Raw genomic sequence first — 57,671 nt, forward strand, 5'->3', positions numbered from 1 at the left:
CGCGGCTTCAAGTTTAAACTCTGGACTAAATGTTCTTCTGGTTCGTTTTGTCATTGTGTCACCTGTTAACTTCCGAGGTGATGATATCACCTCTAATCAGGTGGCCAAATTAACTATGCCACTTCACAACCAATTCATGAAATTACATTCTTGTTCATAGTTAAGCATTTTTCAGCCGTAACTAGGCTCAGTTACGGCATTTTTTTTAGGCATTTAAAGTCAAATAAAATATCCTTGTGCATATGGACTTTTTAATAATCATTCGAAGCTTAATGGTGGCTTAATATATGGTTTTTATATATTAACTACCATTGAGCATACACGATTAGCATGATATTTATTAATACGTACACCATAGCTCTCTTGAGTGGATTAAGAGTGGGAATGGCTTCCAGCTAAGTGTACAGCTCCTTACCTTTGGATCTATCTCTCCCAGTTTAGAGATGAAGGAAAGGAGCACTCCATTTGCTAATGTTTAAGCTGTTTGAAATGAAACTAAGTCTCTTTGCCGCGATATTCTTCGCGGCTTTTTTTCTTTTCAAAGGATGAAATTTTTCTTTTACTTCAAGGTCTCTTCCAAAAACAACGGAGATTTTTAATGAAAATATTTAATGAATTTGTTGATGTTGTGATAATCCAGCATGACAATCTTTATCAATATGCTCGAAATCATGTTGGAAGTGAAAGAGATGCACTTCGCCATACTATCCTTGTATTTGAAGAGCTTAAAATTCACTTAAGTAAAAATACTAAACCAGATAACATTGATAAATGGCTTATTAACAAAATGGATAGTAGCCTTAGAGGCAACTTATAATTTCATTCTATAAAGGCATTCTGAAAGCAAGCTCTGATATATTAATGATCTTGCTGGTAGTGAGTACCTTATGATTTGTGTATGGATAGATAAAAAAACACCGTGGTTGGAGGTACCACGGTGGCTATAAAAAATAATTGAAATTATCAAACACACCCCTTTTATACCACTCAAGCAGTCAATAATATAAAAAAGGGCAACATACCAATTTTGGTATGTAATACACGAGTTACCAGAGAAAGATTAACATAAGTCAATATGTGCGTATTTGGCATTAGCTAAGTAAACTTTCTTTAGCATGCTATAAAAATTAGCGCATAGGCAGTTTCATATGAGAAGGGCTGTATTTGATGAAGCTAGCTTAACAGGTAGGCAAATCAGCACCTAATGAGGAAAGGTGCCCCTTTCTGATATCAGGGGATCAAGTTGAAAGGGGCAAGTGCACAAAGTTTAACAAGGCCTGGTAATCAGTGTGCATGGGATAAGTTACATTGAATATGGCGAATTAAAATTGCAACGTTGCTTTTTTTATTTTTAGAAATGCTAAAAAAAGCCGCGAATAAGTCGCGGCAATAGTGTCTCTGATAGTTATTATTTCTTATTGAATCACAAGATGAATCGATTGCCTCTGTGCTTGTCGTGAAAGCAAAGAGGCTCAATCAGATTAATGAACAGTAGCGGGAACATTAATTCTGATTGTGAAACCATAAATTATATCAATCAGCAGTCTATTCAATGGTAAAGTTGAGAAATTTTGTCGCTAAGATGCTAAACCAATGCTAATAAGACTAGCTACAGTTTCCCCCTATTGCTACAAAATGATATGTGGCAGATAGCGTGACATATCCTGGGTGACCCGGGAGCTGTCTTCTCGAATTGAAATGCCCCCGGCTTGATCGTTAACCAGCCAGCTGCCTACCAAGGTGTAGTAATCATTGAATTTTGGGAGCGGGTGGTAGGCTTGGTAAATCACTCCTTCATCCCCATAGGGGCCATCGACACGGAGGGTCTGCTTTCCGTTTTCGACAATGGAGATGTTAGCGCCTTCGCGGGCAAAGATAGGTTTGATAACATAGTCGCGCAATTCGCCCAAGTCGCGGTCGTCGGGAAAGTACGCCGGCAGTAGGTTTGGGTGCCCCTTGAACTTGTGCCATAACATGGGCAATAGCGCCTTATTGCTTAAGACCGATTTCCACATTGGCTCTAGCCAATTTATTTTGGCGTTGGCTAAGTGCTGGGCATATTCTTCCCGAAACATAAACTCCCACGGATAGAGCTTGAACATCCAGCGAATCGCTCGATCCTGTAAATCCGTGAACTCCCCCTTGCCATTGAGGCCGATATCCTCAACGAAGACAAAAGCGGTAGCAAGTCCGGCTTCCTTGGCGCAGTCTTCCATGTATTGAACGGTACCGCGATCTTCCTCGGTGTCTTTGCAGCAGGCAAAGTGCAGGGTTTGCCCCGGTTGCTTGAGAGAGAGCTCATGGAAGCGAGCCATTAATAATTCTTGCAGCAAGTTGAACTGGTCGGCATCACGGCGCAGGGCACCGCTGTTGACATTGTCTTCTAACCATAGCCACTGCCAAAATCCCGTTTCGTACAGCGACGTTGGGGTATCGGCATTATTTTCATAGAGCTTTGCGTGCCCTTTACCGTCATAGGCGAAGTCGAGGCGGGAATAGAGCGAGGGCTCACGGCTTTGCCAAGAGTCCAGCACACCCTGCCACATGGCCTCCGGGATCTGAAAACGCTGTAGCCAATACTCATCCTTGACTACGGTATCGACTATATCGAGGCACATCTGATGGATTTCCTCGGTTGGATCTTCCAAGTCGCGCTCGATTTGCTCAAGGGTAAATTGGTAGTAGGCCGTTTCATCCCAGTATGGAGCGTCGTACATGGTGTGGAAACCAAACCCGAAATCTTTGGCGAGTTTGTGCCAGTGGGGGCGCTCCTGGCAGTCGATCCTTAACATGCCTTGTCCTTGCTAGTTGACGTGATAAAGACGATTGTAGCGATTGAAGGGGGAGCTGACTGCGAGGGCTTTCATGTTTTTGGGGGGAATTTTGCCGTTATAGCTGTAATACGACCAAAACGTGCGACCAGTTTCGTATTTAATTTAGTGGGATTCTTATTTTGTTACAAATAGCGCGTTTTCTGCTGCTAAAACCCCCATTTCAATTGATATAGGTCACATTTCAACGTTTCATTATCGGTATATTAGTTCCCGTTAAATTTCAGTTGCATGCTGTATTCCCTTGAAGTTTAACCATCACTACAAATAATCGTTCGGCAAGTTACTTTGAACAGTTGATGTTCACCGTTCCTTGAGTGACCGTTTGGTCAACCCACCTTTGCTTCGACTGGGTGACTTGCCTTTTTTTTCTTTCCCCCTGTCGTGTTCAACCTTCAGCTAGCGTCATTCTGCATCCGTTATCCCATTTCCCTATAGCACCTTGCTCGCTTCGGTGCTGTGTCTCTGTTGCTTTGTGCGCTGGGAGTAAAAAAAAGGTCTCTTTAACTGTGTTGGTTAGTGATGGTCAATAAAGAGACCTTTTGTACCAAAGGTGGACGCTAGATACACGGTTTGTGGTACGAACATCCCGAAGGAATGCTATGAAAGTGTATTCATTCACATTAGAGTAAAAAATCTAATTAACGACTTGGTGAATAAATGGTTGGTTAATTTGTGTGCTGGATCGTTCGTTTTCGCGCAAAGCGGAAACTTACTCTGTTGGCGTGATTTGGTAAACGTTGCTTTTGATTGCTGGTTAATATTTCACCATCTTCAGCGCGGCAGGTTGCCAAGCGATGACATAGAAAGTGAGGTATGTTTTGAGCACACAACGTTATTCATTAACCCTACCGGCAAGAAAAGAGAATCTTGATTTGTTTATCAAGGCGGGTTTGCTACTGGTGATAGGGGCACTCTGTTTTCAAATTTTACAGCCATTTCTTCTGCCAATGGTATGGGGCGGGATCATTGCCATTGCCTTGAACCCATTGGTAAACCTAATACGTCGTCGCTTTGGCTTAAGCCGCGGTAAAAGCAGCGCGGTGATCACTGCAACGGTATTGGCGGCATTGATCATTCCAACGGTATGGTTTTCTGGCGCGGCCTTTACCACCACCCAAGCGCTGGCCACTTCCATGGCGGATGGAAGCTTGGTGGTTCCGCAGCCAGCGGCTGGGGTTGCCGAGTGGCCGATAGTGGGTGAACCATTGCATAAAGCGTGGAGCTTGGCGGCAACCAACTTGGCAGGAGCGGTTGATACTTATGCCCCGCAACTGAAGTCACTTGCGACGAGTATGGTGGCGGCCATCGGTAGCCTCGGCGGTGGTATTGTCCAGTTTGTGATTGCGACTTTGATTGCCGGTGTATTGATGGCAAGTGCCAAGCAATGTCGAGCTGTTGCGGTAAAAATTGCCAGCCGCTTATTGGGTGAGCAAGGTGCCAGCTATGTTGACTTATCGAAAGCGACCGTTCGCGGTGTTGTCCAAGGGGTGATTGGTGTTGCGGTTATTCAGGCAATGCTTGCTGGCTTGGGGATGGGCATTGCCGGTGTGCCTGCGGCAGGTTTGCTGGCAGTTGCCGTCATGATTTTAGCCATTATCCAGCTGCCGCCGATTTTGGTACTTGGCCCGGTGATGGCTTACTTGTTCTCTGTTGAGTCGACGACGGTAGCGGTGATGTTTACGGTATGGGGGATTCTGGTGAGTGCCAGCGACGCGGTGTTAAAACCTGTGTTGATGGGACGCGGTGTCGATATTCCAATGGTGGTGATTTTATTGGGTGCCCTAGGCGGCATGATGATGTCGGGTATTGTTGGATTGTTTGTTGGCGCGGTGATGCTATCACTGGGTTACAAGTTGCTTATGACTTGGCTTGATAATAATACTGCGGGTCGCGAGGAATCGAATACGCTTCCGGCTGTCAGTGTCCAGCCTGCTTAACGAGTTCAGTTAATCATTAAATTCGGTAGAAATCAGTACATAGAACAAGGCCAATGCCCCATTTTCTGGGGCATTGGCCTTTTTTGTTTGGTACCTAATCAGGCTTGGGAAGCCGAAGTGTTATGGCGGCGTGTTATCGCAACCCCATTCGCAAGGCAGTTCGATCAAAATGTCAGCCAGCTTTTCTGGGTGAAGCATTTGCTCCGGGGTGATGTTCAGCTGTGTCGCCATCGTTTGGTTGAACAGTTCCCAGTGGTTGATCAGGCACTGCTCATGGCTATCGGTTTTATCTTGCCAGGTCTCTTGCAAGAAAGGCTTCATACTTGCTGCGCCGTGGGCATAGAGCATCATTTGCCATTTCATTTCCCACACCTTAATTGGCGTGGTTGGGAAATCTTCGTTGCAGTTATCGACCAGCTCATTGACGAAACGCTCAAGATCGCCACTGCTATCGAAGAAATAATCCATCAATACGTCACCCTGTCTGACACCATCGGCGATCAACTGGATCGGCTGTGGGTGCGCCAGCTGCTGGGCGAGCAACATGGTGACAAAGCGGTAGAGAATGACATTACTTGGTAAGTCGGAAGGAATTTCTTCCAGCAACTTATACATGTAACTGAGGAAATAGACGTGCAGGCAATCGCTGATACTGTGCCAGATTTTCTCTTTGCTACCAAAGTGATGGCGGATCAGGCTATGGGAGACGCCCGCCCGCTCACTGATGTTGCGTAGCGACACCCGCTCATAGCCGAGCTCACAAAACATCTCGGCGGCAGTCCTCATTATCAGCAGCTTTGTTTCTTCGGCGGCCTGTGCGCTGCGACGGCCCTGTTTTCTTTCAGTCATCACTATATCAGTTTCATACCCCGTGACATTTTTACCAGAAAATCGGCAAATCGTCATCTGTGTGCTCACAAAAACTCTTTACTGTCCACCTGTAAAATATAGTTGATCTTCGCCAAGATCAACCTATACTGCACAAGTGTGTAATAAAAACAAAGAGAGACATGTCAGTGAAAGGACAACAAGCCTCACTTACCCCATTTGCTCGTTTGGCGGCTGTCGTGCTGCTTGGCAGCATTTTGGTGGGCTGTAATCAGGCAAATTCGGAACCGACTGCAGAGGTAGTCAAACCGGTTAAATTGTTTGAGGTGCCTGTCGTATCGGCGCAGGCAAGCAATGCGTTTCCCGGCAAGGCTGAAGCAGCACAACGTGCGCAACTTTCATTCCAGGTAGCAGGCGAGATTGAAAAAATCTCGGTGAACGTTGGACAGAAAGTCGGCAAGGGGCAGGTGTTGGCAGAAATCGATGATCATGACTATCGTCTCGCATTCGAAGCCAAGCTGGCGGAATTCGAGTTGGCAAAAAGCCAATTTGAACGTGCTAAGCAGCTTCATGCCAAAAAGCTGATTAGTACCGATCAGTTCGATCGCAACGAGACCAGCTATAAGGCGGCGATTGCCAACTTGGAGCAGGCCAAAACCGATCTGGAGCACACCTTGATCAAGGCCCCTTTTGACGGTGTGGTATCCCTTCGCTTGGTTAACCAGCATCAGTTTGTTGGTGCTAATCACCCGGTGTTGAACATCCAGAATGTCGACAGCTTGGATATTTCGTTCAACCTGCCGGTGACCTTCGTTAAGCAGATGGGAATTGAAGGCGTTAAAACTGCTTCGTCTTGGGTGATCATGGATAACTTCGGCGAGCGTCCGATTGCCGCTCAGCTTAAAGAGATCTCTACCCGTCCTGACATTGATACCAATACCTATACCGCCAAGGTAACGGTTCAGCGCCCTGAGAATATGAACGTGCTGACAGGCATGGCGGGGCAGGTGCATTTTGCCAAACAACAATCGGCTGCCGTGATTGATTTCCCCGAAGAGGCTTGGGTCGAAAAGCGCGAGGGCAGCGGTACGTTGTGGCAGTTCGATCCGGCGACATCGGTGATTGATCCGCTCGAAGTGGTATTGGACGAACAAGGCCGCGTGATTGACGGTTTATCGCAAGGCACGATGGTCGTGATTGCAGGGGCAAAAGATTTATATCCAGGCCAACAGGTTAGGGCTTGGGAACGAGAAGGTGGTATTTAAATCATGCTAAAGAAAATGTCGGCTATTGCTTTATCACTGGTATTGCTACAAGGGTGCCAGGAGCCGCCAGCCAATATCGAACAGGCGCCTTTGGCAGTATCCACCCTGACGGTATCGGAGCCGGTGGAAAGCCAGTTCCGTATTTTTAACGGCCAAGTTGAAGCGGCAGAAAATACACCGCTGGCCTTTCGTGTTGAGGGTGAGCTCAAGCAAGTGATGGTTCGCATGGGCGACTCGGTCAAGCAAGGCCAGCTACTGGCGGTGTTGGATGCGGATAAGTTCGAACAGCAGCAGCGTGATGCGAAGGTGCAGTTCGAGCTTGCCACCAAGCAACTTCAGCGTGGTCGTGAATTGTTCAGCAAGAAAATGATTTCAAAGGCGGAATTGGATGAGCTGACGGCTAACCAGCGCCTAACGAAAGTGGCTTTTGATTCGGCAACTGCCCGCCTGGGCTATACCCGTTTGGTCGCCCCGTTTGATGGTGTGGTATCGGATGTGCCGAAAGAGTCTTTTGAAGCGGTCACGCCGGGTGAGGCCGTCCTTAGTCTTTACCAAGACGACAAGGTATACATCAATATTCCGGTATCGGACAACGTGATTGCGATGATTAATCCGAACCAGCAACCGGGTGGCTACCAACCAAAGGCGACTTTTGGTTCGGATATTGAATCCTACCCAGTGTCTTATCTCAAGCATACCAGTGAGTTGGAGCCGCAAACCCAAACCTATCATGTGTGGTTTGAAATGGCGCAACAAACCCCGGCGATCTTGCCGGGCACCAGCGTGGCATTGAACGTCAACATGGTCGAAGCCGGTTTGAGTACCTTGCAGGGCTACCAGCTGCCGATGATCGCCTTGGAGGCTGGTCGCGAAGCGGGTCAGTTCCATGTGTGGAAATCGGTACAAGGCGACGTCCAGAAAGTGGCTGTGACGGTTGAGCAGGTAAACAACCACGGTGCCATCGTAAGCAGTGGCGTGGAGCTCGGGGATGTGCTGGTTACATCGAACCTTCGTAAGTTACGGGATGGTATGACGGTTTCTATCATCGAACGTAAGGCTGAAAACAAGGATGTTGCGCAGTGAAACGACTGCATTTCTTCAGACACAAACAGGCACTATTGCGATGGGTGATTTTCGTTGTCACCACGGTTGCCGGAGTGCTGTTTTTTAGTGAGCTGGGGCAGTTCTTAGTGTGGCAATTAATTGGTGTGAAAGTGCCTGGTATTGAATTAAATATTTTCCCTGACAGCGCCGCGGTGCTGGGTCAGGGGCTTGATACGTTGGGATCAGCGTTTGTGCTTGATGTAACAGAATTAACGGTGGAGGCAACACAGTGAGCATTGCCGCTTATTCAATTAAAAACAAAGTGATCAGCTGGCTATTTATAGCCATTTTGGCTGTCGGTGGTGTGACTTCGTTTCTCGATCTGGGACGCTTGGAAGATCCGGCTTTCACCATTAAGGATGCGATGATTATCGCAACCTACCCGGGGGCAACCTCGACCGAGGTTGAGGAAGAGCTGACTTACCCGCTGGAAAAGGCAGTCAGGCAGTTGCCGTATATCGACAAGGTGACGTCAACCTCGTCGGCGGGCATGACCCAGATCATGGTCAGTATGGAGATGATTTACGGACCGGATGAGCTTCCGCAAATCTGGGATGAAATGCGCCGCAAGATAAACGACTTGCGCCCGTCATTGCCTGCCGGGGTGAACTCTGTTCAGGTGATTGATGATTTCGGCGATGTGTTCGGCGTGATGATCATGATGACTGGCAAGGGCTACTCCTATGTCGAGCTTAAGCAATATGCCGACTACCTCACCCGTGAGCTGGATTTGGTTGAAGGTGTGGGCAAGGTCAGTATTGCCGGTGATCAGCAAGAGCAAATTTTCGTCGAGATTTCTATCGACCGCATGGCGGCATTGAACCTCGACATGAACACGGTGGCCGGTTTGCTTAACCAGCAAAATAGCGTGACGGCATCTGGCGAGATGATGATCAACGGCCAGACCCTGACCATTCGCCCGAATGGCAACATGAGCAGTGTCGAAGAGCTTGAAAACCTGGTTATCCACGGCCGCGATACCGGCAACTTGATCCGCCTGAAAGACGTCGCAACAATTTCTCGTGGTATCCAGGAAAAGCCAAGCAATGTGGTGACTTACAATGGCGAGCCTGCCATCAACCTTGCGATTTCATTCTCTTCAGGCGTTAACGTGGTGGAAGTGGGCGAGCGAGTTGAGGCACGTTTGGCCGAGCTTGAAAACATCAAGCCTGCGGGTATTTCGCTTGATTACTTCTACAACCAAGCACAGGAAGTGGATAAGTCGGTACAAGACTTTATCGTCAGCCTAGGCCAGGCGGTGGCTATCGTTATTGTGGTATTGCTGTTTGCAATGGGCTTGCGCAGTGGCCTCATCATTGGCGCGGTATTGCTACTGACGGTATTCGGTACGTTCATCTTGATGAAGTGGAACAATATCGAGCTGCACCGTATCTCGCTCGGGGCGTTGATTATTGCACTGGGTATGCTGGTGGATAATGCCATCGTGGTGGTCGAAGGTATTTTGGTGGGTATCAAAAAAGGCCGTACCAAGATCCAGGCTGCGATTGATATTACCAAGCAAACCCAATGGCCGTTGCTGGGTGCGACAGTGATTGCGATCACCGCGTTTGCGCCTATTGGCCTGTCATCGGATGCGACCGGTGAGTTTATGGGGTCGCTGTTCTGGGTATTGTGTTATTCGCTATTCCTGAGCTGGGTGACGGCACTGACTATCACGCCATTCTTGGCTGATTTGCTACTGAAAAATGAGCCAGAGAAATCGGAAAGTGAGGAAGAGGAAGATCCATACAAAGGCGCCCTGTTCGTTGTTTTTGGCGGTTTGTTAAAATTAGCCCTGCGTTTCCGCTGGCTAACCATGGTAAGCATGTTGGCACTGTTGGTCGCCTCGGTTGTTGGCTTTGGTTATGTGAAGCAGTCGTTCTTCCCGCCATCGAACACCCCGATGTTCTATGTGGACATGTGGATGCCGGAAGGGACGGATATCCGCGAGACCATCAAGCAAACCAACGAGGTTGAAAGTTATATCCGCAGCCAGGACAACGTCGAGTTTGTGACGACGTCGATTGGCCAGGGTATGCAGCGTTTCGCGCTGACCTACCAGCCGGAGAAAAGCTACGAGTCATATGCCCAGTTGCAGGTGCGTACCGATACCCGCGAAAACATGTTCGAGCTGCTCCACAATCTGGATGACAACTTGGCGACAGAGTTTGATCAGCCGACCTTCCAGTTCAAGCTGATGGAATTTGGTCCAGCGCCAGCCTCGAAGATCGAAGCCCGTGTCATTGGCCCTGATCCACAAGTGTTGCGTGATATTGCCGTGCAGGTGCAAGACATCATGCTGCAAGATCCTGAATCGCGTAACGTTCGTCATGACTGGCGTGAGCGTACCAAGGATCTGATCCCGCAATTTAACGAGTCGAAGGCCCGTCGTTTGGGGATCTCGAAAGAAGATCTGTCTAATACCTTGCAGATGGCATACGGCGGTAGCCCGATTGGCGTGATGCGCGATGGTACCCATACCTTACCGATCATTGCCCGCTTGCCAGAAGTTGAGCGTGTTGATTACGACACCCTGAAAAACCTCAAGTTGTGGAGCCCGGTGCAGCAAGCATATGTACCGTTAGAGCAAGTGATCGACGGGGTTGATCTGGGCTGGACTGAGCCATTGATCCAGCGCCGTGACCGTAAGCGTACCCTGACCGTACTGGCTGACCACAACGTATTGGGTGATGATACGGCGGCGACCTTGTTTGCCCGTATCCAACCGAAGATTGACGCCTTGCCGCTACCTGAGGGTTATAGCATTGAATGGGGCGGTGAGTATGAGTCATCGAAAGATGCGCAAGAAGCCATGATGGGCTCGATGCCGATGGGTTACTTGCTGATGTTCATCATTACCATGCTGCTGTTTAACTCGTTGAAGAAGCCGTTGGTGATTTGGGCAACCGTGCCACTGTCGATCATTGGTGTGTCGATTGGCTTGCTGGCGACCCAATCGCCGTTCAGCTTTACCGCGCTACTGGGTTTGCTGAGCTTGAGCGGTATGATCTTGAAAAACGGTATCGTGCTGTTGGATCAAATCAATATCGAACTTGAGTCGGGTAAAGACCCTTACGACGCGGTGGTAGACAGTGCCATTAGCCGTGTGCGCCCGGTAAGTATGGCGGCATTGACCACGGTATTGGGTATGATCCCGCTGGTATTTGATGCCTTCTTCCAGTCGATGGCAGTGACCATCATGGCCGGCCTGGGCTTTGCCACGGTACTGACCTTGATCGTCGTGCCTGTGCTGTTCACCTTGTTCTTTGGCATCAAACCGCCTGCTAAAGCCTAAGGCTTAAATCGACTCAGTTAGTCAATATCGAGAAGCCCCGCTTGTTACGAAGCGGGGCTTTTTTTTGCCTGTAATAACTTGCCTCGGTAATTTGGGCAAAGAAATGATGGTGATAAAAACATGATAGCGAGCACATATTGTTCGCTATAAATGGGTTCGTGTTCACGTTTTGCTTTATGGGATGTTTCCTTCATTCGATAAATTTCTACTATCTTACCAAAAAGATTAAGCGCTTAAGCTTTTCGGTTAAGTGAATAAAATGGGTAATAATCAGCAGGTAGATACATGATGTGATTTCGTTATAGTTTGTTTTTAAATGTTGAATGAAAAATGATTTTCCAGCTTATTTTAGCTGTTGGCTTCCTATTGCCTATTGAAAGTAAAACTAAGTAACAATTAATTTTATAGATTAAGGTAACTCTTAATCTGAGTACGACTGATTGATAAACGAAGTAATGAGTTGGTTAAGGGATTATATGAAATTATTTAAGCTATCTCTCGTTGCACTAGTAGTATCGACACTTGTTGGTTGTAATAGTTCTTCAAGTAATAACGATGATACTACCAGTGAAGAAAAAAAGTACGTTGTTCCTTCTATTGATTTTACTGCAGCCGATGATGGGCAAGTAGTGACTGTCGAAACCAGTGATTATTCTTTTACTATAGATAGGGACCAAATTAAGCTTGCTGCTTTTGATAAAAGTGGGAATAAGCTGGCAGGTAACTTTTCTAGCCGAGGCATTCATTTCCAAGGAAGTAACCTTGGTGAATACAATGTCGTGTATTGCCAAGCTGAAAATCTAGAAAATGAAATCGATTATTTAGTGCCAGAGTGTGATCTGCAAGAAGCCGATCAGAGTGAGCAAAAGCACCTTCACTTTGTGATTGAAAATGACAAGAATTTCTTAGCCGACTTATTTGTTTATCCTCAGAAAAATGCCATCCGCTTATCGATAAACTTGCGTAATGTCGTGGTTGGCTCTCGTGATCTTGCTTTGTTATTTAGTGAACTCCCTGATTCACCGGTTTATGGTTTTGGTGATATGGGAATTAAAGGCAACATGATGGGGTCGGTTGGCGATAGTGCCATCGAAGTAAAAGGCGATGGCCATCATGATCGCTTTGTATCCAGTTTTGGCATTATGCCTGAACACAACTTTGGTTTTGCTCAGTTGGTTTCGGGCGAAGAACGCTATGAGCCAGAGGCCTACGGTTTGGTTGAGGTGAGTCCAGATAAGCTAAAACTCCATGCGTTTGGTGTTGATCAGTCTAAATATAACTACTTGTTTATCGGCGATAATCCTCAAGAAGTATACAAAGCGTTTAGTGAAGCGAAGAAAGAGTCCGGCTTCCCTGATGTCCAGCCTTATGTCGAGGCATTCGGTGTTGGCTGGGAAGCTTGGCCAAGCTTAGGTTATAACACCAATCAAGAAGCCGTGATTGAGGATCTGCAAGCCTTTATTGATGAGGGCTACCCGATGCGCTGGGGGGTGATTGGTTCCGGTTTTTGGGAAAGGCATGGCACAACTACCACCTTTGGTCGCTGGAACGAGGCTGACTATCCTGATCCTGAGGGTATGATTGATTGGTTCCACGATAATGGTTTGAAAATCATGTTTGGCTTAAGGCCTAACTTCTCTGTTTACCACCCTGAAGCTGCAGAAGCGGAAACAAATGGCTATGCAGTAACGAATAGTGACGGTGAGCCTGCCATTTTTGCATCGTGGGAATATCCGAAAGACCAGCCGCTATATATGCTAGATGCCTTTAATCAAGATGCGTTGGCTTGGTGGCGTGACAAAACTGCGCTATGGGGTGTGGATGGCTGGAAGGAAGATACCATGATCAGTGCCACACCTGTTGTACCCGAAGCACAAGTTACGCCTTATCATGATGGCTTTGCTAACTCGTCGATGAAAGTACTTCATGATAGGGGGGATATCGTGATGGCTCGGAATGCCTACATGTCATCACCGGGTTCGATGCAGCGGCTCAATGATACTTTTGGTGAGCAATTACGTATTCCGCAGTTAGTACTTGCTTACGGTGCAAGTGCTGCCCCTAACGTTTATACCGATGGTATCGGGAATGCATCAAGTGAGTGTGCTTATTTAACTCGCCATACTTTGCTTTCAGCGGTAACGGCGACGATGGCCTTTGGTAAAAAGCCATGGACTTGCTCTGAACTTGAGGAGCAAACCATGAAGAAGGCGGCACTGTGGCACCAGACCTACTTGCCGACTATCCACAGCGCAGCGGTTAAAGCTTTCCAGACTGGTTACCCATATACCGCGACACCATTGACGATTGCTTATCCTGATAATCCAAAGGTGAGAACCTTGTATGAGCAAAATATGTGGCAGTGGCTAATTGGGGAGTCACTTCTTGCCCACCCTGTATTTGGATCTGAGCTTTGCATCGGTAATGGAGAAGAGGAGGAGTGTAGCTACGGATATATCCAGGATGTTTATTTGCCTGAAGGGCGCTGGATAGATTTCAATACTGGTGAGATTTATGATGTTGATGCGTTAGGGGACACCATTAAAAACTATGATCACGGGCAGCAACGCATTCCTGTGTTCGTGGGGAATAAAGGGATATTAATCACGCAAGATGAGCATGAGGAGAAATTCTCCGCTGAAGTATGGCCAGTAAAACCAGACGGTGAAAGTGATGACTTCCAATACTTCCATCATAATGGTGACACACTCACGTTAATTACCAATGAATCTTTGCGGGATAACTTATCTGCAGCTATTGTCACTAACTTGACGACAAACCAGCAAATGGAAACAGCAATAAAAAATGTTGGCAATACGGAGGTGCTAATATTTGATATCACGCCTGGGCATGACTACTTAATAAAATAAATTAAGTTAACTCATAAGGCTTCATCATTGATATGGTGGAGCCTTTTTATTATTCTACTTCTATCTTGAATTTATTGTTGTTACTTTTGGTTAACTTAGTCATAAATATATTGGCTTGGTAGGCTATGCTCAATGATTAATAAACTTCCCTTTCTCTAATTAAGTTAAGATGAGTAATACTTGCTTATAATAATCCATATCTTCCAAGTAGTTTGTTTATCTAAAAGGGGATATGTTTAATGTGGTTTTACTGTCATAGGTAAAGCAATTTGAATGGCCATAAATGCATGATTTTTCTAAATATAAAAAAACATAAAAGCATTTGCTTTATGTCACTGTTTGAAATTTTGGTGCTGTCTTGAACTGATTTTTACTCATATATTATCTCACGAATGCTTAAGCGGTTAAGCTAATCAACAACGTGAAATATTGAGGCAATATGAATAAGACAATTACCGCGCTATTAGTAGCGGCAGCATTTTCGAGCAGTGCACATGCGATTACGGTTTATCAAGATGATGCGAATAGCTTGAGCATTGGCGGCCGTTTGGGTGCTATCGCCAAGTTTGAAGGGGACACAACCGAACTGAGGGGCGACAGCGCACGTATTAACTTTGTTTATGGCTATCAATTCCAAAGCGGCTGGGCTGGCGTCGCTGTTGCGGAGTGGGGATTCAACGAACTGGATGTCTACAACGACGATGGTACTAAAACAGACCTATTTTACAACCGCTTGGGTAACGTTGGCCTAGCTCATGAGCAGTGGGGTAGCTTCACTCTAGGTAAGCAGTGGTCTGCCTACTTTGATGTTGCCGGCTGGACGGATAAATTCACCATCGGTGGTGCTCATGCTTTGGGTGTTTATGACGATGGTAACATCTCTGGCACTTCTCGCCCTGATGATGCTTTCATTTATCGTAATACGATCAACAACTTCAATATTGCTGTGCAATACCAATTTGAGGCAAACAATGGTGAGGTGACTGTCGAAAATGATCAGTCGCGCAGTACGTGGCACCGGGAGAGCGGCCATCAATTATCACTCAGTTACGACTTCGAGGCTGGCCTTTCGTTGGGTATGAGTTACGGCAAAACTATCTACAAGAACGCCCATGATGTCGAAATGCTACTGGGGGCGGTGAAATATAGCAGCGACAAGCTTTACCTGGCAGCGGGCTACGGTCAATTCGAAAACCTGACCAATAAAGCCAAAGCGGTGGGCAGTGAGTTCGACCGTGAATCACGCGGTACGGAATTGTTTGCCCAGTATTATGCCGATGATTTGCTGGAAGGCTTGTCATTCTTGGCAGGTTATAACCACCTTGATGTGGTTAGGGATGCCAACAATCAAAGTACCGATGCTGAATTGATTAATTACATGCTTGGCGCGACTTACACTGCGGGCCCAATGCTATTTGGTGTGGAGTACACATTCAACGACAGCAAAGATGCCACTGGCGATGCCAACTACGATAACGTATTGGAATTTAACGCCCGTTACTACTTTTAACTTCTAGTTTGTCCTACCTGGGGTTTGGGATAGGTGTGCCGACACCTATCCCTTTTTTGTTTTCTTTTGAGTTTGCTGGTTATCTGGCTGCTATCTATAAAAACAGCTACCTAAAAAACAGCTGGCTGAATGGATTGAGTAGCGTAGCCAAACCCGAAGTGAAGTGCAGCGGTGCATCGAGCAGGGTTAAGCATAGGCAGTCTTGCCCCTCGCGGGTTTTCGGCACATGCTTGTGCTCATCAGTTTGCAAAATGAAATCCCCGGGGCGGTAAGTCCCTTGTTCATCGTAGAATTCGCCTGCAAGCACCAAGGTAATTTCGTTGCCTTGATGGGTGTGTTCGGGCAAGGCACTGTCACTGTCCATATAGATGAAATTCATCTTGCTCTGGCCACCGACGGTCACTTGGGCACGCTTGATGTTGCCGGGTAGTCGGCTCCATGGGCCAATATTCTCGCTATGTCGCTGCAAGGCGTGCGGAAGATGGAAGGCTTTATCGCCCAGCATTATGGTTGTTGTTTTCTCGGTTTCAACCGGTGTGCTGGTCTCGGTTTCTTGAGACATAATGTGTTGCATCATGGCCTGCAAATCAGGGGTGATATCCTCAGACTCACTGCTCACCATCACCGAAGCTTGGTGTTGCTCAATGTCTTCCAGGCGCTGGCGGCAATGCGGGCAGAGTTCAACATGGGCACTGATCATAATGCTGGATGCTGGCGATAAGTCACCGCAAGCATGTTGCAGTAAAATGTCGTCGTTGGGGTGAAAATGGACATTACTCATCGAGCGCCTCCTTCATTTTTTGCAAAGCTAATCGTAAACGGCTTTTCACCGTGCCAAGTGGTACCCCAAGCGAATCGGACACTTCTTGGTGCGAGGCGCCCTGTAAACAAACCATTCTCACTATTTCGGCCTGTGCGGCCGGCAAGTTATTAATCAGGTTTTCCAATTCGTTATTAACGATAGAGTGAAACTCAGGAGGCAGGGCATCCGGGTCGCGCTCTTCATGTAATATTGGCCACAGGTCATCACCTTGCACCCAATCTTGCTGGTGTTTTGTTTTTCTAAGCAAGTCGAATTTCACATTACGCGCGACGGAATAGATCCAAGTAAGGGCAGCCCCCTTAGATTGATCGTATAGGTGCGCTTTAAGCCAAACCTTCAGCATGGTTTCTTGAACGACTTCCATCGCAAGGGATTCATCACGCATTTGTTTTCGGGTGAAACTGAGAAGTTTGGGTGCAACGAAGGTGAAAAGCGTTTCGTAGCTTCTCTTGCAACGAGTATGGGCGATGTCAGATAGCAAGCTAGCCACATCAATTTCAGGGGAGGCTTCCTTGATCATTATCTCCTTACTCGGCTTCGCGTGTTGCGTTTGCTGAAATTTAATCATCACGTATCTGCAAGCATGGGATCCATAATTCAATAACGCAACTCGTGCTGCTGCAGATCACTGTGGAGAATGATTTTTTTTATGTAACGCATGCAGGCATTTGGAGTGGGGTGTTTTAGCAGTCTTTGTTTTATTGTGAGTGATACCGGTAGGATCTCGAGCCAGCGCCAACATACCCAGGATGCCGAACGGGGGATGGGGTGCGGAAGCGTCGTTAAGGTATCAATGCCGATGTTGGCGCAATGGCTATCAGAAAACCATTGCTGTAATCGGGTTACCAATAAATCATCGTCAGCAAGTAAGGTATCATCTGGCCATAACGGATAGCACCGCCCTTCTATAACCCATCCGGTACACAAGTTAGGTGCGGTAATTTTTGCCCAGCCCTCTATCGTTACTTCAATTTTAATTTGGCTCTCTGATAGCCAATCAACATGCCTAATACTGGCCAGTGTCATGATGTCGCCATTGTGGTTGGCGGTTTTGCCTTGGCTGTCCTGCATAATCAACCAGAAGCCGCCTGCACGCAGTGAATCGGTGACAACCCTGGTAAATAGGATGCCTGATCCCCTGATGTACCACCTGCCATGGGGCATATAGTGATCAGCAGTTTGGATGAAGGGCAAACTGAGTGTACTGGCAAGACTTTCAATCACTGTGGCTTCTCTTTAAACGCAATGTTCTTCTACTACGGCAGGAAAAGCTATTTAGATGACCGCAAAGGAAAAATTGATTGAGCGCCTAATTTTCTGGAGATGGATTCTTAGTTTTCTAGGTTTTGATTCGGGAAAATGTGATCCAAGCCCTCTGTACTAGTCGTAATTATCGCCACGAACAGGTGTTAAAGAGGGTTGTTCTTATGAAAGTCAAAGCTAGCTTAATACTAATGGGTTCTGTGCTGATGTTAACCGGGTGTCCGATTCTTGATGATGACGACGATCCCAAAGGTGAGTCGAAATTGCGTGTGACCCACGCCAGTAGTGATGCGCCATTTGTCGCCATCAAGCTTAACGGTGATGTCGTTGATGGCTTGGATATGGTGGATTACCAGGTGGGCAGTGGCCTGCTAACCCTCGATTCTGGCACTTATGACGTTGTGGTCGAAGCGCAATTGACCGGCGATGAAACGCTCGATGTGATAACGGCAAACCTGGACTTAGCCCCAGATATGCAGTACGACATTTTTGCCGTCAACAATACGGACGATATTGCCCCTGTCGTGCTTTCTCGTGAAGATGTTGCGCCAGGCAGTGATGAGGTCAGGCTAGATGTATTGCACGCCCACCCAGGTGTTGGTGGTGTCGATATTTATTTAACGACGGCAGAATCCATTGATGGTGAAGATCCAGCCATTGAAAATCTTGAGTTCACGATAGACAGTGCCGATTTGCCAGTGACTGTACCTGCAGACACATACCGTATTCGCATTACGCTTGCTGGCGATAAAGGTGTGGCATTTGATAGTGGTGATTTACCGCTAGCAGGCGGTAGCGATTTGATGATCAGTGCGGTGCCTAATGTCGATGGTGGGGTGGTGTCTCCGGTTAACCTTCTCGTTGCCGATGGTGATGCTGTCAACGTATTGAAAAGCGTTGGCGAAAAAGCAACGGTGCGTGTGGTGCACGCGGTTGGCGATGTTGCTCCCCTCCCTGTTGACGTATTAGCTTCTGGGGCAAAAATTGCTGACGAGTTCAACAATATTCTGTTTCCTGAGTTCCGCAGCCTAGATGTTGATGCCGGTAGTTATGATCTCAGTGTCGCATCGTCGGATGACAACTCCTTGGTGGTGATTGAAGCGCCGGGAACCGAGTTTGCCGCTGGTAGCGAAACCAGTATTTACGCCATGGGTAAGTTAAATGACGTGGTGAGTGAAACGATAGAACCTGTGGTGTACGAAGAAGATCTCCGCTCTGTGGCCACCTATGCCAAAGTGCGCGTTGTTCATGCCAATACCTTTGCCGGTAAGGTGGATGTCCATGCTTCTGCCGATGGTATGTTTAGTGAATCGACGGTGGTATTGGAAGCGGTGGACTTCACCCAGTCGGCAGTGCTGAATGTACCGGAGGGTACTTACCAATTGGCGGTAACCGCAACGGGTGATTTGATGCCATTGATCCAAGGCGCAGCAACGGTTGCCGATGGCGGTGTCTATACGGTAGTGGCGCTGGAAGATCTGACATTTGGCATAAATGTCGATACCGAACCAAGCGAATAAAACTGGCTTTGAACCAAGTGCAATCAACCCAGCGTTTGCTGGGTTGATTGCTGTTAGGGCTTTAGCGATATTGCTGGTTAACGTTGAGTTGAGCAATGACATCTTCAAGCATTGCAGTATTGCTTTGCTGTGCCTTCATGGTTTCTCGTATCGACTCAGAATGCCCCTCTATCTCAGAAGCCTTTTGGCTGATTGAGTTGATCGCCTTTGCGGCATCGATCGCTATCATGGTTTGTTGCTCTGCGGCGGCAGCAATGCTTTCTGAATATTGGTTAGATGTTTTTGCCGATTCGATGAGCTTGTTCAATGCTTCATCAACATCATAGCTATGTGAGAATACTTGCTCGCAAGTTTGGTTCATGTCACCCACCATGGTGGTGATACTTTGCGAGTTGGCAACTAACTCTTCTAGGAAGGAGCTAATTTCGGTTGTACTGTTTTGCGTTCTTGAAGCCAAGGCCCTGACTTCATCTGCGACAACGGCAAACCCTCGTCCTTGATCGCCTGCGCGAGCTGCTTCTATCGCTGCGTTAAGTGCCAGCAGGTTGGTTTGTTCTGCAATGCTTCCTATTACCTCAAGGGCTGAATGTATTTGCTGCACACTATTGTTGTTGCTGTTTATCTCCTCATCAACCTGCCTAAACTGCGCTTTCAAAGATTCAGACTCGGTCGCCATTGCGCTCACCGTGGTTTGCGCTGCCGATGCTAGCGACAAGGTGTTGTCTGCCAATGAGGCCGTTTGATGAATATTATCTGAGATTTCTTTCACTGACAGGCTAAATTCGTTAATTGACTCTGCGGTTCTCGACGTTTCGGCGACATGGGATTTGATGATATCGCGAGTATTTTCCGTCCTGTTACTTACTGAATTGGTTGTTTCAATTTGACTATCAATGGCCAGTTTTATTTCTTGTATTGAGTGGGATAGTTTAGCGGTAACTTTATTCAGGCTCTTACGTACCGTGGTATATTCATCGTTTTTTGATTCATCCATTGTATGGTGGAGTAAACCATTACCGACATTATCAGACCAACTTGATACTTCTTGTTGGAATTGATTTCTGAATTTATAGATGATGTAGAACGATGCGACAATTGATAAGAATATGATGGTAAGGTTAATAATCGTGCTTTCGTAAACCTCTGACATTATCTCGTCATAGATCCTTTCATCCATACCGCCGCCAATGATCCAACCCCAGTGCTGTGACTCAGTTATAAAGACTGACACTTCGCGGCAACCTATAGACTGGCAAGCATGCCAACGGTATGAGCCGTATTTTTCATTCGCGCTCCTCATCTTGGCAATACCGGCATGAACGACATTACGGATCGGCTTGTTAGTATTACCGTCGACGATATCGCCTAGTTTTTTGCCTACAAATTCCTTGTCAAATCAGGCGGATAGCATGGTTAGAGAAGGGTTAGTAATCCACACATACTCTTTGCTTGAATAGTCGGCATTTGACAGGATATTAATGACGGCGTTCTGCGCTTGCTGGCGATTGAGTTCCCCCGATATTTCTTTTCGCTCAAATTGGGCAACAATATCTGAAGTAAATCGGATGTGTTCGATGATCCTCTCTTTGTGGGTGTTAAATAAAAGACCTTCTATCTTTTGAAATTCCATCCACCTAAAGGCGATAACCACCGAGATCAATAATATGAGAATTGAAAAAAGAACTGTGTTTGAGCTTTTATGTAATTTGAGCATTGTTATTGTTTTAGTTGAACTAACAAGGAGGGGAAGATTACTTTTTGAATCCGATGGCGAAAAGACACCAATATGGCGCATCGATCGCAAATTCTTATATTTTTACTCTTAATTATCACTTTGGGTAATAAATGAGTGCGTCATTGCCGTTGAGTGATTAAGTCGTTGTTATGGTTGGTGTTGCGTGCCATTTGCCTGGTCAATGTTATGGTGGGGGGAAATGACAGAAAATAAAAAAGCCATCCCGAAGGATGGCTTTGTCGTTAGGGATGTAAATAAACAGGATTAGCTTTCAGCAACCATGTTGCTCTGTTGCTTTTTTTTCATCAAGTTATCCGCGATAAGCAGCATTGCTACCGGCACTAGCAGGCCAACAGCTTGGTTCATGACTCCCATGTTGGCAGCAACCCAGTCGATTTTCGAAAACACGAACTGGAGTAGGAAGCCCACACCGGCTGTGACCGTTACTGTGAGGTAAGCATGCAGCTTGGTCACCTTGCTGACGAACAGTGCCCAGAGAGTTGGCATAACCATTGGGCCGACAAATAGGCTGGTGATGCTAACAATCAGCTTCTCGGCGCCGCCAAGGTAAGGAATTGAGATACTGATACAAATAACCAGTAGGCCAAGCATGATAGTCACTAGACGGCCCACATGCAGGATTTGGTTATCCGTTGCTTCCGGGTTGATACGCTTACCATAGAACTCGGTGGTTAATGCGCCCGAGAACACGTTCAGCTCTGACGAGGCCATACTTGCAGTGGCGGCCAGCATTGATGAAACCACAAGGCCTAGCATTCCCACAGGCAGAACTGCCTGAGCCGATAGGATGTAAGCCTGTTCTGGGTTAGCGTTCGGGTTGATGGTGCTGTAGATGATAGGTGGCAGCATCCAAAGCACTGGTGTAATTACGTAAAGTGCACCAAATAGGTAGGCTGCTTTACGGGCATCTTTAGGTGATTCAACACAAAGGTGACGCTGAACGAACGCCCACTCACCACCGACTTTGAACACGTGGACCAGGATCCAGCCTAGGATGAAGATTTGGGTATAGCTGCTGTTGAAGAATGACAGGTGGCCTTCAGGCAGGTTGGCAATGATGTTGTCTGCACCGCCACCTTGGGAGATGATCATCGGCAGGATCAGGCAGACTGATAGCATCAATACCACGAACTGCGTGACGTCCGTCAGTAGTACAGCCCATAGACCACCAAGGAAGGTGTACAGCACGATAACCGTACCCACAATGATGATGAGCCAGTTAACGCTGAAGAAGCCTTCGTCGTTGGCGAACATGTTGTCTGGCGAGAGTGGGATCAGCGAGCTTACAATCACAGAAACCGAGTAAAGGGCAACCGACACACCGATGATGCGGGTGACAATACCCAGCCAGGTGTACATTTGCAGGACGCCCTGACCGTAGCGCTGGCCAACAAACTCGGCAGCAGAGGTTGCACCGGATTCTTTCCACTTACCAGCAAAGAAGTAGCCGGCAATCAGTGCTGCAATACCCATGCTGATACACACGGTGATCGCCACCACACCCAGGCGATAGGCCACGCCACCCCATACCACAAAGGTACCGGCGGAGAACATGGTCATGTAAGCGGAAATGCCTGACATCCACCAAGGTGACTTACCACCGGCAGAGAACATTTCCGAGCTATTGGTCATCCGCTTGGACGACCAATAGCCGATTCCGACCATACCGGCCAGAAAGGCGAAGAGTACGATTACGTCTAAGATGTTCATTATTTCAATCCTGTCTTTTATTAGAATACTTTAACTTCGAAGATCCGGGCACAAGGATCACCGTGGGTTGTGAGTACCGTCAGCTTGATTGCATCGCAGTTCACAGGTTGGGCAAGGTTAATCTTGTTATGTCGTAGGTGGTTATTGTTGATTGCCTGCTGGTGGACAACATGGCCGTCCTGTAGGCATTCGATGCGGTAGTCTTTGACGATTTCCAGCGGGAAGCCCGGGCGCTGCGCGGCCTTGTTCGGTTTGGAAATGGTGATCATGAGCTCGTTTGATAGTTGCGAGTCGAAATTCACGACAACCTCAGAAGCTTGGATTGTCTTACCAAAGTCCAGTGTTAGGCTGGCTTCGCCATTTTCCAGTGGCTCGGACACCCAAAGGTTGTGGTTATCGCCGATGTTGCGCTGGTAGCCGTTGTTTACTTTGCTTGCTTCAAAACCCGCTTGCTCCGAAGAGGCGCTGATCGTTGCCTGCAAGGCAAGGTTTTTCGGGTCGGTATCCTGGATGCCGAACAAGTAGCAGTCGTCTTTGATTAAGCGGTGCTGCAACTCTTTGATTTGGGCATTAACGCCGCGTGGTGTCAGGGATTGTTCGTTAGCGATGGCTGCTGCGGTACCGATGGCTTGGCCAATAACACCACAGGTTGCCATCACGCGGGTAGAGCCGAACGCCATGTGCGAGGCACTGATGTTGCGACCGCCGACAAACAGGTTGTCGATGTTACGCGAGTACAAGCTGCGGTATGGGATCGAGTACATGTCATTGGTTTCAATCCACTTGGTTGGCGATTCTTTGCTCTTCAGGCCGTCTTTCACATGCATGTCCATCGGCCAGCCGCCATAGGCAACGGTGTCTTCGAACACGCGAGCACCAAATAGGTCGTTGGCGTTTAACACATAGTCGCCCAAGATGCGGCGGCTATCGCGCTTGCCCGGCAACATGCCTACCCAGTCGAGCACATAGTTGTCGGCACCGTGATCGCCACCGTTTTTGATGTGATCCCAGATGCCGTACACGGCTTTAAGCAGTTCGTCGCGGATCACCTCGCCATCTTTGGTGGTGTCGAGTTCGGTGCCGCCAAGTTCGATCCACCAGTAGCCGGCAGTAATGTCTCTATGGCTGCGGTCTTTAAGATCGTCTTCGGTGTAGGTGTTGGCCCATTCAGGCTTCTTGAATGGGACTGGGTAGCCCATGTCCTTCGATTCGAACATCAGGGTGTTGCCCATCATTACGTTATCCGCCTGCGCTGGCGCCAACTCTTCGTCGTACTCATGGCGGGCTTCACGGCCAGTGCGGATATCGGCACCCGCTCGTAGTGAAAGTACGGCATCGCCCGAAGTATCAATGAAGTTGTTGGCAAAGAACTCAAAACGGCGTTCGGTGGTCGTCTGCTCTGCCTTGATGGAGACGATGCGGTTTCCGTCCATCTCCACTTCGGTCATATGGGTGTTGAGGAACAAGTCCAGGTTGTCTTGGAATGTCACTTTTTCCCAAAGCACGGTGTCGAGTACCGAGAAGGAGTGCTGTGGGTTGATCAAGCGGTTATCAAGCAAGATCTCCTCGACGATCCCTGTTTCGCGGGCATTTTGCTTACTCGCATGATAATCCGCACCGCAGATGTGCATACGAACTTCTGAGCTGGCGTTCCCCCCTAAAACAGAACGGTTTTGCAGCAGGGCTACCTTGGTGCCGTGGCGAGCTGCTGCCAGTGCGGCGCAAACTCCTGAAATGCCACCACCAACAATAACAACTTCATACTGGCGGGATTCAAACGTGTAATTCATGGCTTTTACTCTTCGCTTACTTAACGTTTAACCACTTGCTTAAGCGGTTAAGCAACTTGTGCAAATCATAAGCGCAGAAATCTGGCGTGAAAATATTTTCGCGCTGAAAATGTGATCAAAGTGGACTTATTCAGGTGGGCTCTGTGCGCTGGCTCATACTTCGGTATAATGCAACACGCAATGATGCACATAGTGAAAAGGGCAGCGAATAGCCCTGAGAGCAGCATGATGTTTCTAATAGTTGGGAGAGTTTGATGGCTGCGACATTAAGCGATATCGCTAAGCTAGCAGGCGTATCGGCCGTCACCGTGTCATATGTCTTGAATAATAAAAACCGAGTCAGTGACGCAACGAAAGCGAAAGTACTTGAGGCTGCTAAATCTTTGAATTACGTACCAAATAGGGCGGCAAAGATGTTGGCGAGTAAATCGACCAAGCATATTTGTTTGGTGATATCAGGACCGGATTACGAGTATTTGACCAACCCGTATATCTACAAGCTGGTAAACGGGATTGGGGCAACACTGGAAAAGCAAGGCTACGAGCTGACCTTGCGAATGGCAACCGCCGACAACGAACGTGCTTTTATCCAAGGTGAATTGAACTCCAACTTGTATGACGGCGTATTGGTTTGGGGTACGCGAATGGATGATGAATCCTTCTTGTCCCTGTTTAATCAACGTAAGCCGTTAGTTTCGATTGCCCGTGACCATGACTCGTCGGAAGTAAATGCTGTACTGGTTGAGCACTACCAATCTGCATACCGAATGACGGAATACCTTATCCAGTCGGGCCATAAAAAGATTATGTTCCTTGGCCGCTTGGAAGCCATGAAAGCGACCCGTGATCGTTTTGAAGGTTATCGCCAAGCCTTGCTGGATAATGGCATTGAGTTTTTGGACGAGTGGGCATTTGCTGCCGACTATTACCAGGAAGATGCGTACCGGATTGTGGCTGAGATGGAAAACATCGACTTCGATGCCATTTTTGCTGGCTCCGATTTGATGGCCATCGGCGCAATGAAGGCATTGCTCGAGAAAGGGTTGTCGATTCCGCAAGATGTGGCGGTGGCTGGGTTCGATAACATTCCAAATAGCGATATGCTGCCGGTAAGCCTGACCACGGTAGATACCCCAATTTACAAGCTGGGCGAGCAATCGGCAGACATGCTGATCAGCATCATCGAAGACAAAGAGACCGAGCGCAAGCTTGAGCTTGGTACCGAGTTGATGATCAGGGCATCGGCCTAGTTAGGATTCAGTAATAGGTGCAGGATTAGCCTGGCCTATTACTGAAAAACTGATGCACTTACCTAGAAACGTGCTTTTTCGCAGGTGCGCTCACCTATGCTGTGGTTAGCTTGTTGCTAAGGATAGCTTGGTGCTTGAGTTGCAGCTCCTTTGACATTGATTGTGCCGTGATCCGCATGCCTTTTTGTTCCAGCCCAACTAACAACTGTACACGCAAGTCTTCCGCCCTTTGCTCCAGTGCCCGGCGCTGGTGGTGTCCTTCCGGGAACTCGGCAGCCTTTTCATAGCAGCCAACGACAGATTTAAACAAGTGAGATTCAAAGCTACTGCGCTCTTGAGGCTTGATGGTGCGGGATTCGTCCACTTCACCGTTGGCTTTACGGCGATTCCAGTCTTGGATTTGGTTTTCGGCAATTAGATCAAAAACACTCATAGTCTTAACTTTTGTGTGGGGTTGTTGCGACCATCTTATTTGAGTTGGTTGAACTGATGCTGAAAATTCACGGTGGAAATGTATCCAATTGTATCTGTTTGAGTGATGTATTTGCTTTTGGGTATAACTACCGTCATTGTTTTTTCCAAAAAAGAGTGAACGAAACGAATAGATTTTTGTTAAATAGCAGGTTTTAACATTCACCTGACATAGTGGTGTTTAAAAGCATTATTTCTTGGTGGTATTATTCGCGCAAAATTAACCTATGTTATTTAACATTTTTAATGTTCGGGCACTGCTATAGCCGCAGTGCATATTTATTTTTCATTTAGTTGAGTTGTATTAATGAAAAGCCAAGGGTTTACCCTTATTGAGTTGGTAGTTGTTATTACCTTACTCGGTATATTATCTGCCACCGCGGCACCAAAATTTCTTGATGTACAGTCTGATGCCCGAGTTGCCGTTTTGGATGGCCTGAAAGGGGCAATCCAAGGCGCGGATGGTATTGTGCAAGGTAAGGCAATCATCAACGGGCTAGACCACGAAGATCATGAGATGCTTGGCCCTGAGCATGGTATTAACCCTACCTTATCGATTGTGTATGGCCATATCCATATGGTGAAAAGCAATGTAGATGTTGCAAAGCCATTTAATACGGATCTTAGGTCAGTTGACTTAACTCATTTAATTCCTGATTTTGACACGATAAGTGGCGTCGCTTTTTATCATGGTGACGAGAAAACAGATATAGAGGTCGCTAATTCTAAATGTTTTCTTTTTACGGCTAACGGACCAGAAAGCGGCGAATTATTATTCGATGTAGAAACTTCTGGCTGTTAATTGAGCGTCGTGGTTGTATTTGACTCGATAAAATTGAATTGAAGTCAGAGTTAATAGAGCTATTGCCAAATATTGAGTTGAAAAAAAACCGAACATGGTTATCCATGTTCGGTTTTTTATTTAAGTGTTATTAATTTCATACGTTGCTACAAACTGATTAACGGCACATTCAATCGCAACGCGCCGGGTCTGCTCATCAGGAGCCGGGGTATGTGCCAATAATTGCGGCCAGAATGCGATGGACTTTAGGCTGGCGATGAACTGCTCCGAGGCAACGTGCGGGTATTCAACCTTCAGGCGGCCAGCTGCCGCACCTTGCTCAATCCATTTGCTTAAGCCATAGCATCCATCGAGCGGTTCGAACTTTTCCATCATTAGCTTGGCAAGCTGCTGCGAGCGGATACATTCGCTCATTACAACACGGGCCAGTGCCAAAAAGCATGGGCTGCAAAGTAGTTCGATTTCTTTTTCTGCCAACAAGGTGAGCTGCGCTCTGACTGTCTGCTCTGGGTCGAAGGGGATGTCGCTAAGCACCTTCACATTCGACAACATGCGCTCGACAATCACACTAAACAGGCTCTCTTTGGTTGGATAATACTTGTAAAGGGTGCGTTTTGAGACTTCAGCCTTTTTGGAAATCGCCTCCATACTGGCCTGATCTAGCCCTTTTTCAGAAAAAATTTCTATTGCTGCGCAAATGATGTTTTCTTGTTTAATTTCAGCCACTTTTACCATGTTAATTATCCAATTTGCTCAGCATGTAGAATTAAAAAGTAAACGAGTGTGTTTACTTTTGGCGAATCAAGGTTATGATTAAAAGTATACACCATTGTTTACTTTTGAGGCTAGCAGCAAATGAACACTACTCTTAAAGCATCTTTCATCGCGGTTCTTGGCGCTTTGGGAATCACTGCCTTTGGCGGGGGTGATGTCGACGGCAGTTTGGTGCAAAGCGAAGACATCCGCCAAGCGCGCATTGCCCAGTCGCCTCAATTTGTAGACGGAAAGGTGATCACCCGCATGCCGGCGGTACAGGCTGACGAAGGAATGCTATCGGTCATGTGGAAATTCTTCATGCAGCGCGACCAATATAAGCCTAACCAGCCGCTGCAATATCAAGCGGTAGATACCAACCTGCTTGCTACGCCAAGTGATGCGGTGCGAGTGACATGGCTGGGACACTCATCGTTGTTCATTGAAGCAGCTGAAACGCGAATGCTGATTGATCCCGTTTTCGAATATGCTTCACCGTCAATGTTTTCACGCTTGTTCTCGCGCAACGTTGATGCGCCAGTCAGCCGTGAAGACTTGCCAACGCCGGACGTTATTTTGATTTCCCATGACCACTACGATCACCTGGAAGAGTCAACAGCCCGTTACTATGCCAATAAAGATGTGATGTTTTATGTTCCGCTTGGGGTTGGACGCCATTTAGAAAAGTGGGGTGTGAAGCCGCAAAACATCAGCGAATTTGACTGGTGGGAAAGCCAGGTGATTAACTCGGTACGTATAACCGCTGCCCCTGCCAACCATAACTCAGGCCGCGGCTTGTTCGATAGCAATACAACCCTGTGGGCTTCTTGGGCAATCCAAGCGGAAGCGGGGAGCATTTTCTATAGTGGCGATTCTGCTTACGGCGAACACTTCAAAGAGATCGGCCAGAAGTTGGGGCCATTTGATATGACCTTTATCGAAGTGGCGGCGAATGTTAAAGATGGCAAAGGCTACCCGGTGGAAGGGTGGGGTCATATGCAGGCTGCCCACACCATGCAGGCACACCTTGATGTCGGTGGCGATAAGCTGTTCCCGGTACACTGGTCAACGTTCGAGTTGTTTTTGCACCAGTGGGATGAGCCGGTCAACGACTTGATCGAAGAGGCGCTAGCCCATCAGGTCGAGTTGGTAACGCCTTTGATTGGCCAGTCGTTGGATATGTCACAGCCGATCCGCACCACTTACTGGTGGCAGGGTAGCGAGCAATGGCAAGCCAGCTCCGATGCGGCCCAATTTGTTTATCGAGCCGAACAGTAACTAGTTTGGCATTACGCTAAGCTACTGTGGAAATTGAGGGTAACGGGGTGACGGTGATTTTATCCGCCCGGTTGCCTTCGATTTTTGCCACTTCAAAGTACCACCCTTCCCATTCATAGCTGTCGCCAACAGCGGGCAGCCGGCTCAGGCACCACATGAGCATACCGCTTAGGGTATGGTAGCCATGTTGGCTTTCGTCGGGCAGGGTGTCGATTTCAAGCAGATCTTTCATCACTGAAATTGGGATCAGCCCGTCCATAAGCCAACTGCCGTCGTCTTGCTCTAGCGACCATACATCTTCCGGCGCTCGGGTTTTAAATTCGCCCGTCAAGGCTTCCAATAGGTCTTTTGGGGTCACAATCCCTTGGATATCACCGTATTCATCCACCACAAATACCATGTTGTCGCCCGACTCGCGAAAGTGTGCCAATAGCTGGCAACCCGTCCAGTTTTCTGGGATGTAAACCGGTGGCAGCAAGTAATGCTCAATGGGGTTTCTTGGCCTTGCAAGGTGGTATTGAAGCAGGAGCTTCGTGGTGATCACACCTTTTGGGGCGTCTATATTGCCCTGAATAACAGGAAAGTGCTGGTGGCTGGCAGCCGCCAGATAGTTGAGGTTACTTTCAATGGGCTTGTTGAGATCCATTGCAATGATTTCACTGCGAGGGGTCATGAACGAGGTTACCTTGCGATCATCAAAATGAAAGACGTTTTTGACCATGGCATGTTCATGCTTCTCGATAACGCCACTTTGGGTACTTTCGGCCAGGATCGCCTTTATATCGTCTTCGGTAAAGGCATCGCTTTGCTCGTTGCTATGGCGCCGACTCACTAGGCTCAGAAGGCATTCGGTCGATGCGGCCAGCAATAAAACAAATGGGCGCGATAGGCTGGCAAGCACTGACAGTGGGCGCGAAATGAGGCAAGCCACGTTTTCTGGGTTGAGTTGGGCAAGGCGCTTGGGAACCAACTCGCCAACCACGATCGATAAATAAGTAATGCTGACCACAACAATGGTTGTGGCTGAAACAGAACTGACTTTTTCGCTAACCCCCAATTGTTGCAGATAATCAGCCAGTGGTGCTGCAAGGGCGGCTTCGCCAAAAATGCCATTGAGTAGCCCGATAGCAGTAATGCCGATTTGTACGGTGGACAGGAACCGGGTGGGTTCCTTGCCCAGAGTTAAGGCACTTGCCGCGCCTTTGTCACCGTTGTTCGCCAGCTTTTCCAACCGGTTTTTTCGGGCGGTAACTAAGGCAATTTCCGACATGGCAAATACGCCGTTTAGTAGTATTAGGCCAGTCAAGATAAGCACATCCATGAGGTTCTCCTTCGTGCTAGGGGTAACTATCCCAACTGGTTTTTGACTGGGTACAGTTAGGCTTTGGGTAAAAATTAGGTTCTAGGTGTCGCTAGGATTTGGGTAATAGCCAGATTCTGGGTAATAACCAGATTTTGGGTATTACCAAGCTCTGGCGGATAACAGCCCAGAACATAGCGAGTTGAGACGACGAAGAACATGGAGAAATATTGATAGTGATCAGCAGTGATTTTGCTTGAATTGCCATGGCTGGGCTGAAGTAAGATAATGCGGCTATTAACGGGATTGATAAGAAATGGTGAGTGGAGTTCTTGATGCAAGCAAACATGACATTTTCAACCGAGCGCTTGGTGGCTGCAACGTTAGATCGCGTAATGCCTGGGATACAAAGCGAAATCACCACGATGTTCACCGAGCCGGTGAGCCGCTACTTGCCACCCTCATGCCAGCAACTCCATACGGCTGAAGCGGTTGACCATTGGCTTGATGAGATGGAGAAAACCGGTGCAGTGCTAAGGTTGGTGCTACAGAATCAACCCGTTGGTTATCTCTTTGTTTTTCCTGAACCGAACCAATGCTACCGAGTGGGCTATGTATTGGCTGAAGCATGCTGGGGCAAGGGGTTGGCGACGGAAGCCATGCAAGGGTTGATTACTTATTTACGGAACAATGATCAAGGCGCTTCATTTATTGCCGGGGTGGAAGCTGACAACAAAGGCTCTGTAAATGTATTGGTCAAGCTTGGCTTCTCTTTCGGCTATACAGAGCAAGACGTCGATTACTATCAGCTGTAAGAAGCAAGTAATAAAGAGTAAGTAGGCGGGGCGCTATCGCCTAAGGTGCCCCGTTTTCACCAAGATCACTGTTTCTTGCTCCACATAAGGGAAGTGCTCGCTTTTGTCGGGACTGCGAAGCCAGGTTCCCTTGGGATATTCACCAAACTCATCGCGAAACTCACCGGATAGCACCAGTATCTCTTCACCACCCAGATGCTGGTGGGGTTGGAAACGCTCCCCGGCCGGCCATTTTACCAGTGCGGTATTTTCGCCGCCAAAATGATGCAAGGGCATGACCATCAAGCCACCAATGCCCTGCTGCCACGGTGTTTCTAACGTATTGATCCTGATTTGTTCGAGATCATTGGCATCGAATTGGTTGAGCTTGACGAAAATGGTACAACCTTCTTTGCTGAACGGGGCGTGTTGGCTACCAGGCGGATTGCGGATATAGGTGCCAGGACCAAAGTGACCGGTTTCATCAGAAAAGACACCATCAAGAACGAGGATCTCTTCCCCGTAAGGGTGGGGGTGGGCTGAGAATACCGAGCCAGCATCATACCTGACAATACTGGTTGTATGGCCAGACTCTTTGGCCTCGCGCTCAAGGGGTTTGCGCCAGACGCCTGCCATTGGACTCGGTTGCCAAGACATCGCTTCTGTGTCTATGCTGAGTCGTTGTTGAAAATCCATGTTGAGCATACATTGTCTTCCTATATACGTTTTTTTGTTTGCCTTTCAGTGATTTCTTCCTTGCTCGGCAAGGCGCTGATCAACCATTTTTCGGTACCAGCGGGACAAGCGGGTTTTGATAAACGGTATGCTTATCACCCAAGCCAGTGGGCGAAAATACCAAACTTGCTTAAATAACAGAATATAGGCATCGAGTTCTTTGTAAATATGGCCGTCTTCAGCCATGACATGCAATTCTTTGATTGCTAAGTATGGGTCGATGCCCAAGGACTTCAAGTACGCCTCTTTCCCCGTGATGTCGTACCAACATACATGGTGTTGCGGGCCCAGCTTTCGTTCAAACCAGTCCCGGTCTTTCACGCAGCTGGGGCAAGCGCCATCATAGAAAATCGTCAATACACCCTTTGTCATGGTGACAGCCTTGGCTTTTCCATCTTATTAAAGTGTAGGGGATGAGTTGGCAATGAAAGGAAAATCAAAGGCGAGAGGGCGACTCCCGCCTAGGTGTTGGTGGTCTTAACGGGGTTGTTGTTGACTAGTTAAGCTCATTACAGTTCGTCGAATACCGGCTCTTTCTTCTTCAAGCCATCATGGGTGCCAATGTAGAGCAGGTTTTGTTCACCCAATCCGCGCATAAAAAAGGACATACATAGAGGGCATTGCAGTTTTTCCTGACCGGGTGTGGCAAGGGACTTTTCATGCCAGTGGCGTCTTACTCGCTTTAGTCCGCCGTTGTATTGGCACTCTGGACACGTAATAGGTACTTTCATATCAGTCCTCCTCTGACCGCTCTGCACTGGTTAGAACTTAACCAGTTTTTATATGCTATAAATTGATATGCATCATTATTGGTTATGGATTTCATGGTGATGTAACACCAAATTCAATAACTGGGACAGCAGTCGTATCGGGCTGATATGCGGGGTAACGCTGGGTTACAAACTGACATGCTTGGTAAGGAAATGTAATTGTATTTCAGTGAGATGCAACCACCGCTGGGGATCGACTTTTAGCAAAATGCCGCTTGTAATAAGCGGCATTTCATCTTGAAGACTATTTGTATCGTTAACTCAAGAACAAAGGGCCTCTAACCAGCCAACCCCCCTTCGGTTAACTTCAGCGGGCTTAGTAAACTTTCCAGCGTGGTGCGGTCAAGTTCGGTTTGCTCTTCGGCAACATCAATAATAGGCCTCCCTTCTTTGTAGGCTTGCTTGGCGATTTCTGCGGCCTTCAAGTAGCCAATCACGGGGTTGAGGGCCGTCACGAGGATCGGGTTGCGATCAAGGGCCTTAGCGAGGTTATCATTGCGCACCGTGAAGGTTGCAATTGCCTTGTCGGCCAGAGCGACGGAGCTATTGGTAATCAGCTCGATACTCTCGATTAAATTATGGGCAATGACTGGCAACATCACATTGAGCTGGAAGTTACCCGATTGGCCGGCCACGGTAATGGTTGCATCGTTCCCGATGACTTGGGCGGCGGCCATTGCGGCGGCTTCCGGTATTACCGGGTTTACTTTACCTGGCATAATCGATGAGCCTGGTTGTAATCCTTGCAGCTCAATTTCCCCAAGACCGGCAAGTGGCCCGGAGTTCATCCATCTTAGATCGTTGGCAATCTTCATGATTGCGACAGCAGCCGTTTTTAATTGGCCTGATAGCGCAACGATGGCATCTTGGCTGCTGAGGTTGAAAAAGAAATTGTCGCTTGAGGTAAATTGTATTTTGGTCGACTGGCTAAGGTTATCGGCAAACGCCGCCGCAAAGCGAGGGTCGGCATTAATACCTGTGCCAACGGCGGTTCCGCCCTGGGCAAGGGCTTTCACTGCCAGTAGCTGCTGCTGAATCCCCTGCTTGGCATGCTCAATCTGGTACTGCCAGCTACTCAGCTCTTGATCAAAGGTGATGGGCATGGCGTCCATCAGGTGGGTGCGCCCAGTTTTCACTTCGTGGCCTACTGCATCACGTTTTGCCTGCAAGGTTTGTATAAGGTGATTCAACGCTGGCATAAGCTGATTTTCCACCGCTAAGGCAGCGCTAACCTGAATCGCTGTCGGAATGACATCGTTACTGCTTTGGCCCATATTGACATGATCGTTAGGGCTAACTGTATTACCCAGCTTCTGGCTTGCTAGTGTTGCAATGACTTCATTGGCATTCATGTTTGAGCTGGTACCGGAACCCGTCTGAAAGACATCAACAGGGAACTGATCCAAATGGTTACCATCAATAATGGCTTGGGCTGCTTCATCGATGGCTTCGGCAATATCGCCCTCTAATAAGCCTAACTGGGCATTGGTTAGCGCTGCTGTTTGTTTAATATGTGCCAAAGCATGGATAAACGCCTTCGACATGGTATGTTCGCTGAACTTGAAGTTATCCACTGCACGTTGTGTTTGGGCTTGGTAAAGGGCATCTTCGGGAACGCGAACCTCACCCATACTATCGGTTTCGATTCTGAAGGCGTTTGTTGTCATAACTATTTATTCCTTTATTTAGTCTAATGGGGCCTGAAGACGTTGTAAGCGTTGTTGCAGAAGTGAATAGCGTTGCCTGCCGCCATCGAATTGTTCATAAAAACGTTTTAATTGGATGAGGGGGCTATGTAAGCTGTCGAGGCAAACACGCCTGAAAATCATGCTTCGAGTGGGATCTTCGATAGCTTCAATAAGGGTAAAGTACACGCGTCTTAAAGTGAGTTCGCACAGCAATACATTAGCTTGTTGGGCTTTGGGTTCGTGACTTGAGGCAAGCAGCAGACCACTATGGATGAAGCTATAAATGATATCCGGTTCAAACCCCCTACTGGGCGTTTGGTGGTCATTAAACCTGTCGAGCGCTTTGAAAAAATCAGCATAAAGAGCCGCGTTCTGTGAAGCCATCGTGCTTATCCCTTTCCTATTTGGTAATGATAATTATTATCAAATGATCTGGTTAATGACAACGTTTCTGTTAATGGCTTGTGATAAAGCAGCTGAAATTATTAAGCGTGAGGATATAAATGGTCACTAATTAAAGTTATACCTATCGATACAATAGAAATAATTAATTATACCTATTGATGTTTTGGTCGTAGCCTTAAGGCATACCCCAAGGAGGTGTCTCATGACCAACAAAACATTAACTCAGGCAAACGGTGCGCCGGTAACAGATAACGACAACAGCTTAACTGCTGGCGCACGAGGCCCTATTTTACTGCAAGACACATGGTTACTTGAAAAGCTTGCCCATTTTGATCGCGAACGTATTCCAGAGCGTGTTGTTCACGCCAAAGGCTCTGCCGCATTCGGTACTTTTACCGTTACCCACGACATTACTCGCTATACCAAGGCTGATATTTTCTCTGAAGTTGGCAAGCAGACCGATGCGCTGCTGCGTTTCTCGACGGTGGCGGGCGAGAAGGGCGCCGCCGATGCCGAGCGCGATGTACGTGGCTTTGCCCTGAAATTCTATACCGATGAAGGTAACTGGGATTTGGTGGGTAACAATACCCCGGTGTTCTTTGTCCGTGATCCGCTCAAGTTCCCTGATTTTATCCATACCCAAAAACGCGATCCGAAAACCAACCTACGCAGTGCCGAAGCGGCATGGGATTTTTGGTCTCGCCATCCTGAATCACTGCATCAGATTGTTATCTTGTTCAGCGATCGTGGTATCCCAACCGACTACCGCCATATGAACGGCTACGGTAGCCACACTTTTAGTTTTATCAACCGCGACAACGAACGCTTCTATGTGAAGTTCCACTTCAAGACCCAGCAGGGCCATCGTTATTACAGCGATGACGAAGCGGCGAAGGTCATGGGGAAAACCCGAGAATCCGCCCAGGCCGATTTGTTTATCAATATCGAGGAAGGCAACTTCCCGCGCTGGGATGTGAAAGTTCAAGTGATGACCGAGGCGCAAGCCGAGCAGTATCAGATCCATCCGTTCGACATTACCAAGGTATGGCCGCACGGCGATTTCCCACTCCATGATGTGGGTGTGCTGGAGCTTAACCGCAACCCCGAAAACTATTTCGCTGAGGTGGAGCAGGCAGCGTTTACCCCTGCCAATGTGGTACCGGGGATCGGATACTCGCCGGACAGGTTGTTGCAAGGCCGCCTGTTCTCGTACGGCGACACCCAGCGTTACCGCTTGGGGATCAACCACGGCCAGCTGCCTGTTAACCGACCAAAGTCAGACGTGAATACCTCCCATCGCGATGGAGCAATGCGTGCTGATGGTAATGGTGGCGGCCAGCCAAACTATGCGCCGAACCATCATGGTAGCTACCAACCTACCCATGATCAGGAGCCACCGCTGAAGCTGGAAAAAGAAGCACTTCATTTCGACTTCCGCGACTATGACGATGACTACTACACCCAGCCGGGCAACCTGTACCGCATTATGGATGCAGGGCAACAACAACGGTTAGTGGCTAATATTGTCGCTTCGCTGGGCGATGTGAAATCAGAGCAAATCAAGCGTGATCAGCTCGCCCATTTCTTGAAAGTGGACGAGAAGCTGGGCAAGGCATTGGCCGACGCGCTGGCGATTGAGCTGTAGTTTTTAATTGCACTGAATAAGAAAACGGCCTGAGTATGACTCAGGCCGTTTTGTTTCGTGGGTGCTAGCTGCTCAGCTTCGAATCCGTTTAAAAACGAATTTGATACACGTTGGATTTATCTTGGCTGCCACTGTGCTCGATGTTCAGTTCAGAACCTTCGGCAAAGTCGGCCAGCTTTTGCGGGTCATTTTTGGCTTCGAAGCGATAGGTTTTGCCTTTTTCGCCTACTAGGTGCCAGTTGTCGCGAACGGTGATGTTCTGCTCTGGTTGGGCGAGGTAGGCTTGCAGTACGTCTCGGCTGTTTGGTGAGTCGATGTCGATAAACTCACGACCGAGTTTCATTTCCCTTGCAAAGAACGGTGCGTAGCTGCTGGCAATGATCACGAAAGTATCATCGGCTTTCACTGGCTGGCCTTGGTAGGTGATGTTCTCGATGCGGCCTTCACCATCGGCAATCTTGTTACCGAATTGATTGTAGGTTGATGGCTTGGTGAGGTTGATATCGTAATCAATGCCGTCAATGGTGTAGTAAAGGAAGGTCAGCGAGTCGGGTTTAACAATCTCGTTGCCTGCTGCGGTTGGCTCGGCATACATAGCCGCCGACATTTCCAGCCATTCTTTGACTTCCGCACCGGTAATTTCAAGTGCAGCAAGGGTTGAAGAATACACCAGTGAGGCAATATCACGCTTGTTGACGTCGCCCTTGTCGATATCGAGGAAGTAGGCTGGGTCTTTGCGGTGAATGGCCGGCGCCGTCGCTGAAAGTACCTTGTCCGTTGGTTTGATATAAGGCGCTAGGTAGTGCTTTTGCGACTCGCTGACAACTTGGTAAACCGTGTCGTTACCAAGCAGGTTGAAGTCGTTGCTCAAGCCTTGGTTGACCTGACCAACGGTTTTACCGAATGCCTCGATCACCTCATTGTGTTGCTTGTTAATGCAAGCCTCAAGCGGCGCTTTTTGTTCGTCGGTTTCTTCGATTTCGTTGGCTGATACCACAAAGGCACGTCCATCACTCATCTGCCACTGGCCGTCTTGTTGGGTCAGGGTGACATCAACAACGCCAATGTGGTCACCCCACTTGCCGGGTTGGGCAGCTGGCGTGCCTTGGATAAGCCCTTTCTCTATATCGACGTCTTTTAAGTCGGCATAGCGCTGGTGGGGATAGGTATTGTGCGAGTGGCCGAACAGGATGGCATCGACGTTGTCGACCCCTGCAAGGTGCCAAACCATGTCTTCCATTCCATCGGTATATTCATCATCGTTCAAGCCTGAATGGGCAAGGGCGACGACGATATCGGCACCGGCTTTCTTGGCTTCTGCGGCCCATTTTTTTGCATCGGCGAGTTGGTCGGCAATGGTCACTTTACCTTCCAGGTGCTGCCTGTTGAGTTGCATGGTTTGCGGCGGTACCAAGCCAATATAGCCAATGTTGAGGGTGTGTTTGGTACCTTGTTCCGAAACCACTTCACGCGGCACGATCAGGTAGGGTTCGAAGTAGGGCGCTTTGCCGTCTTCGCGGTATACATTGGAGGCAAAGTAAGGGAAGTTGCCGCTGCTGTAGCTAAGCTGCAAGTAATCCAAGCCGTAATCGAAATCGTGGTTGCCGGGCACGGCGACATCGAACTCAAGGGCATTCATGGCGCAGATGATCGGCGATTGGCGGGCATAGGATTCCGGGTTAACGCGGGCTAAGTAATCCCCTAGCGGGTTGCCGACCAGCAGATCGCCGGTATCGGCCAGAAAGCTGTTCTTCACCTCGTTACGGTAGTGCTCTATCTCAGCGACCAATCCAACTAGGCCGTATTTTTGACTGTTTTGGTTGTTGTAGTAGTCAAACTGGCTGATGTAGGAATGGAGATCCGAGGTGCCGATAAATCGGAGTTGCACCTCCTCGCTGTGGGCGATTGGGCTGATGGCCAGCCCTAATGTGAGTGCTGAGATAAACGTTGTTTTCATCCTTAGGCCTTTTATGTGCTTGCGAGTAAATCGATGAGCTTGCGGGTTTTCAATGGTATGACGGCATTGTTGGGGTACACCGCATACAGCTCGGTTTTCCAAGTAAAGTCATTTAGCATGCTGACGAGCTCGCCAGACTGAATATAAGACTCAGTAATAAAGTCCAATGTGGTGGTGATCCCCATTCCTTTTAAGGCATAACGAGTAAGTAATGACTCACTTTCAAGTTGCAGGAATGGCGAGATCTCTATTTTTATTTCCTTGCCATCGTCGATGAACATCCACTTATCCTTGGTGAGGCAATGGGTGTAGTTCATGCACTTATGGCCGATTAAATCTAACGGTTTCTCCGGGCTGCCGTGTTTGTCGAGGTATGCCGGGGATGCGACAACATATGTCCCGATATTCTTGATTTTCTTGCACTTGTAAGAGCTGTCTTCCAGTGCGCCAATTTTGAGCACCAAGTCGACCTGCTCATGGATCAGGTCGCCAATCTGGTTGTCGAAAATAAGGTCGAGTTCAAGCTCAGGGTAGGTTGATAGCAACCGGGCAAAGGTATCGGTGATAAAATCATCGAACTCCAATACCGCTGGCATTTTTACCCTTAGCTTGCCCCTGACAATGTCTTTGCGCTCATCAATGAAGTCGTAGCATTTGTCCACGCTGTCGAAGATCTCGGCACAGCGTTCATACAAAAACTGCCCTTCTTCGGTCAGGTTGATTTGGCGCGTGGTGCGTTGGATCAACGAGCAGCGCAATTCATGCTCAAGCTGCTTCACATGCTTGCTGATCACAGATTTTGATAAGCACAGCTTGTCGGCAGCGACAGAAAACGAGTTGTTCATAACCACGGTGTAGAAGGTGGCTAATAAATTCAGGTTCATGGTTTTCACCCGTTCATTCCTTATGGCGTAGTTTAAAAGGGAAACGTTTGCTTTTTGGTGATCTTGATGTTGTTACTGTTTCCATTATGGAAACTTATAGTTTCTGTGTAACGAAAAAATTGCCATTGCAAGCCCCTTTATGACATCTGGTTGTCATTTCTGTGAAATATCACATTATTTTGCACGCAGGGGAAACTATAAGTTCTTGATAAGTTGATTAACCTTACATGACATTTCGGGGATGATTTGTGGGTCAACCAAACGTTCTCACAACAGAGGCTCCTATGGAACAGAATACCTACCCTGAACACGACGTTGCTGATCTTTCTCTTGCGCCGCTTGGCCGCCGACGTGTTGATTGGGCGCGTAACCACATGCCAATCATGCGCAGTATTATCGAGCGCTTTGAAAAAGAAAAACCGTTCACCGGTTTGACGATAGGTATTTGCTTGCACGTAGAGGCCAAAACGGGCGTTTGGCTTGAAGCTTTGACTAAAGGTGGGGCCAAAGTGGTGATCACCGGCTCACCGGGTTCGACCCAAGATGAAACGGCAGCAGCCTTGGTTGAAGACTACGGGGTGAGTGTATATTCCCGTCGTGACGAGAGCTTTGATGATCACATCAACTATTGCCGAAAAGTGCTATCACACCAGCCGGACATCATTGCCGACAATGGCGCTGACTTGCACGAGCTTATCTTTACTCAACCTGAGTTTGCCCATTTCAAAACTTCGTTACTTGGCGCAACGGAAGAAACGACAACCGGGGCTAACCGCCTGCGTGAAGACTTTAATGCTGATCAGTTCAGTACCTTGATTATCAACGATACCCAAGCCAAGCGTATTATTGAAAACCGTTTTGGCGTGGGCTCATCGGTGGTTGACGGTATCATGCGTGCAACCAACGTTATGCTGCACGGCAAGAAAGTGGTTGTGATTGGCTATGGCTACTGTGGTTCTGGTACGGCGCAGCGCCTGCGTGGCATGGGCGCCCATGTAACCGTGGTTGAATCAAACCCACTGACATTGCTTGAAGCGCATATGGAAGGGTTCTATACCGCTACGTTGGAAGAGGCCTTGCCTGATGCTGATATGGTCGTCACCATTACGGGCCGTGATAACGTGCTTCGTAAAGAACATTTTGAATTGATGCGTGACAATACGATTATTGCCAATGCCGGCCATTTCCAGCGCGAAATCAACCTGCCTGATTTGGCTGAGATGAGCCAAGGCCAAGATAAGATCCGACCGCATGTGACGGCTTACCAGCTGGAAGACAAGCAGCTGTTCGTACTGTCGGATGCCAACCTAGTTAACCTGTCGGCCGGTGACGGAAACCCAATTGAAATCATGGATCTTGGCTTGGCATTGCAGTCACTAAGCCTTGAGCGAATTGCGCTGAATCGCGACTCACTGCAGAATATTCCGCAACCGGTACCTTATGATATCGAGATGAAGGTTGCCGAGCTTGCCGTGAAGCATTGGATCAACCACTAATCGGCTAGCCAGTGTTGGGGGTGATGAGTCCTTGCCTCAAGCCTCAAACATATAAGCCAAAGTAAAGGCCCTCTCGCTTGAAGAGGGCTTTTTCATTGGTAAATCATAACTGTAGCCATTCGGAGATAAGAGCAAGGCTTGCATAATTACGCTACTCTCGGCGCAGCTCTACATTCCGCTTCCCTTCGAGAGCATACCTTGGTTTAGGTGACGATCTTTTATGTCTGAACAATATGGCAGCAGCCTGATTGATTATTAGCGCTTTGGCGTACTCGACAGAGAGTATTGCTTTATTTTTGTCTGTTATTGGTATGTTGTAATGTTAAGGGAATGTTTTAAAGAATATATTTGGTGATCTTGTTCACACTTCTGGTTTAGGAATAATAATGTGAGCCAAATCTATGTTTTATTCATTGGTGGTGAGGCGTTATTCAGCCTTGCTAGTAAGTAGAGGCGCATTGCCTATGAGTATTTTAGTGGAGGCTGACAGCCGTTGAAGCTAGAAGAAAGGAGCCAGTGCCGAAGTGGTTAGGGTTGTCAGCCCTGCTGCTGGGGTTGTTCTTAAGAGGAATAACACTGTCATCTCAGACCTTGTCTGGATGGAGAGCTACAACAATTTTGCTATAGAACAGGTAAGTTCGCCCTTCCTTTTTCTACCGCCTTTGTCTGCTCGCGTTTAAGAACGCCCTCCTCGAAATAACTTATTAATCACTTGATGTAGTTTTTTCAGGAGACGTATACGAATGGCTGATTACGGATTGTTATCCATCGTACCCGCTGTATTGGCGCTGATCCTCGCCTTTACCACCCGGCATGTTGTTTTGGCGCTCGGGGTCGCGGTGATTAGCGGCATGTTGATTTTAACCAAGGGTCACCCGGTGGATACTGCGCTGATGTTTTTGTCTGATGGGCCATTTACCCAGCTAGCGAAAACCAGCAATGCCCAGATCATTATTGTTATAACCATTATTTCCGGGTTTATTTATCTGGTAGAGCAAAGTGGCGGTATGGCTGCTTTCTCGACCAAGGCGACTCGCTATGTATCTTCCCCGCTAAAGGCACAATTGGCGACTTGGGGGACGGGTATCGGGGTGTTTTTTACCGATTCTGGCAATTCGCTCATCTTGGGCCCGATGTTTTCGCCAATTTATCAAAAGCTCAAGCTCAGCAAAGAGAAGCTGGCCTTTATTATTGACTCGACCTCGTCACCGATTTGTGTGCTGATCCCAATTATCAGCTGGGGTGTTTATTCCCAAGGCCTTATCGAGAACGCGTTCGATAACATGGGGCAGCCCGTTGATGGTTTTGCGACTTTCCTTCAGGTTATCCCATACCAGCTCTATGCATTGCTGGCGCTGTTCAGTGTGCCTGTGTACGCGGTATTGAAAAAGGATTGGGGGCCGATGGCGGAAGCTGAGCGCCAAGCGCGCCAGCTGGCAGAGGTGGAAGTCGAACAGGCTGATAAGGGCCAAGCTAAATCCGGTAAGATTTCGCTGATTTTGCTGCCATTGGCGGTATTATTTGGCTCGCTGATTGCGCTATTTACCTATAACTACCATTTACACGGTGCCATCAATGGCCCTGTGATCCGCGCTTCTTTGGGAACCAGTTACCTGATCGCATCCGTCACCGCTATCGCCTATTACGCCTATACCAAAACTATGACCGCCTCGACAGCATTCAACACCTTTGTGGCTGGGATGCAGCGTATCATGTTAATTTTAGTGATATTACTATTGGCATGGACGCTAGGCGATATTTGTAAGTCTTTGGGAACGGGAGACTATATCAGCCAGGTGATGAACGACCGTTTGCCGGTGTTCTTGCTTCCGGCCCTGATATTTATAATCGGCAGCTTCATTTCGGTTGCAACAGGCTCGTCGTGGGGCACGTTCGCCATCTTGATCCCGATAGCCGTGCCAGTGGCCAGTGCGCTGGGCGCTGATCCACTGATTTGTATCGGTGCTGCGTTGAGTGGAGGCATGCTAGGCGATCACACTTCCCCGATTTCAGATACGACCATTTTAAGTTCGATGTCGACCGGTTGTGATCACGTCTCCCACGTTCGTACCCAGTTCCCTTATGCCATTTTGACCGGTGTAACGGCCAGCCTTGGCTTTATGGTGGCTGAAATCACCCGCAGCCCATACACCATTATCGCGGCTGCCTTGCTACAAGTTGCTCTTATTACATTGATGGTGCGCCGTCAGGCTGCGATTAGCCCAACGGTACCCGCTTAAAAAGAAAAGGAATGATGATGAAAACACTATTTTGGCTTCGCGATGAAGTAAAAGTCGGTGAGCACCGCACAGCACTTACCCCTGAGGGTGCAAAAGCACTGATTGATGCCGGTGCCAATGTTGTGGTTGAACGAAGCGATACCCGCATTTTTGCTGATCAAGCTTACCTTGATGTTGGCTGTGAGTTGGCAGACGGGCACAGCTGGATGGAAGCGCCAGAGCACGCTTATATTCTGGGCTTGAAAGAGCTAGCTGAAGAGAGCTTTCCGCTAACACACAAGCACATCTATTTTGCCCATGCATTCAAGGGGCAGGATGAAGCCCCGCAAATTCTTTCCCGCTTTAAAGCGGGTGGCGGCCAAGTGCTTGATTTGGAATTTCTGCGCGACGAGCAAGGCAGGCGAGTGTGCGCGTTTGGCTACTGGGCGGGCTACGTGGGTGCCGCAATCGGCTTTTCGGGTTACGTTCATCATTTACACTGTAAAGACACTTACCCTGCGGTTGGCAGCTACCCGGATCGGGCAGAGTATTTAGCGGTACTGCGTGAGCAAGTGGCCAGTTTGACCGAGGCACCTCGCGTGTTGGTGATTGGCCAATATGGCCGCTGTGGTAAAGGGGCGATGGATCTCTTTGCCGAACTGGGTATTCAGGCCGATGGCTGGGATATCGAAGAGACTAAAGCGGGAGGCCCGTTCACGGCGATCAACGATTACGATATCTTGGTTAATTGCGCGTACCTGGCTGAAGGTACCCCGCCGTTTATTACCCAAGAGAGCCTTGGCACATCACCTCGCCTGAGCATGGTGAGTGATGTCAGCTGCGATCCAAATAATCCTGATAACCCAATCCGAATTTACAACCAGTCAACCAAACTGGTGAAGCCAATTATTGAGTCGGATGTGGCTGGCCTTTATGTTCAGGCGGTCGATCACTTGCCAACGGTATTACCGAAAGAGAGCAGTGAAGATTTTGCTGAGCAATTATTACCGCACTTGCTCACCTTGAGCCAAGGAGCCGATCCGCAAGGTATTTGGTCAAGAGCAGAAGACTTTTATCGTACGGCAGAAAGTGCTGTCGTCGGTAACTAGTCATCTTGGTAGTTAAGTAGACTCCAGGGGTTAAATAAAAAGACAGCCAATGGTTTGGCTGTCTTTTTTATTGGGGAGAGACGCTTTGCTAAGCCGCTGCGGGTGACCCGGTCTGTTGGCGTTTTTGAACGAGAACATTATCCAGCCCCAGTTTGCCTGCACCAGATACCGCCAGCGATACCGACATGGCCAGCAAGGCCAATCCGAATTCATAGCCGCCGTTTGACATGAACAAGCCGTTTTCAAGGTGAACGGTGACGATGGCAACCACCATGGTGACTGCCAATACCAAGGCTGTCGGGCGGGTTAGCAAGCCCAGCAGAATAAACAGGCCACCAAAGAACTCCGCCCCTCCGGCCATGAGCGCCATCAGATAGCCAGGCTCAAGGCCGATTGACGCCATCCAGTTACCAGTGCCTTCAAGGCCGTGGCCACCAAACCAGCCAAACAGTTTTTGGGCGCCGTGTGCCATAAAGATGATTCCGGCAGGTACGCGCAGCATAAGTGGTGACCATGACGGGGCTGATGATAGAACTTGCTTAACCAATGTCGTATTCATAATGGGTTTCCTTCTGGGCTTTATTTGTCCGTAAATATGAGTCGGAAGTAATTTAAGTATTAAGTTGTTTTGTTAAAGCCAGTGTAAGAAGGTGGCGCTAAAATGAACATTATCGGTTGTTGAGTAAGTTGTTCTAAAATTTCGAAGGAACCTTTACACTAATTTATATTCAGTTATTTAAGGGCAGGAGAGTCGCGATGAATAATACGGATATGCTGGGTATTTTAGATTTCTTGCGCCATGCCGAGCAATTGAAAAATACATTGCGAAATGCGCATACAAGTAATGGCCGGCAGGAAAGTACGGCAGAACATACTTGGCGATTGTGCCTGATGGTGATGATGTTCGAAAAGGAATTACCTGAAATCGATCATGGCCGGTTGATGAAAATGTGTGTGATCCACGACTTGGGAGAAGCGATTTCCGGCGATATCGCAGCTATCCATCAAGATCCTAATGTCGATAAATCCCAGCAGGAGCGCGAGGATCTGCTGACGTTGATGCAACCGCTGCCGTCGTCTTTGCAAGACACCATCCTCGAGTTGTGGGATGAGTATGAGCAGGCTGCTACACCGGAAGCCAAGATTGCCAAGGGCTTGGATAAGCTTGAGACCATGATTCAGCATAACCAAGGTCAAAACCCGAGCGATTTCAACTACGGGTTTAACCTCACTTACGGAAAGCAATATACCGATCAATCGCCGCTACTGGCGGCAATTCGTGCCCTTGTGGATCAAGACACCGAGTACCATCATGCCGAGCAACAGCGCGCCGTGGGGAGTTAGCGCGTTTTTAGGGGACGAGTTTCCTTTGCTCGGAAAATGCCACCACGTGTTGAATAAAGGCTTTCAGCACCGGGTTTGCCAGCCGGTTGGCTGGGTAAACAAGGGACACGGGCACGGCGGGGAGTTGGTAGTTTTCCAAAATGGCGACTAGCTGCCCGCTATCAAGATAGGCTTGCACGATAAACTTTGGCAGCTGGGCAAAGCCATGACCTCGGATGGCAAAATCGGCCACCAGATCCCCTTGGTTGACTTCAAGCACTGTTTTTACGCTCACCTGAAGCTCTTTGCTACCTTCTACATACTTCCACTTGCTAGGCTGGCGGTTTGATCCGTCAACGATACAGGGTAGGGCTGCAAATGCTTTCGGGTGCGTCGGTGTTCCATATTGCTCGAGTATGGCGGGACTGGCGACAAACAAAATCTCTTCCTGATCAATCTTTCGGGCCACCAATGAAGAGTCCGCTAATTCACCGACACGCACCGCCAAGTCAACGCCTTCTTCCACGAGGTTGACATAGCGATTCACTAGCAGCCAAGACAAGGTGACATCGGGGTGCTTTTTTAAAAACTCGCTAATTTGTACTTGCACACCAAGCTTCCCCGAGTTGGCAGGGGCCGTTAGCCGTAAATGACCGGCTATACGGTGCTGGCGCTCATAGGCGCCCACTTCAAGGGCGTCCAGCTTGGCAATAACGGCCTTAAACTCTTCCCCGTAATACTGCCCTTCAGCGGTCAGGTGCATGGCCCTCGTGGTTCTATAAAGCAGTTGGCAGCCAAAGTGTTTCTCCAAATCGCTGACTTGGCGGCTGACCGCAGAGGTAACGATATTCAGCTGCCTAGATGCCGCGCTGAAGCTATTGTGCTCGACAACCGCAAGAAAGGTACGCATTGCCTTGATTAAATCTATTTTTCTTTCCATGAGAAAAGTAATTTCATTATATGGTTATTTTTCTATTTTATGCACAAAGCTATGCTATCGCCAACAACACAGCAAAGCCACATTGATGGGCAGGGGAACACAACATGAAAATTCTTCTTATTGGCGGTAACGGCACAATCGGCAAACGGCAAAGCAGTTGCGGAACGCTTGTCTGGTCAGCATGAAATGATCATTGCCGGTTATTCATCAGGCGATGTGCAAGTTGACTTAGCCTCTGCCGACTCAATTCGCAACATGTTTGAGCAAGTTGGAAAGGTAGATGCCGTGGTGTCGACAGCTGGCCAAGCAAGCTTTGCCCCGCTACAAGCGCTAACCGATGATGACTATCAGCTTGCCTTGCAGAATAAATTAATGGGCCAAGTGAATTTGGTACGTATAGGCCGCGATTACGTGACGGAGGGAGGTTCAATCACCTTGACCTCTGGTGTGTTATCGCGCCAGCCGATGCCGGGAAGCGCAGCCATTAGCATGGTAAACGGTGCGCTAGAAAGTTATGTAAAAGCAGCAGCTTTGGAACTGAATCAGCTAAAATTAAATGTAGTTGCGCCAGTTTTCGTTAAGGAAACGATGGCTATGATGGGGATGGATACAGAAGGTGGTGTGTCTGCATCAGATACCGCGAAAGCGTATGTGGTAGCAGTGGAAGGCGATATGCATGGGCAAACGCTAGACATTACCCACTATATCTAATTGCCTAACTGTTTAGGTTACAGGCCATCTTCTTACTTACAGATAGAAGTGGCCGCCAGCTTATACCAGAGGTATAGGCTAAACTCGCTAATTGTGTCTTTATTTTAGACACACTCTTTCGCTCAGCGCATGCTGGGCTTTTTTGTGCCTATCTCCTAGCCAGTGCTTAATGGCTGCTACCCTCAATAAAGTTGCATTTTATCTCTATGTTTATTGGGGTTTTTATTATAAGATGCATTTAAAAGTAAAGTTAGTGGCTTAGGCCGCATTAATAATGAAGGAAGGATTGACGATGAGCTTTAAGATGACGTTTGCTGCCATTTATGGTTTTGCTTTCACAATTTCGATGGTTGCCCCTTTGTTTATTTTGGCGTGATCGCTTAGTTGGGCATTTCTGCCTGTAAATGCCTTCAAAAGCCGGCGTTTTAATCGGTTTTAAAACAGTTGGTTAAATCCCAAGCGGTAAAACCTGCCGCTTGGTATGGTTTTCATGACAACAGCCTGACATACCCTGCCCGATTTTTTCCCATGATCCGCGCTCGCAATAACCAAATTAATAACCAGCAGCACGTATCTCATGACAATCCAACACTCTTTTTCATGGCTATTGAAAGCAGGCGTTTTGGCCTCTTCTTTCTTCCTGTTTGCTTGCGGCGGATCTGCTAGCACCGCTCCTGATGGTTCGAATGGCGATCCTGTCGTACTCCCAAATCCTGAGCCAGGACCAGGCCCTGGTGACGATGACGACGACTTTGAACCGGAAGTGCCGGTCGAAGAGGGCATGATCAACGTTGATGGCACCTTGTTCGATAACTTGGCGGATGCACAGTCGGCAATCAACACGGGCAGCCTGGTGGTCATTGGCAATGGCACCTACTCGCAAGGGCTACACATCCAGCATGATGACGTCACGGTACAGGGCAGCGAAGATACCCACTTCAAAGGTGTTGCTATTCAAGGGAAGGCAACATTTGTGGTGGACGGTGATAGCGTGACGATTGAAGGTATTGAGTGTAGCGGTGTATCGGTACCGGACGAGAATGGCGCTTGTGTGCGCCAGCAAGGCAAGGATCTGACCTTGAGTCATGTGCATTTTCACAGCAGCGAGCAGGGTATTTTATCTTCAACGGGCAGCGGCAAGCTGACCATTGAATACAGCCATTTTGAAAACCTGGGTAAGAATGGTTATGCCCATGCGGTTTATAGTAACAACGACAGTTTGGAAATCCGCTACAGCAAGTTCCACAGCTCTAAAGACCAAGGCCATGAGATCAAATCGCGAGCGGCGAGTACGTTGATTGAGTACAGTGAAATCGCTTCACTATCCGGTGTTGATAGCCGTTTGGTTGATATTTCAAACGGCGGTTCGCTGACGATACGCGACAGTGTGCTGGAGCAAGGACCGAATAGTGCCAACAACCAATTGATAGGCTTTGGCTTCGAAGGTGTCGACGGGAATGTCAGCCAGTCAGTAGAGCTGACAAATAACATTGTGTTGCTTGAGCGCAGTGCGGGTAATGTGTTTTTAGGTATGCCTGATGATTTAACGGGCGTTGGCGTGACGATTCGTGGCAATGATTTCGTTGGCGGCCCATTCAACGATCAGGGCAGCCATGATATCGAAGCCTACAATGATATTTACCCAGACCGAACCAGCTACGGGTTGGGGCCATTTCCTGAGCTGCCGAATATCGGATTGTAATGTTAAGGTATTTTCTTGGGTATATAATGCAAACCATGGACTGGTTGGATATTGGCAATGGGATATCAGGGTATGAGAGGAAAATTACCCCTTGTAATCATGGCGTTCACCTTAGCGGGCTGCAGTGCCAATTATGTGGACGACTATATAGCATCACAGGATTGGCAATCGCTCGGTGAGCAAGATGCGCTCAAAGGTCAAAAGGTGAGGGAGCTGTCCACGCTTGTGAGTGGGGATCTGCCGGCGGCAGAGAACAAATACAACTTAGGCTATGAAATTGGCCGTACCGAGTATTGTGATGTTGAAAAGGCATGGCAGCTTGGCAAGTCTGGTCAAGACTACGTTGGTATTTGCGACGGCATGCCCGATGGCGTTGAATTCAGACGGCAATACAACTTTGGCCATGATAGCTTCGTAATGGACATGGAGCGCGAAAGCTCAACAGATGGGTTTGGCTTTGGGTACTAAATTGCCTAATTGAACGCCAAAAGTGAGTCTAAAACTACTGTGAGTATCAGAAAGCCTGCCTTCGTGCAGGTTTTTTTGATCTTTTTCTTCTGTCTTGAAGAGACTACCATTGACCTGTCTAAAGCTTCATAGTTTAGAGTGCATGTCAGAGGTAAAGATTGATGTATCGAATTTCCGAATTGGCCGACATGGTAGGCTTATCCCGCTCCACATTACTGTATTACGAGAAGCTCGGGCTGATACAAGGGCTTCGGCTTGAGAACGGCTACCGAACATACAGTGATAAGGATGTGCAGCGGTTGCGGCTATTGCAGCAACTCCATGCAGGTGGCCTGACGCTGAAAGAGTGCCAAGCGTGCCTGGAAGCGAAGATCGATCGCCAGTTATTGCTCAACCGTATGCAGCAACTGGACGAGGAGATCGCCCAAAAGCAGCAGTCGAGAGAGCTACTGGCAGCCATGCTAGGGGAAACGGGGATGCAGGCATGGCATCAATCGCTGGAGCAGACCGCCCCAGATGCCCATATGGATTGGTTAATTAAGCAAGGCTTCGATAAAGAAGAGGCCTTGAGACTGAAATGGTTATCAAAAGACATGAATACACACGAACAGTACATGGCAGATTTCAATACCATCTTCGAAGGTTTAGAACGCTGGGGGCCGGGCTTAGAGGCTGAATCTCTGAAAGCCTTGCAAAAGGTCCCTTTCTCGCCACAGTCGATTTTGGAAATTGGCAGCGGCAAGGGCACATCAACCAAGCTCTTGGCACGCCACTCGAACGCAAACATTACCGCGACAGACAACCATGAATTGGCGTTGGCTGGCTTGGCTGAATTAATTGAACGCGAGGGTCTGTCAGAGCGCATTACCCCGCAGTGTGCCAGTATGACGGATCTCCCCTTTGACTCGGCAAGCTTTGACCTAATATGGGCCGAAGGCTGCGCATATATCATGGGGGTAGAGAAAGCCTTGAAGCTGTGGCGACATATGCTCCAAGATGATGGCGTATTGGTACTGAGCGATTTGGTATGGCATACCGAGAGCCCAACACAAGAGCGATTGGCATTTTGGAATAAGGAGTACCCGGACATGACCACCGTGGCCGAGCGCGCCAAGCAAGCGCAAGCTGCAGGCTACCGAGTACTTGAGAGCTTTACCCTGAGCGATGATGCGTGGAAGGCTTACTTTGAACCGTTGCAACAGCGCGTGAACGAACTCAAGCCGAGCATGGCGGAATCTGCGGCACTGAAAGATATCCAAACCGAACTGGATATCTACCACCAAGGTTTCGAGCAATTTGGCTATCAGGTGTTTATTTTGCAGAAGGGTTGATGCTTAGGGGGCAGTGTAAACTGACTATTCGCTCACGTTAGCTAAAAACGGCAGGCTTCGAAAAGTTCGAGGCCTGCCGTTTGCTTTATTGCCCAACCCGATTGACTTATGACAGCTTGATGAGCGGGGTGAACTTGAACATGTTGTCGAAGGTACAGAATTCCACTGGCCCATGTTTGAGCAGGCCGAAGGTGGTTGATAGGCGCTCGGCAATGGCATCCGCCGTGGCTTTTACTTCTTCTTTCTCGTGCTCTTCAAGCTCGATAACACGGTAGCTCAAGGTGATATGGAAGTGGTAGCTATCGAAATCCGGCATTTCGATGCCAGTGGCATCGCGTAGTTGATTTCGGCTATTGGCCAAGGCCTGTGCCGATGCTTCATTGGCAGGCTTGATGCGAATCGCTGTGCCGCCAATTGGGCAGTTGTAGACATAGTCAAACACCATCTCGAAGCCGGCATGGGGGCCAAGCGAGCCTATAGCACTGGCGAAGAAGTCGGTGGTTTGATCGATAGGTGCATCAAGCGGTAGCTTTGAGGTCCACTTCTCAGCGAGTCGAACTTGGTCACATACCCCTTCGAACACCGTCATGTGCATTGATGAAATTGGCAGGTAAGCGAACTTGTGTCCGCACGCCATCGCCTTAAGTTGATCTTGTGCCCAAGCGAGTTCGTTGATTAAATCCAGCGTTGGGTTCACGTGGCAAATAAAAGTATTACCGGGAAAGTGACGGACAGAGCCATCCTCGTGGAATTTCACTCCCACGCTCGGTGCGTATTTCATAGTTTGATGTTCCAGTGTGTTTAATTATATTCCTAGCGTGCGGAATACCGGGTACATGCATGCCCCGTAGGTATTCAGCGACGTCCCAACCTTGGTCGGGGATAAACGGGCAATGGGGTAATCACGCTCGAAGGTTGCCCATTGTGTGGCCAAGTCCATTTCATTGATCAGGAGTTGGCTCAGGTGGGCAGGGCACTCGCCGGCGATAACGACGCAATCAGGATCGAGCCACCCCACCGTCAGCATGATTAATGGCTTAAGCTGCTGGGCCGCGTGTTCAACCCAAGCCTTGACGACGGGGTTGGTGCAATCGGGGATGTTGTTCGGATCTTTGATCGGATAACCCGCGTCGTTTAACTGCTTGAGCAGCCCACGGATTGTTGGCTTCTTCTCCTCACCGATAACGCTGAAATAGGTGCCTATTTCCCCCGCGTTCTGCCGGCTACCGCGATACAGTTTGCCATTAACAATAGCGCCGCCACCGACACCATGGCCGAGTTCGAGTAGCACCATGTTTTTAACGTCTGGCCAGCGACCTGAATAGTACTCACCCACGACAGCAGCATTACAGTCGTTGTCGATCCATACCGGCCAATCGAAGTACTTGCCGAACTGCTCGGCAAGGGGCTCGTTACGCCAATGGGAAAGTGCCTCGATAGTGTGTACACACTTACGGTCCCCCTTGGCTGGGCCCGGCATCGATACCCCAATCCCCAAAATACGGGCGTGCTGGAGCTTGTGCTTATCGACCAGGTTGCGGATTTCGGCTTGGATATTGGCCAATACCTCGTCAATCGGCGAGTCTTCCTGGTACTGAAGGCTGATCATATCGACCAGTTCGCCGCAGAAGTTGGCTAGCCCAATATCGATACGTTGAATATGAAAAGCGATACCAAACGAGAAGGCTGCGTAAGGGTTTAGCTCCAATGGAATGATTGGCTGGCCACGACCAATACGCACGCGTGCGCCTTCTTTGATCATGTTCATTGCCAGCAATTCTTTGGAAATACTGGTTACACTGCCGCTGCGCAGCCCTGTCAGCTCGACAATTTTCGCCCTTGGCACTGAGCCTTGCTGGCGGCAAGTCGCCAGTAGCTTCTTTTGTCCTGGGGTTAGTTCAAGTTGAACGGGTTTAATTGGGTGCAACATACCTATGTATTTCCTTAAATGGCTTCTAAACCAGCTTCGTTTACCAGACGTTTCAGCATCGCAATATCATCGTGGCTCAACATGTCGATGAGGCCGCTGCTTATCCAGTCGATGATTTCACTGTGAACATCGTAGCCATAATACTGATTAAACCATTGGGTGGTATCTAAATTTTTGTCTTTATTGGGCAGATACAGACGCGTCGATAGCCCTGCTGCCTTATATGACTCAAGGATTGCTTTGGTTGTGTACGGGTACTCCACACAAACGCTATCGGCGCTAGAGCCCAGTACGGCACCGAGCTGATCGGCATATTGGGCGAGGGTAACGACTTGGATTCTCAAGTCAGGCACCAGCGCCTTGGCCCGGTTGACTAAACTGTGGTCAAAGCCCAGTAGTACGATTTGGCCTAGCCCCTGCGGATGGCGGTGTAAGAGTTCGGCGAGTACGTTGGCAAACTGTTCATGGCGTCGACGTTGCTTCGCTTCAACAACCAGTCCGACGTTATTGTTGATGGCCCAGACTAAAACGTCCTCAAAGGTGCTGATGGTTGTGCCGGCGTAGGCATCGTCGAACCAGCTACCGAAATCCAGCTGTTGGAGCTCGGTGAGGCTCATTTGCTCTACATAGCCGGTGCCATTCGAGGTACGGTCGACGCTTGGGTCATGGATCACCACAAGGCGGTCGTCGCTTGTCATCGCAATATCTATTTCGATGCAGCTTGTTCCCTTGTCTAAGGCGCTTTGAAATGCAGGCATGGTGTTCTCAGGACACACCAAGCAGTCACCCCGATGTGGGTTTATCAACACTTTACCTTGACTAGCAGTATGAAAATCGAAGGCCATGGTACTCAATTAAACTATCCAAAAAAGTTTAATAAAGGATAATCCCTTCGTTGAAGCCTTGTCAATGTGATCGGTATAACAAAAGCTAAAAAACAAAAAACCTTTATAATCAGTTATTTATTTTGTTTGCTGTGATCTGGGCGCGATTTTTAAGCAAATTTTATCGTTTCGAAATATTTTTGAAATAAACTAAAAATAGTCTAAAGGAAAAATTAAACTTTTTAATAAAGGTTAATATGAGCATCTTAGAGTTACGTTCAATCACAAAAAGCTATGGTGACTTCTTCGCATCGAAGGACATCTCATTCGACGTTAAAAAGGGTGAGTTTGTTACTCTGCTGGGTCCAAGTGGCTGCGGTAAAACAACCTTATTAAAAATGATTGGCGGCTTCCAAACCCCAACGGAAGGCGACATTCTGATCAACGAAAAGGTGGTAACAAAAGTACCGCCAGAAAAGCGTGATACAGCGATGTGCTTCCAGTCATATGCTTTGTTCCCGCACCTGAGTGTGTCGCACAATATCTGCTTTGGTATGGTCCAGCAGAAAATTGACAAGCGAGAGCAAGCGCAAAGGCTGGCAGACATTCTTGAGCAAGTCGGCTTGATGGAACACAAAGACAAGCTTCCTGGCCAGCTATCTGGTGGTCAGCAACAACGTGTTGCCTTGGCGCGAGCGATGGTGACGCGCCCAGACATCATCTTGTTCGACGAGCCGCTATCAAACCTGGATGCCAAGATGCGCGAAGGGGTTCGCTTTGAAATTAAGGAACTTCAACGCAAGCATAACCTGACTTCAATCTACGTCACCCATGATCAGGCCGAAGCCTTGGCGATGAGCGATCGTATCGTGGTGCTCAACCGCGGCCAAATTGAACAAATCGGCAGCCCTGAAGATATCTACTATCGCCCTAATAGCCGCTTTGTTGCCGACTTCATTGGCGCGGCCAATATCCATACCGCGTTTGTTGAAGAAACCGAGATGGTCGGCAGTTACACAATCAGCTGCAATATGGGTGAGTTGGATGTGCAGTCTGAAACCGCGCCGCGCGGTCAGCAAGTGTACATTTGTTGGCGCCCGGAAGATGCCGAGTTGTGCAATGAGGGCGAGCCCAACAGTTTTGCCGTGACTGTCGATTCTACGGCTTTCCAAGGCAATAACCTGGATGTCTTTGGTTGGGTCGGCGCAATGCAAGATCAAAAAGTGCGTTTGCAGCTTAGCGGTCGCGTGACAGCACGTAGCGGCGATGTCTTGCATGTGAAAATACCGGCGCACTGCATCCGCTTCCTCGAAGAGGTAGATGTATGAATCTCAAACCTTACTTGCTGCTGATCCCCGGGGTCGGCACTATCACCTTGCTGATGGGCAGTGCCCTCTACGTTGTGGTGGCGCAGAGCTTCGGCATGTTTAGCATGATGGGTGAGTCAAACCCAACCGTTGAATATTGGGTCACTATGCTCAATGACCCAATCCTATGGCGCTCGGTTAGCTATTCATTGCGTACTTCTATCCTCGGTACATTGGGTGCAGTGATGCTGGCTTATCCAATCGCATTGTGGCTTCAGAAAGAAGTACCGGGCAAGCCAGCGATTATCGGCGTATTGCGAGCACCGATGTTTGTTCCTGGCCTGGTTGCCGCTTTCTTGCTGATGAACGTGATTGCCTACCACGGTATTTTCAACGAGCTGCTATTGCTGCTGGGTGTGATAGATAAACCAATGCGTTTGGCGAACGATGATTTCGGCTGGAGCATTGTGGTGCTGCAGATCTGGAAGAACCTGCCGTTTGCACTCATCCTGATCACCGGGGCAATTGCCAGTATCCGTACCGATTTGTTGGATGCGGCACTCGATTTGGGTGCAACCCGTTGGTCTCGCTTCAAGAGCGTGATTTTCCCGCTCACCATTCCCGCGCTTCAGGCGGCATCTATCTTGGTGTTTATCGGTGCGCTTGGCGATTTCTCATTCGCTGCCGTGGCTGGTTCGCGCAGCAGTTACTCGCTGGCGATGCTGATGAATATTACCGCGACCCAATACTACGAGTGGGAAAACTCAGCGGTGATCGCCATGGTGATCATGATTTTGGCTGGTATCTCTGCGGTGGTACTGACCCTAATGACACAACCTTTCGCAACCCGTAAGAAACCGGTTATTCATTCGGAGGCAATCAAATGAACCGTTTAAAGCAACTGTCGAACACTCAGTTGGTAATGGCGATTTCGATCGGCTTCTTTGTACTGGTCAATATTGTTTGGTTGGGCATTCCATTTGCGATGGCAATCTTGTGGTCGCTGGTGGATCCGGCCCACCCGTGGAGCTATCCGGATATCTTGCCGCAGGTGTTGTCGTTTGGCCGTTGGGCGGAAGTGTGGAACAACACTTCGTTGCCTGAAGCGCTGCGTAACAGTTACACGGTGGCGCCGGCTGTTGCCCTGCTCACCATTACCCTGGCACTGCCAACCGCGTATGCCTTCGGTCGAATGGAATTCAAGGGCAAGAAAATTGCTGAAATGGTGTCACTACTGCCTATGGTAATGCCATCCATGATCTTGGCGGTTTTCTTCTCCGCAATGCTGCTAGAGCTGGGATTGACGGATCCGTACATCAATATTGTGATTGCCCATACGGTGTTAGCCCTGCCTTACGCCATTCGTATTTTGTCGGCAGGCTTTAAGGCGATTCCACAAGACTTGATTGACGCGTGTGCCGATATGGGCACCGGAAAGATTGGTACGTTTAAGCATGCGTTCCTGCCTATGCTTAAACCAAGCTTGCTGGCTTCGACGATTTTCTGCCTGGTGATCAGTATCGAAGAATTCAACATGGCCTTCGTACTGGGTGCGCCTGACTTTATTACTGTTCCAACTATTTTGTACTCGTTTTTGGGTTACTCCTTTATTCGTCCGGATGCCGCAGTGGTATCTCTGATTCTGGTGATCCCAAATGTACTACTTATGCTGTTAATTGAACGATTATTAAAAGGAAACTACCTGTCGCAGTCTACGGGTAAAGCTTAAATCAGAGGATATTATGAAGAGAACATTGTTATCAGTATCAATGCTGTTTGCCGCTACTTCATTCTCAGCAATGGCCTACGACGTAAACCAGATGAGCTGGGAAGAAATTGAAGCACAGGCAAAAGAAGAAGGTTCTGTCACTTTCTCTGTGTGGTACTTGCAGCCATCATGGCGCCAGTTCGTGAAAACATTCGAACAGGAAACGGGCATCAAGGTGCGCATTCCTGAAGGAACCCATGACGGTAACCGTAACAAGCTTCAGGCTGAAAGCCGCCGCGATAAGGGCTCGATGGATGTCGTGGCGTTAGGTCCAACGGCTTTGAATACTTTCAACATCGACAATACCCTGATCAAGCTAGATAAGCTGCCGGGCTACGACAAACTTCAGACCAACGCTGAAGGCGTGGATAGCCAGGGCTATGGCGTTACCTTCTGGGGCAACCAAACCGGTATTGCTTACGATTCGGGCCGAATTGATGAAGCGGATCTGCCGCAGACCTTTAGCGATGTGGAAAGCTATATTAAGGACAACCCGCAAAACTTTGGTGTCAACGATCCAAACGGCGGCGGTGCTGGCTTGCGATTCATCGAGTCGACAATCCGCCATGTGAACGGCAACTTCGAGATGACCGAAAAGCCTGATCCGAAAGTGGTGAAGTCTTGGTCGAAAACTTGGGATTGGTATCAGTCGAACAAGCAGGACATCCTGATCACCGCATCGAATGCCGACAGCCTGACGCGTATCAACGATGGCGAAATCATCATGGCGCCAGCCTGGGAAGACCACTTAGCGGGTCTGCAGAAGCGCGGTGCGATCACCGACCGTATTAAGTTCTACATTCCTGAGTTTGGTATGTCTGGCGGTGGTAACTTCGTAACGGTGGCGAAAAATAGCCAGAACAAGGCAGCGTCTTTGGTGTTCATCAACTGGCTGACTTCACCGGAAGTGCAAACGGCACTGAACGTGGAATTTGGCTCGGCACCTCAGCACCCAGATGCGGATGCGTCGAAGTCGCTGCTTTCTCAAGAAATGCGTGACCGTGCGACCGAACCGTTTAACTCGGAATATAGCGCAATGCTGAAAAAGCAATTCACTCGTAACGTGTTGATGCGCTAACAGGCCCTAGTATCCGAAATAGTGAATAAAGAGGCTAAAATGAAAAAACTATCTTTAGCAATTCTTACTGCTTCTCTTTTTGCAGCGCCAGCATTCGCATTAACTGACGCAGAGCTTGAGTCTGCAATCTCAGCCAAGCTGGAGACTCAGCTAAAAGACAAAGCTGTTGCTGACTACACTGCCGAGTTCATCATGGAAAACTTGCTGACTTGGGAAGGTGAGCCGTTA

General features: G+C 48.4%; 51 protein-coding genes and 1 riboswitch (1 of these 52 running past the window's edge). Of the genes, 27 read left to right on the top strand and 24 right to left on the bottom strand.

Annotated features, from left to right (window positions below):
• The first annotated feature begins 598 nt into the window (after positions 1–598).
• Positions 599–817: a hypothetical protein gene (locus tag C9I98_RS24155; protein WP_107272574.1), complete on the top strand. Its 219-nt coding sequence runs from the start codon at positions 599–601 to the stop codon at positions 815–817.
• Between the two features lie 811 nt (positions 818–1,628).
• Here the strand turns inward: C9I98_RS24155 and C9I98_RS24160 are convergent.
• Complete coding sequence (locus tag C9I98_RS24160) at positions 1,629–2,792, bottom strand: glutathionylspermidine synthase family protein (RefSeq protein WP_107272575.1); 1,164 nt, start codon at positions 2,790–2,792, stop codon at positions 1,629–1,631.
• A gap of 860 nt (positions 2,793–3,652) precedes the next feature.
• Here C9I98_RS24160 and C9I98_RS24165 point away from each other — a divergent pair.
• Positions 3,653–4,771, top strand: coding sequence for an AI-2E family transporter (locus C9I98_RS24165; RefSeq protein ID WP_107272576.1), 1,119 nt, complete (start codon positions 3,653–3,655; stop codon positions 4,769–4,771).
• A 120-nt stretch (positions 4,772–4,891) separates the two neighbouring features.
• On the opposite strand, the gene C9I98_RS24170 is transcribed toward C9I98_RS24165, so the two are convergent.
• Positions 4,892–5,620, bottom strand: a complete 729-nt coding sequence (locus tag C9I98_RS24170; protein WP_036827281.1) for a TetR/AcrR family transcriptional regulator — start codon at positions 5,618–5,620, stop codon at positions 4,892–4,894.
• Between the two features lie 161 nt (positions 5,621–5,781).
• Between C9I98_RS24170 and C9I98_RS24175 the strand changes: the two genes are divergently transcribed.
• The 6 genes from C9I98_RS24175 to C9I98_RS24200 all read left to right on the top strand — a co-directional run bounded on the left by C9I98_RS24175 (position 5,782) and on the right by C9I98_RS24200 (position 15,643).
• Complete coding sequence (locus C9I98_RS24175) at positions 5,782–6,864, top strand: efflux RND transporter periplasmic adaptor subunit (RefSeq protein ID WP_107272577.1); 1,083 nt, start codon at positions 5,782–5,784, stop codon at positions 6,862–6,864.
• 3 nt (positions 6,865–6,867) lie between these two features.
• On the top strand, positions 6,868–7,947 hold the full coding sequence (locus C9I98_RS24180; protein WP_107272578.1) for an efflux RND transporter periplasmic adaptor subunit: 1,080 nt from the start codon (positions 6,868–6,870) through the stop codon (positions 7,945–7,947).
• Positions 7,944–8,201 (top strand): hypothetical protein, encoded by a 258-nt coding sequence (locus C9I98_RS24185; protein WP_036818256.1) that lies wholly within the window; start codon positions 7,944–7,946, stop codon positions 8,199–8,201. Before C9I98_RS24180 ends, C9I98_RS24185 begins: the two co-directional genes overlap by 4 nt.
• The gene (locus tag C9I98_RS24190) at positions 8,198–11,263 is read left to right on the top strand and encodes an efflux RND transporter permease subunit (protein ID WP_036818257.1); all 3,066 of its coding nucleotides are present in this window, start codon (positions 8,198–8,200) and stop codon (positions 11,261–11,263) included. Before C9I98_RS24185 ends, C9I98_RS24190 begins: the two co-directional genes overlap by 4 nt.
• 476 nt (positions 11,264–11,739) lie before the next feature.
• Positions 11,740–14,133 carry a TIM-barrel domain-containing protein gene (locus tag C9I98_RS24195; protein WP_036818260.1) on the top strand — a complete coding sequence of 798 codons (2,394 nt, stop codon included), beginning with the start codon at positions 11,740–11,742 and terminating at the stop codon, positions 14,131–14,133.
• Between the two features lie 439 nt (positions 14,134–14,572).
• Positions 14,573–15,643: a porin gene (locus C9I98_RS24200; RefSeq protein ID WP_051901781.1), complete on the top strand. Its 1,071-nt coding sequence runs from the start codon at positions 14,573–14,575 to the stop codon at positions 15,641–15,643.
• Between the two features lie 106 nt (positions 15,644–15,749).
• Here C9I98_RS24200 and C9I98_RS24205 read toward each other — a convergent pair whose 3' ends face one another.
• The 3 genes from C9I98_RS24205 to C9I98_RS24215 all read right to left on the bottom strand — a co-directional run bounded on the left by C9I98_RS24205 (position 15,750) and on the right by C9I98_RS24215 (position 17,690).
• Positions 15,750–16,424, bottom strand: a complete 675-nt coding sequence (locus C9I98_RS24205) for a ChrR family anti-sigma-E factor (protein WP_036816098.1) — start codon at positions 16,422–16,424, stop codon at positions 15,750–15,752.
• Positions 16,417–16,986, bottom strand: a complete 570-nt coding sequence (locus tag C9I98_RS24210; RefSeq protein WP_051901779.1) for a sigma-70 family RNA polymerase sigma factor — start codon at positions 16,984–16,986, stop codon at positions 16,417–16,419. The genes C9I98_RS24205 and C9I98_RS24210 overlap by 8 nt, the downstream gene beginning before the upstream one ends.
• A gap of 77 nt (positions 16,987–17,063) precedes the next feature.
• Complete coding sequence (locus tag C9I98_RS24215; protein ID WP_036816097.1) at positions 17,064–17,690, bottom strand: hypothetical protein; 627 nt, start codon at positions 17,688–17,690, stop codon at positions 17,064–17,066.
• Positions 17,691–17,893: 203 nt separating this feature from the next.
• On the opposite strand from C9I98_RS24215, the gene C9I98_RS24220 reads away from it, so the two are divergent.
• Positions 17,894–19,249: a DUF4397 domain-containing protein gene (locus C9I98_RS24220; protein WP_036816095.1), complete on the top strand. Its 1,356-nt coding sequence runs from the start codon at positions 17,894–17,896 to the stop codon at positions 19,247–19,249.
• Between the two features lie 61 nt (positions 19,250–19,310).
• On the opposite strand, the gene C9I98_RS24225 is transcribed toward C9I98_RS24220, so the two are convergent.
• From C9I98_RS24225 to C9I98_RS24240, 4 genes are all read right to left on the bottom strand, one after another.
• Complete coding sequence (locus tag C9I98_RS24225; protein ID WP_036816093.1) at positions 19,311–20,549, bottom strand: methyl-accepting chemotaxis protein; 1,239 nt, start codon at positions 20,547–20,549, stop codon at positions 19,311–19,313.
• A 96-nt stretch (positions 20,550–20,645) separates the two neighbouring features.
• Positions 20,646–20,879 carry a cache domain-containing protein gene (locus C9I98_RS26600; RefSeq protein ID WP_158262711.1) on the bottom strand — a complete coding sequence of 78 codons (234 nt, stop codon included), beginning with the start codon at positions 20,877–20,879 and terminating at the stop codon, positions 20,646–20,648.
• 369 nt (positions 20,880–21,248) lie between these two features.
• The gene (locus C9I98_RS24235; protein ID WP_051901776.1) at positions 21,249–22,715 is read right to left on the bottom strand and encodes a sodium:solute symporter family transporter; all 1,467 of its coding nucleotides are present in this window, start codon (positions 22,713–22,715) and stop codon (positions 21,249–21,251) included.
• Positions 22,716–22,735: 20 nt separating this feature from the next.
• Positions 22,736–24,505 carry an FAD-dependent oxidoreductase gene (locus C9I98_RS24240; RefSeq protein WP_107272580.1) on the bottom strand — a complete coding sequence of 590 codons (1,770 nt, stop codon included), beginning with the start codon at positions 24,503–24,505 and terminating at the stop codon, positions 22,736–22,738.
• Between the two features lie 254 nt (positions 24,506–24,759).
• On the opposite strand from C9I98_RS24240, the gene C9I98_RS24245 reads away from it, so the two are divergent.
• Positions 24,760–25,755 carry a LacI family DNA-binding transcriptional regulator gene (locus C9I98_RS24245; RefSeq protein WP_107272581.1) on the top strand — a complete coding sequence of 332 codons (996 nt, stop codon included), beginning with the start codon at positions 24,760–24,762 and terminating at the stop codon, positions 25,753–25,755.
• Positions 25,756–25,849: 94 nt separating this feature from the next.
• Here C9I98_RS24245 and C9I98_RS24250 read toward each other — a convergent pair whose 3' ends face one another.
• Positions 25,850–26,188: a hypothetical protein gene (locus C9I98_RS24250; RefSeq protein WP_036823369.1), complete on the bottom strand. Its 339-nt coding sequence runs from the start codon at positions 26,186–26,188 to the stop codon at positions 25,850–25,852.
• 345 nt (positions 26,189–26,533) lie between these two features.
• On the opposite strand from C9I98_RS24250, the gene C9I98_RS27075 reads away from it, so the two are divergent.
• A complete protein-coding gene (locus C9I98_RS27075) occupies positions 26,534–27,028 on the top strand; it encodes a pilus assembly FimT family protein (protein ID WP_051902233.1) in 495 nt (164 codons plus the stop codon).
• A gap of 120 nt (positions 27,029–27,148) precedes the next feature.
• Here the strand turns inward: C9I98_RS27075 and C9I98_RS24260 are convergent, their stop codons facing one another.
• Positions 27,149–27,763, bottom strand: a complete 615-nt coding sequence (locus C9I98_RS24260; RefSeq protein WP_036823372.1) for a TetR/AcrR family transcriptional regulator — start codon at positions 27,761–27,763, stop codon at positions 27,149–27,151.
• Between the two features lie 120 nt (positions 27,764–27,883).
• On the opposite strand from C9I98_RS24260, the gene C9I98_RS24265 reads away from it, so the two are divergent.
• On the top strand, positions 27,884–29,059 hold the full coding sequence (locus C9I98_RS24265) for an MBL fold metallo-hydrolase (RefSeq protein WP_107272582.1): 1,176 nt from the start codon (positions 27,884–27,886) through the stop codon (positions 29,057–29,059).
• 16 nt (positions 29,060–29,075) lie between these two features.
• On the opposite strand, the gene C9I98_RS24270 is transcribed toward C9I98_RS24265, so the two are convergent.
• A complete protein-coding gene (locus C9I98_RS24270; protein WP_036821276.1) occupies positions 29,076–30,380 on the bottom strand; it encodes a hemolysin family protein in 1,305 nt (434 codons plus the stop codon).
• A 314-nt stretch (positions 30,381–30,694) separates the two neighbouring features.
• Here C9I98_RS24270 and C9I98_RS24275 point away from each other — a divergent pair, with 314 nt between their 5' ends.
• Entirely contained in the window at positions 30,695–31,174 is a 480-nt protein-coding gene (locus tag C9I98_RS24275) for a GNAT family N-acetyltransferase (RefSeq protein WP_036821277.1), read from the top strand.
• Positions 31,175–31,207: 33 nt separating this feature from the next.
• Here the strand turns inward: C9I98_RS24275 and C9I98_RS24280 are convergent, their stop codons facing one another.
• The 5 genes from C9I98_RS24280 to C9I98_RS24295 all read right to left on the bottom strand — a co-directional run bounded on the left by C9I98_RS24280 (position 31,208) and on the right by C9I98_RS24295 (position 34,730).
• Positions 31,208–31,858: a cupin domain-containing protein gene (locus tag C9I98_RS24280; protein ID WP_036821278.1), complete on the bottom strand. Its 651-nt coding sequence runs from the start codon at positions 31,856–31,858 to the stop codon at positions 31,208–31,210.
• Positions 31,859–31,894: 36 nt separating this feature from the next.
• On the bottom strand, positions 31,895–32,260 hold the full coding sequence (locus C9I98_RS24285; RefSeq protein WP_107272583.1) for a thiol-disulfide oxidoreductase DCC family protein: 366 nt from the start codon (positions 32,258–32,260) through the stop codon (positions 31,895–31,897).
• Between the two features lie 137 nt (positions 32,261–32,397).
• Positions 32,398–32,619, bottom strand: a complete 222-nt coding sequence (locus C9I98_RS26465) for a hypothetical protein (protein ID WP_146153903.1) — start codon at positions 32,617–32,619, stop codon at positions 32,398–32,400.
• 317 nt (positions 32,620–32,936) lie between these two features.
• Positions 32,937–34,325: a class II fumarate hydratase gene (locus tag C9I98_RS24290; protein WP_036825272.1), complete on the bottom strand. Its 1,389-nt coding sequence runs from the start codon at positions 34,323–34,325 to the stop codon at positions 32,937–32,939.
• 18 nt (positions 34,326–34,343) lie between these two features.
• Complete coding sequence (locus C9I98_RS24295; protein ID WP_036825276.1) at positions 34,344–34,730, bottom strand: hypothetical protein; 387 nt, start codon at positions 34,728–34,730, stop codon at positions 34,344–34,346.
• 223 nt (positions 34,731–34,953) lie between these two features.
• Here C9I98_RS24295 and C9I98_RS24300 point away from each other — a divergent pair, with 223 nt between their 5' ends.
• Entirely contained in the window at positions 34,954–36,396 is a 1,443-nt protein-coding gene (locus C9I98_RS24300) for a catalase (RefSeq protein ID WP_036821647.1), read from the top strand.
• 88 nt (positions 36,397–36,484) lie between these two features.
• On the opposite strand, the gene C9I98_RS24305 is transcribed toward C9I98_RS24300, so the two are convergent.
• Together C9I98_RS24305 and C9I98_RS24310 are read right to left on the bottom strand one after the other, a co-directional pair.
• Complete coding sequence (locus C9I98_RS24305; protein ID WP_107272584.1) at positions 36,485–38,353, bottom strand: bifunctional 2',3'-cyclic-nucleotide 2'-phosphodiesterase/3'-nucleotidase; 1,869 nt, start codon at positions 38,351–38,353, stop codon at positions 36,485–36,487.
• An 11-nt stretch (positions 38,354–38,364) separates the two neighbouring features.
• On the bottom strand, positions 38,365–39,237 hold the full coding sequence (locus C9I98_RS24310) for a LysR family transcriptional regulator (protein WP_245907232.1): 873 nt from the start codon (positions 39,235–39,237) through the stop codon (positions 38,365–38,367).
• 284 nt (positions 39,238–39,521) lie between these two features.
• On the opposite strand from C9I98_RS24310, the gene C9I98_RS24315 reads away from it, so the two are divergent.
• The 3 genes from C9I98_RS24315 to C9I98_RS24325 all read left to right on the top strand — a co-directional run bounded on the left by C9I98_RS24315 (position 39,522) and on the right by C9I98_RS24325 (position 44,061).
• On the top strand, positions 39,522–40,733 hold the full coding sequence (locus C9I98_RS24315; protein WP_036830797.1) for an adenosylhomocysteinase: 1,212 nt from the start codon (positions 39,522–39,524) through the stop codon (positions 40,731–40,733).
• 440 nt (positions 40,734–41,173) lie between these two features.
• Positions 41,174–41,351, top strand: a riboswitch (Lysine riboswitch).
• A 125-nt stretch (positions 41,352–41,476) separates the two neighbouring features.
• Entirely contained in the window at positions 41,477–42,973 is a 1,497-nt protein-coding gene (locus C9I98_RS24320) for a Na+/H+ antiporter NhaC family protein (protein WP_036830799.1), read from the top strand.
• A 17-nt stretch (positions 42,974–42,990) separates the two neighbouring features.
• Entirely contained in the window at positions 42,991–44,061 is a 1,071-nt protein-coding gene (locus C9I98_RS24325) for a saccharopine dehydrogenase (protein WP_036830801.1), read from the top strand.
• Between the two features lie 88 nt (positions 44,062–44,149).
• On the opposite strand, the gene C9I98_RS24330 is transcribed toward C9I98_RS24325, so the two are convergent.
• Entirely contained in the window at positions 44,150–44,620 is a 471-nt protein-coding gene (locus C9I98_RS24330; RefSeq protein WP_036830803.1) for a DoxX family protein, read from the bottom strand.
• Between the two features lie 197 nt (positions 44,621–44,817).
• Between C9I98_RS24330 and C9I98_RS24335 the strand changes: the two genes are divergently transcribed.
• The gene (locus C9I98_RS24335; protein ID WP_036830805.1) at positions 44,818–45,405 is read left to right on the top strand and encodes an HD domain-containing protein; all 588 of its coding nucleotides are present in this window, start codon (positions 44,818–44,820) and stop codon (positions 45,403–45,405) included.
• A gap of 7 nt (positions 45,406–45,412) precedes the next feature.
• On the opposite strand, the gene C9I98_RS24340 is transcribed toward C9I98_RS24335, so the two are convergent.
• A complete protein-coding gene (locus tag C9I98_RS24340) occupies positions 45,413–46,324 on the bottom strand; it encodes a LysR family transcriptional regulator (protein WP_107272585.1) in 912 nt (303 codons plus the stop codon).
• Positions 46,325–46,444: 120 nt separating this feature from the next.
• On the opposite strand from C9I98_RS24340, the gene C9I98_RS24345 reads away from it, so the two are divergent.
• The 4 genes from C9I98_RS24345 (at position 46,445) to C9I98_RS24360 (ending at position 50,536) form a co-directional block, all read left to right on the top strand.
• The gene (locus tag C9I98_RS24345; RefSeq protein WP_245907233.1) at positions 46,445–47,035 is read left to right on the top strand and encodes a short chain dehydrogenase; all 591 of its coding nucleotides are present in this window, start codon (positions 46,445–46,447) and stop codon (positions 47,033–47,035) included.
• 577 nt (positions 47,036–47,612) lie between these two features.
• Positions 47,613–48,737 (top strand): right-handed parallel beta-helix repeat-containing protein, encoded by a 1,125-nt coding sequence (locus C9I98_RS24350; RefSeq protein WP_036817623.1) that lies wholly within the window; start codon positions 47,613–47,615, stop codon positions 48,735–48,737.
• A gap of 72 nt (positions 48,738–48,809) precedes the next feature.
• Positions 48,810–49,205 carry a DUF2799 domain-containing protein gene (locus C9I98_RS24355; protein ID WP_158262712.1) on the top strand — a complete coding sequence of 132 codons (396 nt, stop codon included), beginning with the start codon at positions 48,810–48,812 and terminating at the stop codon, positions 49,203–49,205.
• A 161-nt stretch (positions 49,206–49,366) separates the two neighbouring features.
• Positions 49,367–50,536, top strand: coding sequence for a MerR family transcriptional regulator (locus tag C9I98_RS24360; protein ID WP_036817625.1), 1,170 nt, complete (start codon positions 49,367–49,369; stop codon positions 50,534–50,536).
• A 106-nt stretch (positions 50,537–50,642) separates the two neighbouring features.
• On the opposite strand, the gene C9I98_RS24365 is transcribed toward C9I98_RS24360, so the two are convergent.
• Genes C9I98_RS24365 through C9I98_RS24375 form a run of 3 tightly spaced genes read right to left on the bottom strand, consistent with a single transcriptional unit; the run spans position 50,643 to position 53,311 of the window.
• Complete coding sequence (locus tag C9I98_RS24365) at positions 50,643–51,317, bottom strand: DUF1868 domain-containing protein (protein ID WP_036817627.1); 675 nt, start codon at positions 51,315–51,317, stop codon at positions 50,643–50,645.
• Between the two features lie 24 nt (positions 51,318–51,341).
• A complete protein-coding gene (locus C9I98_RS24370) occupies positions 51,342–52,466 on the bottom strand; it encodes an ROK family transcriptional regulator (RefSeq protein ID WP_036817629.1) in 1,125 nt (374 codons plus the stop codon).
• A 14-nt stretch (positions 52,467–52,480) separates the two neighbouring features.
• Positions 52,481–53,311 carry a glycerophosphodiester phosphodiesterase gene (locus C9I98_RS24375; protein WP_036817630.1) on the bottom strand — a complete coding sequence of 277 codons (831 nt, stop codon included), beginning with the start codon at positions 53,309–53,311 and terminating at the stop codon, positions 52,481–52,483.
• Between the two features lie 236 nt (positions 53,312–53,547).
• Here C9I98_RS24375 and C9I98_RS24380 point away from each other — a divergent pair, with 236 nt between their 5' ends.
• The 5 genes in view from C9I98_RS24380 to C9I98_RS24400 are tightly spaced (at most 39 nt apart) and all read left to right on the top strand, a layout consistent with a single transcriptional unit that may run on beyond the window.
• Entirely contained in the window at positions 53,548–54,618 is a 1,071-nt protein-coding gene (locus tag C9I98_RS24380) for an ABC transporter ATP-binding protein (RefSeq protein WP_036824899.1), read from the top strand.
• A complete protein-coding gene (locus C9I98_RS24385) occupies positions 54,615–55,484 on the top strand; it encodes an ABC transporter permease (protein ID WP_036824903.1) in 870 nt (289 codons plus the stop codon). Before C9I98_RS24380 ends, C9I98_RS24385 begins: the two co-directional genes overlap by 4 nt.
• Positions 55,481–56,326: an ABC transporter permease gene (locus C9I98_RS24390; RefSeq protein ID WP_107272586.1), complete on the top strand. Its 846-nt coding sequence runs from the start codon at positions 55,481–55,483 to the stop codon at positions 56,324–56,326. The genes C9I98_RS24385 and C9I98_RS24390 overlap by 4 nt, the downstream gene beginning before the upstream one ends.
• A 13-nt stretch (positions 56,327–56,339) precedes the next feature.
• The gene (locus tag C9I98_RS24395) at positions 56,340–57,443 is read left to right on the top strand and encodes an extracellular solute-binding protein (RefSeq protein ID WP_107272587.1); all 1,104 of its coding nucleotides are present in this window, start codon (positions 56,340–56,342) and stop codon (positions 57,441–57,443) included.
• 39 nt (positions 57,444–57,482) lie between these two features.
• Positions 57,483–57,671, top strand: the 5' end (the start) of a protein-coding gene (locus C9I98_RS24400) for a hypothetical protein (protein WP_036828465.1). Its footprint extends 525 nt past the window's final position; the window shows 189 of its 714 coding nt (coding positions 1–189); it begins with the start codon at positions 57,483–57,485; the stop codon falls past the right edge of the window.

Source organism: Photobacterium sanctipauli (assembly GCF_003026495.1).
Lineage (GTDB): Bacteria > Pseudomonadota > Gammaproteobacteria > Enterobacterales > Vibrionaceae > Photobacterium > Photobacterium sanctipauli.

Coding starts and splice junctions, on each gene's coding strand:
- C9I98_RS24155 (WP_107272574.1), top strand. CDS start 599: ATGAAAATATTTAATGAATTTGTTGATGTTGTGATAATCCAGCATGAC.
- C9I98_RS24160 (WP_107272575.1), bottom strand. CDS start 2,792: ATGTTAAGGATCGACTGCCAGGAGCGCCCCCACTGGCACAAACTCGCC.
- C9I98_RS24170 (WP_036827281.1), bottom strand. CDS start 5,620: ATGACTGAAAGAAAACAGGGCCGTCGCAGCGCACAGGCCGCCGAAGAA.
- C9I98_RS24175 (WP_107272577.1), top strand. CDS start 5,782: ATGTCAGTGAAAGGACAACAAGCCTCACTTACCCCATTTGCTCGTTTG.
- C9I98_RS24180 (WP_107272578.1), top strand. CDS start 6,868: ATGCTAAAGAAAATGTCGGCTATTGCTTTATCACTGGTATTGCTACAA.
- C9I98_RS24195 (WP_036818260.1), top strand. CDS start 11,740: ATGAAATTATTTAAGCTATCTCTCGTTGCACTAGTAGTATCGACACTT.
- C9I98_RS24200 (WP_051901781.1), top strand. CDS start 14,573: ATGAATAAGACAATTACCGCGCTATTAGTAGCGGCAGCATTTTCGAGC.
- C9I98_RS24205 (WP_036816098.1), bottom strand. CDS start 16,424: ATGAGTAATGTCCATTTTCACCCCAACGACGACATTTTACTGCAACAT.
- C9I98_RS24210 (WP_051901779.1), bottom strand. CDS start 16,986: ATGATCAAGGAAGCCTCCCCTGAAATTGATGTGGCTAGCTTGCTATCT.
- C9I98_RS24220 (WP_036816095.1), top strand. CDS start 17,894: ATGAAAGTCAAAGCTAGCTTAATACTAATGGGTTCTGTGCTGATGTTA.
- C9I98_RS24225 (WP_036816093.1), bottom strand. CDS start 20,549: ATGAGGAGCGCGAATGAAAAATACGGCTCATACCGTTGGCATGCTTGC.
- C9I98_RS26600 (WP_158262711.1), bottom strand. CDS start 20,879: ATGGAATTTCAAAAGATAGAAGGTCTTTTATTTAACACCCACAAAGAG.
- C9I98_RS24235 (WP_051901776.1), bottom strand. CDS start 22,715: ATGAACATCTTAGACGTAATCGTACTCTTCGCCTTTCTGGCCGGTATG.
- C9I98_RS24240 (WP_107272580.1), bottom strand. CDS start 24,505: ATGAATTACACGTTTGAATCCCGCCAGTATGAAGTTGTTATTGTTGGT.
- C9I98_RS24245 (WP_107272581.1), top strand. CDS start 24,760: ATGGCTGCGACATTAAGCGATATCGCTAAGCTAGCAGGCGTATCGGCC.
- C9I98_RS24250 (WP_036823369.1), bottom strand. CDS start 26,188: ATGAGTGTTTTTGATCTAATTGCCGAAAACCAAATCCAAGACTGGAAT.
- C9I98_RS27075 (WP_051902233.1), top strand. CDS start 26,534: ATGAAAAGCCAAGGGTTTACCCTTATTGAGTTGGTAGTTGTTATTACC.
- C9I98_RS24260 (WP_036823372.1), bottom strand. CDS start 27,763: ATGGTAAAAGTGGCTGAAATTAAACAAGAAAACATCATTTGCGCAGCA.
- C9I98_RS24265 (WP_107272582.1), top strand. CDS start 27,884: ATGAACACTACTCTTAAAGCATCTTTCATCGCGGTTCTTGGCGCTTTG.
- C9I98_RS24270 (WP_036821276.1), bottom strand. CDS start 30,380: ATGGATGTGCTTATCTTGACTGGCCTAATACTACTAAACGGCGTATTT.
- C9I98_RS24275 (WP_036821277.1), top strand. CDS start 30,695: ATGCAAGCAAACATGACATTTTCAACCGAGCGCTTGGTGGCTGCAACG.
- C9I98_RS24280 (WP_036821278.1), bottom strand. CDS start 31,858: ATGCTCAACATGGATTTTCAACAACGACTCAGCATAGACACAGAAGCG.
- C9I98_RS24285 (WP_107272583.1), bottom strand. CDS start 32,260: ATGACAAAGGGTGTATTGACGATTTTCTATGATGGCGCTTGCCCCAGC.
- C9I98_RS26465 (WP_146153903.1), bottom strand. CDS start 32,619: ATGAAAGTACCTATTACGTGTCCAGAGTGCCAATACAACGGCGGACTA.
- C9I98_RS24290 (WP_036825272.1), bottom strand. CDS start 34,325: ATGACAACAAACGCCTTCAGAATCGAAACCGATAGTATGGGTGAGGTT.
- C9I98_RS24295 (WP_036825276.1), bottom strand. CDS start 34,730: ATGGCTTCACAGAACGCGGCTCTTTATGCTGATTTTTTCAAAGCGCTC.
- C9I98_RS24300 (WP_036821647.1), top strand. CDS start 34,954: ATGACCAACAAAACATTAACTCAGGCAAACGGTGCGCCGGTAACAGAT.
- C9I98_RS24305 (WP_107272584.1), bottom strand. CDS start 38,353: ATGAAAACAACGTTTATCTCAGCACTCACATTAGGGCTGGCCATCAGC.
- C9I98_RS24310 (WP_245907232.1), bottom strand. CDS start 39,237: ATGAACCTGAATTTATTAGCCACCTTCTACACCGTGGTTATGAACAAC.
- C9I98_RS24315 (WP_036830797.1), top strand. CDS start 39,522: ATGGAACAGAATACCTACCCTGAACACGACGTTGCTGATCTTTCTCTT.
- C9I98_RS24320 (WP_036830799.1), top strand. CDS start 41,477: ATGGCTGATTACGGATTGTTATCCATCGTACCCGCTGTATTGGCGCTG.
- C9I98_RS24325 (WP_036830801.1), top strand. CDS start 42,991: ATGAAAACACTATTTTGGCTTCGCGATGAAGTAAAAGTCGGTGAGCAC.
- C9I98_RS24330 (WP_036830803.1), bottom strand. CDS start 44,620: ATGAATACGACATTGGTTAAGCAAGTTCTATCATCAGCCCCGTCATGG.
- C9I98_RS24335 (WP_036830805.1), top strand. CDS start 44,818: ATGAATAATACGGATATGCTGGGTATTTTAGATTTCTTGCGCCATGCC.
- C9I98_RS24340 (WP_107272585.1), bottom strand. CDS start 46,324: ATGGAAAGAAAAATAGATTTAATCAAGGCAATGCGTACCTTTCTTGCG.
- C9I98_RS24350 (WP_036817623.1), top strand. CDS start 47,613: ATGACAATCCAACACTCTTTTTCATGGCTATTGAAAGCAGGCGTTTTG.
- C9I98_RS24355 (WP_158262712.1), top strand. CDS start 48,810: ATGAGAGGAAAATTACCCCTTGTAATCATGGCGTTCACCTTAGCGGGC.
- C9I98_RS24360 (WP_036817625.1), top strand. CDS start 49,367: ATGTATCGAATTTCCGAATTGGCCGACATGGTAGGCTTATCCCGCTCC.
- C9I98_RS24365 (WP_036817627.1), bottom strand. CDS start 51,317: ATGAAATACGCACCGAGCGTGGGAGTGAAATTCCACGAGGATGGCTCT.
- C9I98_RS24370 (WP_036817629.1), bottom strand. CDS start 52,466: ATGTTGCACCCAATTAAACCCGTTCAACTTGAACTAACCCCAGGACAA.
- C9I98_RS24375 (WP_036817630.1), bottom strand. CDS start 53,311: ATGGCCTTCGATTTTCATACTGCTAGTCAAGGTAAAGTGTTGATAAAC.
- C9I98_RS24380 (WP_036824899.1), top strand. CDS start 53,548: ATGAGCATCTTAGAGTTACGTTCAATCACAAAAAGCTATGGTGACTTC.
- C9I98_RS24385 (WP_036824903.1), top strand. CDS start 54,615: ATGAATCTCAAACCTTACTTGCTGCTGATCCCCGGGGTCGGCACTATC.
- C9I98_RS24390 (WP_107272586.1), top strand. CDS start 55,481: ATGAACCGTTTAAAGCAACTGTCGAACACTCAGTTGGTAATGGCGATT.
- C9I98_RS24395 (WP_107272587.1), top strand. CDS start 56,340: ATGAAGAGAACATTGTTATCAGTATCAATGCTGTTTGCCGCTACTTCA.